The organism is Blautia sp. BIOML-A1, assembly GCF_009883055.1.
Lineage (GTDB): Bacteria > Bacillota > Clostridia > Lachnospirales > Lachnospiraceae > Blautia_A.
Genome location: NZ_WWVR01000023.1, coordinates 1 through 51,869, shown reverse-complemented (window position 1 = coordinate 51,869; position 51,869 = coordinate 1). Strand labels below are relative to the sequence as shown.

48 protein-coding genes, 2 pseudogenes, 1 riboswitch and 1 other annotated feature are annotated in these 51,869 nt (G+C 43.2%); of the genes and pseudogenes, 12 read left to right on the top strand and 38 right to left on the bottom strand.

Translation table 11 applies throughout. The annotated features are described in order from the left end of the window. Window positions 1-133: 133 nt before the first annotated feature. The 9 genes and pseudogenes from GT674_RS11185 to GT674_RS11145 all read right to left on the bottom strand — a co-directional run bounded on the left by GT674_RS11185 (window position 134) and on the right by GT674_RS11145 (window position 7,175). Window positions 134-826, bottom strand: coding sequence for an LrgB family protein (locus GT674_RS11185; protein WP_161285763.1), 693 nt, complete (start codon window positions 824-826; stop codon window positions 134-136). 1 nt (window position 827) lies between these two features. Then, entirely contained in the window at window positions 828-1,184 is a 357-nt protein-coding gene (locus GT674_RS11180; RefSeq protein WP_161285762.1) for a CidA/LrgA family protein, read from the bottom strand. A 149-nt stretch (window positions 1,185-1,333) separates the two neighbouring features. Further along, window positions 1,334-1,627: pseudogene (locus GT674_RS11175) on the bottom strand (polyphosphate kinase 1); the annotation flags it as partial. 26 nt (window positions 1,628-1,653) lie between these two features. After that, window positions 1,654-2,661: an aldo/keto reductase gene (locus tag GT674_RS11170; protein WP_161285760.1), complete on the bottom strand. Its 1,008-nt coding sequence runs from the start codon at window positions 2,659-2,661 to the stop codon at window positions 1,654-1,656. Between the two features lie 100 nt (window positions 2,662-2,761). Beyond that, complete coding sequence (efp, locus tag GT674_RS11165) at window positions 2,762-3,319, bottom strand: elongation factor P (RefSeq protein WP_161285759.1); 558 nt, start codon at window positions 3,317-3,319, stop codon at window positions 2,762-2,764. A 74-nt stretch (window positions 3,320-3,393) separates the two neighbouring features. Beyond that, on the bottom strand, window positions 3,394-3,906 hold the full coding sequence (locus tag GT674_RS11160) for a shikimate kinase (protein ID WP_161285758.1): 513 nt from the start codon (window positions 3,904-3,906) through the stop codon (window positions 3,394-3,396). Further along, entirely contained in the window at window positions 3,903-4,406 is a 504-nt protein-coding gene (locus tag GT674_RS11155) for a YqeG family HAD IIIA-type phosphatase (protein ID WP_161285757.1), read from the bottom strand. The genes GT674_RS11160 and GT674_RS11155 overlap by 4 nt, the downstream gene beginning before the upstream one ends. A 14-nt stretch (window positions 4,407-4,420) precedes the next feature. After that, window positions 4,421-5,782, bottom strand: a complete 1,362-nt coding sequence (locus GT674_RS11150; RefSeq protein WP_161285756.1) for a citrate/2-methylcitrate synthase — start codon at window positions 5,780-5,782, stop codon at window positions 4,421-4,423. 172 nt (window positions 5,783-5,954) lie between these two features. Next, window positions 5,955-7,175, bottom strand: coding sequence for an aminotransferase class I/II-fold pyridoxal phosphate-dependent enzyme (locus tag GT674_RS11145; protein ID WP_161285755.1), 1,221 nt, complete (start codon window positions 7,173-7,175; stop codon window positions 5,955-5,957). 305 nt (window positions 7,176-7,480) lie between these two features. Between GT674_RS11145 and gdhA the strand changes: the two genes are divergently transcribed. Beyond that, a complete protein-coding gene (gene gdhA / locus GT674_RS11140; RefSeq protein WP_161285754.1) occupies window positions 7,481-8,815 on the top strand; it encodes an NADP-specific glutamate dehydrogenase in 1,335 nt (444 codons plus the stop codon). Window positions 8,816-8,903: 88 nt separating this feature from the next. Here gdhA and sigG read toward each other — a convergent pair whose 3' ends face one another. Together sigG and GT674_RS11130 are read right to left on the bottom strand one after the other, a co-directional pair. Then, the gene (gene sigG, locus GT674_RS11135; protein WP_161285753.1) at window positions 8,904-9,683 is read right to left on the bottom strand and encodes an RNA polymerase sporulation sigma factor SigG; all 780 of its coding nucleotides are present in this window, start codon (window positions 9,681-9,683) and stop codon (window positions 8,904-8,906) included. Between the two features lie 103 nt (window positions 9,684-9,786). Further along, entirely contained in the window at window positions 9,787-10,050 is a 264-nt protein-coding gene (locus GT674_RS11130; RefSeq protein ID WP_161285752.1) for a YlmC/YmxH family sporulation protein, read from the bottom strand. Window positions 10,051-10,206: 156 nt separating this feature from the next. Between GT674_RS11130 and nrdR the strand changes: the two genes are divergently transcribed. Further along, entirely contained in the window at window positions 10,207-10,659 is a 453-nt protein-coding gene (gene nrdR, locus GT674_RS11125) for a transcriptional regulator NrdR (RefSeq protein ID WP_161285751.1), read from the top strand. Between the two features lie 10 nt (window positions 10,660-10,669). Here nrdR and pap read toward each other — a convergent pair whose 3' ends face one another. The 9 genes from pap to GT674_RS11080 form a co-directional block, all read right to left on the bottom strand. Next, window positions 10,670-12,142, bottom strand: coding sequence for a polyphosphate:AMP phosphotransferase (pap, locus tag GT674_RS11120; RefSeq protein ID WP_161285750.1), 1,473 nt, complete (start codon window positions 12,140-12,142; stop codon window positions 10,670-10,672). A 70-nt stretch (window positions 12,143-12,212) separates the two neighbouring features. Next, complete coding sequence (locus GT674_RS11115; RefSeq protein WP_161285749.1) at window positions 12,213-13,193, bottom strand: LacI family DNA-binding transcriptional regulator; 981 nt, start codon at window positions 13,191-13,193, stop codon at window positions 12,213-12,215. A 31-nt stretch (window positions 13,194-13,224) separates the two neighbouring features. Continuing rightward, on the bottom strand, window positions 13,225-14,643 hold the full coding sequence (locus tag GT674_RS11110; protein WP_161285748.1) for a PTS transporter subunit EIIC: 1,419 nt from the start codon (window positions 14,641-14,643) through the stop codon (window positions 13,225-13,227). Between the two features lie 189 nt (window positions 14,644-14,832). Then, window positions 14,833-16,713: an ABC transporter ATP-binding protein gene (locus GT674_RS11105; RefSeq protein WP_161285766.1), complete on the bottom strand. Its 1,881-nt coding sequence runs from the start codon at window positions 16,711-16,713 to the stop codon at window positions 14,833-14,835. Window positions 16,714-16,729: 16 nt separating this feature from the next. Then, window positions 16,730-18,463, bottom strand: coding sequence for an ABC transporter ATP-binding protein (locus GT674_RS11100; RefSeq protein WP_161285747.1), 1,734 nt, complete (start codon window positions 18,461-18,463; stop codon window positions 16,730-16,732). After that, entirely contained in the window at window positions 18,456-18,944 is a 489-nt protein-coding gene (locus GT674_RS11095) for a MarR family winged helix-turn-helix transcriptional regulator (RefSeq protein WP_161285746.1), read from the bottom strand. Before GT674_RS11095 ends, GT674_RS11100 begins: the two co-directional genes overlap by 8 nt. Window positions 18,945-19,068: 124 nt before the next feature. Continuing rightward, a complete protein-coding gene (locus GT674_RS11090) occupies window positions 19,069-19,815 on the bottom strand; it encodes an aminotransferase class IV (protein WP_161285745.1) in 747 nt (248 codons plus the stop codon). 23 nt (window positions 19,816-19,838) lie between these two features. Next, window positions 19,839-21,200 (bottom strand): aminodeoxychorismate synthase component I, encoded by a 1,362-nt coding sequence (gene pabB / locus GT674_RS11085; protein ID WP_161285744.1) that lies wholly within the window; start codon window positions 21,198-21,200, stop codon window positions 19,839-19,841. Window positions 21,201-21,231: 31 nt separating this feature from the next. Then, a complete protein-coding gene (locus tag GT674_RS11080) occupies window positions 21,232-21,807 on the bottom strand; it encodes an anthranilate synthase component II (RefSeq protein WP_161285743.1) in 576 nt (191 codons plus the stop codon). A gap of 307 nt (window positions 21,808-22,114) precedes the next feature. Further along, window positions 22,115-22,211, top strand: a riboswitch (THF riboswitch). 223 nt (window positions 22,212-22,434) lie between these two features. Between GT674_RS11080 and folE the strand changes: the two genes are divergently transcribed. Genes folE through folK form a run of 4 tightly spaced genes read left to right on the top strand, consistent with a single transcriptional unit; the run spans window position 22,435 to window position 25,130 of the window. Then, on the top strand, window positions 22,435-22,992 hold the full coding sequence (gene folE, locus GT674_RS11075; RefSeq protein ID WP_161285742.1) for a GTP cyclohydrolase I FolE: 558 nt from the start codon (window positions 22,435-22,437) through the stop codon (window positions 22,990-22,992). Window positions 22,993-23,003: 11 nt separating this feature from the next. After that, on the top strand, window positions 23,004-23,483 hold the full coding sequence (locus GT674_RS11070; protein WP_173901935.1) for an HD domain-containing protein: 480 nt from the start codon (window positions 23,004-23,006) through the stop codon (window positions 23,481-23,483). Between the two features lie 13 nt (window positions 23,484-23,496). Then, the gene (folP, locus tag GT674_RS11065; protein WP_161285740.1) at window positions 23,497-24,312 is read left to right on the top strand and encodes a dihydropteroate synthase; all 816 of its coding nucleotides are present in this window, start codon (window positions 23,497-23,499) and stop codon (window positions 24,310-24,312) included. Next, window positions 24,312-25,130, top strand: coding sequence for a 2-amino-4-hydroxy-6-hydroxymethyldihydropteridine diphosphokinase (gene folK / locus GT674_RS11060; protein WP_161285739.1), 819 nt, complete (start codon window positions 24,312-24,314; stop codon window positions 25,128-25,130). Before folP ends, folK begins: the two co-directional genes overlap by 1 nt. A 30-nt stretch (window positions 25,131-25,160) precedes the next feature. Here the strand turns inward: folK and GT674_RS11055 are convergent, their stop codons facing one another. Further along, the gene (locus GT674_RS11055) at window positions 25,161-25,832 is read right to left on the bottom strand and encodes a YkgJ family cysteine cluster protein (protein WP_161285738.1); all 672 of its coding nucleotides are present in this window, start codon (window positions 25,830-25,832) and stop codon (window positions 25,161-25,163) included. A gap of 154 nt (window positions 25,833-25,986) precedes the next feature. Between GT674_RS11055 and GT674_RS11050 the strand changes: the two genes are divergently transcribed. Continuing rightward, a complete protein-coding gene (locus tag GT674_RS11050) occupies window positions 25,987-27,768 on the top strand; it encodes an ABC transporter ATP-binding protein (protein ID WP_161285737.1) in 1,782 nt (593 codons plus the stop codon). Next, window positions 27,765-29,528 carry an ABC transporter ATP-binding protein gene (locus tag GT674_RS11045; protein ID WP_161285736.1) on the top strand — a complete coding sequence of 588 codons (1,764 nt, stop codon included), beginning with the start codon at window positions 27,765-27,767 and terminating at the stop codon, window positions 29,526-29,528. The genes GT674_RS11050 and GT674_RS11045 overlap by 4 nt, the downstream gene beginning before the upstream one ends. A 131-nt stretch (window positions 29,529-29,659) precedes the next feature. Here the strand turns inward: GT674_RS11045 and GT674_RS11040 are convergent, their stop codons facing one another. The 4 genes from GT674_RS11040 to GT674_RS11025 form a co-directional block, all read right to left on the bottom strand. Further along, complete coding sequence (locus GT674_RS11040; protein WP_161285735.1) at window positions 29,660-30,073, bottom strand: C-GCAxxG-C-C family protein; 414 nt, start codon at window positions 30,071-30,073, stop codon at window positions 29,660-29,662. 21 nt (window positions 30,074-30,094) lie between these two features. Beyond that, window positions 30,095-31,693: an ABC1 kinase family protein gene (locus tag GT674_RS11035; RefSeq protein WP_161285734.1), complete on the bottom strand. Its 1,599-nt coding sequence runs from the start codon at window positions 31,691-31,693 to the stop codon at window positions 30,095-30,097. An 18-nt stretch (window positions 31,694-31,711) separates the two neighbouring features. Beyond that, complete coding sequence (locus GT674_RS11030) at window positions 31,712-32,086, bottom strand: hypothetical protein (protein WP_192926021.1); 375 nt, start codon at window positions 32,084-32,086, stop codon at window positions 31,712-31,714. Window positions 32,087-32,152: 66 nt separating this feature from the next. Further along, the gene (locus tag GT674_RS11025; protein ID WP_161285733.1) at window positions 32,153-32,533 is read right to left on the bottom strand and encodes a diacylglycerol kinase family protein; all 381 of its coding nucleotides are present in this window, start codon (window positions 32,531-32,533) and stop codon (window positions 32,153-32,155) included. A gap of 203 nt (window positions 32,534-32,736) precedes the next feature. Here GT674_RS11025 and GT674_RS11020 point away from each other — a divergent pair, with 203 nt between their 5' ends. Continuing rightward, window positions 32,737-33,609 (top strand): phosphoribosylaminoimidazolesuccinocarboxamide synthase, encoded by an 873-nt coding sequence (locus GT674_RS11020; RefSeq protein WP_161285732.1) that lies wholly within the window; start codon window positions 32,737-32,739, stop codon window positions 33,607-33,609. A 186-nt stretch (window positions 33,610-33,795) separates the two neighbouring features. Then, window positions 33,796-35,091 carry an HlyC/CorC family transporter gene (locus GT674_RS11015; RefSeq protein WP_161285731.1) on the top strand — a complete coding sequence of 432 codons (1,296 nt, stop codon included), beginning with the start codon at window positions 33,796-33,798 and terminating at the stop codon, window positions 35,089-35,091. 102 nt (window positions 35,092-35,193) lie between these two features. Here GT674_RS11015 and GT674_RS11010 read toward each other — a convergent pair whose 3' ends face one another. The 13 genes and pseudogenes from GT674_RS11010 to GT674_RS10950 form a co-directional block, all read right to left on the bottom strand. Beyond that, window positions 35,194-36,183 (bottom strand): guanosine polyphosphate pyrophosphohydrolase, encoded by a 990-nt coding sequence (locus GT674_RS11010; protein ID WP_161285730.1) that lies wholly within the window; start codon window positions 36,181-36,183, stop codon window positions 35,194-35,196. A 161-nt stretch (window positions 36,184-36,344) separates the two neighbouring features. Beyond that, the gene (locus GT674_RS11005) at window positions 36,345-36,893 is read right to left on the bottom strand and encodes a hypothetical protein (protein WP_161285764.1); all 549 of its coding nucleotides are present in this window, start codon (window positions 36,891-36,893) and stop codon (window positions 36,345-36,347) included. A gap of 7 nt (window positions 36,894-36,900) precedes the next feature. Beyond that, complete coding sequence (locus GT674_RS11000) at window positions 36,901-38,028, bottom strand: ATP-binding response regulator (RefSeq protein ID WP_243149107.1); 1,128 nt, start codon at window positions 38,026-38,028, stop codon at window positions 36,901-36,903. An 11-nt stretch (window positions 38,029-38,039) separates the two neighbouring features. Continuing rightward, window positions 38,040-38,564: pseudogene (locus tag GT674_RS10995) on the bottom strand (IS1634 family transposase); the annotation flags it as partial. Window positions 38,565-38,712: 148 nt separating this feature from the next. Next, window positions 38,713-40,161, bottom strand: a complete 1,449-nt coding sequence (locus GT674_RS10990; RefSeq protein ID WP_161170223.1) for an ATP-binding protein — start codon at window positions 40,159-40,161, stop codon at window positions 38,713-38,715. Window positions 40,162-40,172: 11 nt separating this feature from the next. Continuing rightward, window positions 40,173-42,191 (bottom strand): radical SAM protein, encoded by a 2,019-nt coding sequence (locus GT674_RS10985; protein WP_117557942.1) that lies wholly within the window; start codon window positions 42,189-42,191, stop codon window positions 40,173-40,175. Window positions 42,192-42,292: 101 nt separating this feature from the next. Then, window positions 42,293-43,297, bottom strand: a complete 1,005-nt coding sequence (locus GT674_RS10980) for a ParB N-terminal domain-containing protein (protein ID WP_117557944.1) — start codon at window positions 43,295-43,297, stop codon at window positions 42,293-42,295. Between the two features lie 9 nt (window positions 43,298-43,306). Next, complete coding sequence (locus GT674_RS10975; protein WP_161285729.1) at window positions 43,307-44,785, bottom strand: DEAD/DEAH box helicase; 1,479 nt, start codon at window positions 44,783-44,785, stop codon at window positions 43,307-43,309. Window positions 44,786-44,787: 2 nt separating this feature from the next. Then, window positions 44,788-45,207, bottom strand: coding sequence for a hypothetical protein (locus GT674_RS10970; protein ID WP_117598315.1), 420 nt, complete (start codon window positions 45,205-45,207; stop codon window positions 44,788-44,790). Next, window positions 45,188-46,186, bottom strand: coding sequence for a ParB/RepB/Spo0J family partition protein (locus tag GT674_RS10965; RefSeq protein WP_117557950.1), 999 nt, complete (start codon window positions 46,184-46,186; stop codon window positions 45,188-45,190). The genes GT674_RS10970 and GT674_RS10965 overlap by 20 nt, the downstream gene beginning before the upstream one ends. Further along, complete coding sequence (locus GT674_RS10960; protein WP_117557952.1) at window positions 46,183-46,383, bottom strand: helix-turn-helix domain-containing protein; 201 nt, start codon at window positions 46,381-46,383, stop codon at window positions 46,183-46,185. The genes GT674_RS10965 and GT674_RS10960 overlap by 4 nt, the downstream gene beginning before the upstream one ends. A gap of 238 nt (window positions 46,384-46,621) precedes the next feature. Continuing rightward, window positions 46,622-47,962 carry a 23S rRNA (uracil(1939)-C(5))-methyltransferase RlmD gene (rlmD, locus tag GT674_RS10955; RefSeq protein WP_161285728.1) on the bottom strand — a complete coding sequence of 447 codons (1,341 nt, stop codon included), beginning with the start codon at window positions 47,960-47,962 and terminating at the stop codon, window positions 46,622-46,624. Between the two features lies 1 nt (window position 47,963). After that, a complete protein-coding gene (locus GT674_RS10950) occupies window positions 47,964-48,875 on the bottom strand; it encodes a radical SAM protein (protein WP_161285727.1) in 912 nt (303 codons plus the stop codon). Between the two features lie 175 nt (window positions 48,876-49,050). After that, window positions 49,051-49,389, top strand: a binding site (T-box leader). A gap of 138 nt (window positions 49,390-49,527) precedes the next feature. On the opposite strand from GT674_RS10950, the gene ilvB reads away from it, so the two are divergent. After that, complete coding sequence (gene ilvB, locus GT674_RS10945) at window positions 49,528-51,246, top strand: biosynthetic-type acetolactate synthase large subunit (RefSeq protein WP_161285726.1); 1,719 nt, start codon at window positions 49,528-49,530, stop codon at window positions 51,244-51,246. Between the two features lie 12 nt (window positions 51,247-51,258). Further along, entirely contained in the window at window positions 51,259-51,768 is a 510-nt protein-coding gene (gene ilvN, locus GT674_RS10940; RefSeq protein WP_022215574.1) for an acetolactate synthase small subunit, read from the top strand. Window positions 51,769-51,869: the final 101 nt, after the last annotated feature.

Here is a 51,869-nt window from a genome sequence, read left to right as displayed (position 1 = left end):
GTTAGCCATTTTTTTTCTTTTTTCAGATAAATTCAGAGAGGGTATGACTCGTTGTGAGCCATACCCTCTCTGCTTTGGAACTATCTATTTCCCGACAGCCCCTTTTTGTTATTTTGTCATTTTTATATTTTATTTACCAGATGTAGGAAAAGATCGAAGCTCCGATAACTGTACAGAGACCGCACACAACGATTGCCAGACTGCTCATGGCACCTTCCACTTCTCCAAGTTCCATTGCTCTTGCAGTTCCTACAGCATGAGAAGCTGTACCGATTGCAAGTCCTCTCGAAATAGGGCTCTTAATACGAACCAGCTTGCAGATATATTCCGCTGACATATTTCCAAGAACTCCTGTGATGATGATCACTGCCACAGAAATTGTCACATATCCACCAAGTTCCTCCGAAACGCCCATACCGATCGCTGTTGTGATGGACTTCGGCAGCATAGTCACATATTCCGCGTGATCCAGGCCAAAAAGCACGGACATGGCAAGTACGGAACCAAGGCTTGCAAGCACTCCCGAAAAAACTCCTCCCAGGATCGCAAGGATATTTTTTTTCAGCAGATCCAGCTGCAGATACAGCGGGATTGCCAGACATACGGTCGCCGGTGTCAGAAGATAACTTAAATACTTGGCACTCAGATTGTAACTCTCATAGTCTACATGAAAGACCAGCAGAAATGCTATGACTAAAACAATCGAGATCAGGAGCGGATTTAATACTGCCAGCTTCCACTTACGCTGTGCTGCCAGTCCGATCTCATATGCCAGCAGACTGATCACAATTCCTACTGTTGCTGAACTCATAACTAAATTGTCCATCTTACTTTTTCTCCCTTCTTCTGGAAATCAGGAAATCTGTAACCTTTCCTGTAACGATCATAACGATAAACGTAGATAAGATCGTGATCACCAGAAGCGGCGCCAGAAAGGACTGCAGCTGGCTCCAGGAAGTAATAAGTCCTGCACCTGCCGGAATAAACATAAGCGGCATGATCTCAATCAGAAATTCACCGGTTTCTTTCACGTGCTCTACCTTGATCGCTCTTGTAAGCAGAAGCACAAACATCAGAATCAATCCATAAATACTGCCCGGTATCGCAAGCGGGATAAAATACTTCATGATTTCCCCCGCACAGGTCACAGCAAGGATGATTCCAAACTGTCTTAGATATTTCACTTTTTTTCGCCTCCTAAAAACTCAACTGCCGATTATTATATCACATCCTTTTTCGACATAACAAGTCAAAAAAAAGCACAAAAAACTGCCATTATAATGGCAGTTTTTTATGTAACAGTTAAAGAATGTCAATTTTTGGTCACAATCTTTCATTGCAGGGCATTGTTGTACGCAGACTCATAGAAAAATTTCTGAGAATTCAGCGGCGTATCTTCCTGTCTGTATATCAGATGATAATTTCCCTCTTCATCTTCTTCTCTGGCCTTCTGATTGTCACTAAGCATTGTAATAAACATCTCTTCCAGCCGCTGTGCAATCTCCGGGTCATAGATCGGTGTGGCTACTTCGACACGGTGGACAGTATTCCTTGTCATAAAGTCTGCAGATGCAATATAAATCTTCTTTCTTTCCCCGCATCCAAAAATATAGATTCTTGAATATTTATTACTGTAAACGATTACAAATATTTTTATTCTCCCATGTCCCTGGCGCACTTCTTCAGTTTTTCACGAATCGGCAGATGATACGGGCATCTTGGCTCACACTTTCCGCAGCCAATGCAGGCGGAAGCCTTCACCTTGAGCGTACTGTAACGATCCTTCGCCCAGTCAGCCAAATCGTATCTCTGAAGATAACCGGCAAACAGAAATACATTTGGAATATTGATTCCGACAGTACACGGGGCACAGTAGTTACAGCGGCGGCAGAAATCGGTGCCGAGCTGTTCGCGGACTTTATCCATTTCCTTTAATTCTTCCTGCGTAAGCGGCTCTGTATTGGAACATGCAGCCAGGTTCTGCTCCAGTTCGTGTATCTCTGCCATTCCCGGGATCACTACGGTCACATCCGGATTGGAACAGACATAACGAAGAGCCAGGGATGCATCCTCGATCGCGCCCCCCGCCAGCGGTTTCATAACAATAAAACCGATGTTCTTTTCTGCACATTTGTGAATCAGTTCTGCTCCCTGCTGCTCAACGATATTATATGGGAACATGATCGTTTCCACCCAGTCCAGTTCCAGTGCACGCTCAAAAACCTCTGTAGAATGTGCAGTCAGTCCGATGTGTCCGATCTTGTCGGCAGCCCTCGCCTCCATAAGAGCCTCCAGTGCACCGCCTTCTCCCATCACCTGATCGAGCTGCTCCATACTTGGATTGTGTACCTGATAAAGATCAATATAGTCTGTACGGAAGTTTCCAAGACTTGTCTCAATATCTGCTGCCATTGCTTCTTTTGTCCGGGACATGGATTTGGTTGCAAGTACAAATTTGTCACGGATTCCCTCCAGGCCATAGCCGATATACTGTTCACTGACCGTATATCCTCTCGCAGAATCAATATAGTTGACTCCCTTCTCCATCATCTCGTGGAGCAGCTTTCTTGTACCTTCCTCGTCAATCTTCTGGATCGGAATCCCTCCAAATCCCATACGTGAAATCTTTAATCCTGTTTTTCCTAATGTTCTGTATTCCATATTTTCTCCTCTGATATATCTGGACGCATCCTCGCGGAGCGTTTTTCACATGAAAAATACCACCGAATCTCTCCGGTGGTATCCTATCATTTCTTATAAATTATACACGAGACAGATATTCACCTGTTCTTGTATCGATTTTAAGTTTGTCACCCTGGTTTACGAACAGCGGAACCTGAACCTGTGCACCTGTCTCAACAGTTGCCGGTTTGGTAGCACCCTGTGCTGTGTTTCCAGCGAATCCCGGCTCAGTATCAATAACCTCAAGTTCTACGAACAGAGGCGGCTCGATTGCATATACATTGCCGTTCCAGGAACAAATCTTAACTACTTCATTCTCTTTTACGAATTTAAGAGAATCGCCTACCTGATCTTTGGTCAGTGCAACCTGATCATAGGTCTCAACGTTCATGAAGTTGTAAAGATCTCCGTCATTGTACAGGTAGCTCATATCTACACGATCGATACGTGCCTGTGGGAATTTCTCTGTAGGACGGAAAGATCTTTCCAGAACTGCTCCTGTGATGATATTTTTATATTTGGTTCTTACGAATGCAGCGCCCTTTCCAGGTTTTACATGCTGGAACTCAACGATCTGACATACATTTCCTTCAATCTCAAGTGTGATACCGTTTTTGAAATCACCTGCTGAAATCATTTTAATATCCTCCTTCTTATGTTGTCACTGCTAATTATTTTATAATACACATGAAGATTTTTCAACTACTTTTTTTATTGTGCAGCTAATTTCTCTTCGATTTCCTTAATAAGCTCCTCAAACGGCTTTTCTCCGGTAACAACCGTAATGTCTGCAAACTTCTCATAGACCGGATCTCTCTGCTTCAGAAGCTTCTTGATCTTCTCATCACGGTCATCTCCATCCAGCATCGGATCCTTGCTGGAGCCTTCCAGACGCTTCTTAAGAGTTGCCAGTGAACCTTTGAGATAAACGATCGTACCGACTTCTTTCAGATATTTCTCATTCTGCTCCTGCAGCGGAAGCCCTGCTCCCAGAGAAATAACCCTGCGCTCACTGTCCTGGATAAACTGTTTGAGTGCCACTGTCTCCAGTGCACGGTAATACGGTTCACCAAACCGCTGAAATATCTCTCTGGCAGACATATTCATCTTTCTTGTGATAAGTCTCTCCAGATCAACAAATGATAATCCCAGATCCTTGGACAGTTGTTTTCCTACTCTTGTTTTACCTGAACCCATAAACCCGATGATCACCACATGGTTCATGAAATCCCCTCCTCTTTCTTATAAAAGTGTAATACTATTTTTTCCAGATAGCGTTTAAGCACGATCTGGATTTCTTCTTTTGGATTGATCGGCTTTACCAGGATGTTGCGGATCCCTGCTCTTTTGGCACCGTATACATCTGTAAAAAGCTGATCTCCGATAAAAATGGTATTTCCGGTGTCCGTTCCCAGAATCTCCATTGCCTTGTTATAGTTACGCACAGAAGGCTTGTGTGCGTTCTCAATATAATTCACACCAACCGCATCATTAAAGGAAGAAACTCTCTTTCTCTGGTTGTTGGATAAAAGGCAGCAGCCAAATCCCAGCTCCTTAAGATGCTCAAACAACGCGATCGCGCGTGCATCTGCCGGTGCCCCGTGCGGTACAAGTGTATTATCAATGTCAAAGATCAGACCTCTGTATCCTTCCTGATACAGCCTGTCAAAATCGATCACGTATGTAGAATCTACATATTCATCCGGAAAAAAACACCGAAACATTTTTATCTCCTGTCTTATCTTTCTTTGAGCGGCACATACTGTGCCTCAGGAAGCACATTCTTGTATGCAGGACGAATGATCTTGTCTGTATTGATAAGCTCCTCCATACGATGTGCGCTCCAGCCTACGATACGGGCTACTGCAAACATTGGTGTATACAGTTCCAGCGGAAGATCCAGCATACTGTAAACAAAACCACTGTAAAAGTCCACATTGGCACTGACACCCTTGTAGATGCGACGTTCTTCTGCAATGACCTGCGGCGCCATCCATTCCACCATAGAGTACAGTCTGTAATCCTTCATACGTCCCTTTTCTTTGGCAAGACTTTCTACAAAGCTTCGCAGAACTTCCGCTCTCGGGTCGGAAACAGAGTAGATCGCATGTCCCATACCATAGATCAGACCTCTCTTATCAAAGACCTCTTTGTGCAGAAGACGCTTAAGATATTCTCTTACCTCATCCTCATCTTCCCAGTCCTTAACTTCCTTCTTCATGTCCTGGAACATCTGGATTACCTTGATGTTGGCACCACCGTGCTTCGGTCCCTTAAGAGATCCCAGTGCAGCAGCGATCGCCGAATATGTATCCGTTCCTGATGATGATACTACATGTGTGGTAAAAGTAGAGTTATTACCACCGCCGTGCTCCATATGAAGGATAAGCGCAAGATCCAGGATCTTCGCCTCAAGATCTGTGTACTTCTTGTCCGGGCGGAGCATACGAAGAATATTCTCAGCTGTTGAAAGTTCTTTCTTCGGATTATGAATATAAAGACTCTTGCCTCTTACATAATGATTATACGCCTGATAACCATATACTGACAACAGCGGGAAGATACTGATCAGATTCAGGCACTGACGCAGTACATTCGGAAGCGAAATATCATCCGGATTATTATCATAAGAATACAAAGTCAGAACACTTCTTGACAGGGCATTCATAATGTCACGTCCCGGTGCTTTCATAATAACATCTCTGACAAAATTTCGCGGCAGTGACCTCTGATTTGCCAGAAGCTCCTTGAATTCCTCAAGCTGCTTCTCATCCGGCAGTGCGCCAAACAGAAGAAGATAGGTTGTCTCCTCAAATCCAAAACGCTTATCTTTTACAAAACCGGCCGTAAGGTCTTTGATATTGTAGCCTCTGTAATACAGACTTCCTGCACAGGGAACTTCCTTACCATCTACAACCTTAACAGCCTGCACATTAGAAACCTGCGTCAGACCGGCAAGGACACCCTTACCATTGATATCACGCAGGCCGCGCTTTACATCATACTTGCCATACAGAGAAATATCCATGGTAGTATGATCCTTGCACGCCTCTGTGAGCCGTTCGATCTCCGGAGTTACTTTCATATTAAATCCTGACATATATATTCTCCTTTCAAATCCTCTGATTTCTCTCGATCATTCTCCCTCCTAAATGTTGTTACTGCTTTCTTTCCTGCAGTTCAACAAGCGCCAATTGCCGCCATAGTTATATAACGCAGTAGATATAGTATACCATCAAAACGGATTTTGGTCTATCCCAAAAATTCAGAGCTTATTTTCCCTGACGATATGTACTGAGAAACTCCCGAAGTTTCTGTGATGCTGTCTCAAGCTGTCTGATATTCGGCAGATAAACCACGCGGAAATGATCCGGTGCTCCCCAGTTGAAGCCTTTTCCCGGCACAAGAAGCACCTGCTTCTCATGAAGGAAATCCAGTGCAAACTGCTCATCATCTGTAATATTGAATTTCTCAATATCCAGCTTAGGGAAAATATAGAATGCCGCATGCGGCTTCACAACACTGATTCCCGGAATATCCTTCAATGCATTGTAGATACATTCTCTCTGTTCATAAACCCTTCCGCCCGGTTTTATATACTCAGTCACACTCTGGTAACCGCCAAGAGCTGTCTGAACGATTGCCTGCGCCGGTACATTGGAACAGAGACGCATAGATGAAAGCATCTTGATTCCCTCTATATATCCCTTTGCGCGATCCTTCGCACCGCTTAAGATCATCCATCCGATACGGAAGCCTGCAATCATGTGGGATTTGGAAAGGCCGGAAAACGTCACGCAGAATACATCTGGTGCAAGAGATGCGATAGATGTATGCTTATAATCATCCATGACCAGACGGTCATAAATCTCATCCGAAAAGATGATCAGCTCTTTTTCTCGGGCAATCTGTGCAATCTGCTCCAGAACTTCTTTCGGATAGACGGCTCCTGTCGGATTGTTCGGGTTAATGATAACGATTGCCTTAGTCCTGTCTGTGATCTTACTTCTGATATCCTCGATATCCGGATACCAGTCAGACTGTTCATCGCAGATATAATGTACAACCTTTCCTCCTGCCAGAGTTGCCGTTGCAGTCCATAACGGATAATCCGGTGCCGGGATCAGAATCTCATCGCCGTTATCCAGAAGTGCCTGCATGCACAGATTGATCAGCTCACTGACTCCGTTTCCTGTATAAATATCATTCATGGTCACATTCGGAATACCTCGAAGCTGTGCATACTGCATGATCGCCTTACGCGCTGAAAAGATACCCTTGGAATCAGAATATCCCTGTGATGTACGGATATTGCTCAGCATGTCCAGGATTACTTCCTGAGGAGCAGAAAAACCAAAAGGATATGGATTTCCGATATTCAGTTTCAGAATCTCCTTGCCTTCTTCCTCCATCTTCGCCGCCTCGTCCACCACCGGGCCTCTTACATCATACAGTACATTATCGAGTTTGGCTGATTTGTCAAATGTTCTCAATTTTTTCACTCCTCTCTGAGAATTTACATATTTTTTACTATAATCTCATATTCAGGGCATTTTCGCAAGATGTAAAAATTTCGTAACTGTTCAGTACCCTCACAGTTACGAGCCAAAATGCATTCCAAATCACCTTCGGTGATGGCATTTTGCTCTATTATTCATGCAAATTTAGTAAGATTATAAAAAAAATTAATATTTATCTTTTCAACTTTACCACTTTCGTGTATAATAGTGCGTGGGCATTTGTAAGCCTGACAAAGACGTAGTTTAATATACGCAAACAGACGAGGAGGAAAATCAACATGTCTTACACAGAAGAAGTTTATGAAAGAGTCGTTGCACAGAATCCTGGCGAACCGGAGTTTCACCAGGCAGTAAAAGAAGTTCTGGATTCCCTGAAGGTTGTTATTGACCGTAACGAAGAGAAATATCGCAGCCTTTCCATTCTGGAACGTCTGGTAGAGCCAGAGAGAATCATTTCTTTCCGTGTTCCGTGGGTAGATGATAACGGCAAAGTACAGATTAACAAAGGATATCGTGTACAGTTCAACAGTGCGATCGGACCTTACAAGGGCGGTCTTCGTTTCCATCCGACAGTAAACCAGAGCATTCTTAAATTCCTTGGTTTCGAGCAGGTATTCAAGAACTCTCTTACAGGTCTTCCGATCGGTGGTGGTAAAGGTGGTTCCAACTTCGATCCGAAGGGCAAATCTGACAGAGAAGTTATGGCATTCTGCCAGAGCTTTATGACAGAGCTTTCCAAATATATCGGAGCTGACACAGATGTACCGGCCGGTGATATCGGTGTAGGCGGACGTGAGATCGGTTATCTGTTCGGACAGTACAAACGCGTTCGCGACCTCTATGAAGGTGTTCTGACAGGTAAAGGACTTACCTATGGCGGTTCCCTGATCCGTACAGAAGCAACTGGATACGGTGTTGTATACATTCTTAACGAACTGATGCAGTCCCGCAACGATTCTCTTGAGGGCAAAACTGTTGTCGTAACAGGTTCCGGAAACGTTGCAATCTACGCAGTTCAGAAGGCAACTCAGCTTGGTGCAAAGGTTGTTGCAATGTGCGACTCCAACGGATACATCTATGATCCGAACGGAATCCAGCTTGATGTTGTCAAAGACATCAAAGAAGTTAAACGTGGACGTATCAAAGAATATGCTGACCGCGTAGAAGGTGCTGTCTACACAGAGGGTGTTGGAATCTGGAACATCAAATGTGATGTTTATCTTCCATGTGCAACTCAGAACGAACTTGATGTTGACGGCGTAAAAGTACTTGCAGCTAACGGATGCAAGTACATTGTAGAAGGTGCAAACATGCCTACTACAAGAGAAGCTACAGACTATGCTATGGCTAACGGAATCTTCTTCCTTCCTGGCAAAGCAGCCAACGCCGGCGGTGTTGCTACTTCCGCACTGGAAATGAGCCAGAACTCCCAGAGACTTTCCTGGACATCTGAAGAAGTTGATGCAAAACTTCATCAGATCATGAAGGATATCTACGCTAAAATCGACGATGCTGCAAAACGTTATGACCTCAAAGATAACTTTGTTGCCGGCGCTAACATTGCAGGTTTCGAAAAAGTGGTAGATGCAATGATCGCTCAGGGTATTGTCTGATTGATTTCCTCCTCACTTATATACTGAATCACAAAACGCTCCGGTCTTTATGCCGGAGCGTTTTTTTCTGAATGAAGATGCTGTACCGTTACGAACGAAGATAATTTCTCATATTCCGCAGTGCTGTTTTTTCCAGTCGACTGACCTGTGCCTGGGAGATTCCAATCTCCTGTGCTACTTCCATCTGCGTTTTTCCTTCATAGAATCTCATGTCTATAATATGTCTTTCCCTTTCACCAAGCCGGTTCATTGCTTCCTGAAGAGACAGATTTTCCAGCCAGTAATCTTCTTTGTTTTTTTTATCACTGATCTGATCCATCACATACAGGGTGTCTCCTCCTTCCGCATACACCGGTTCAAAAAGACTGACCGGATTCTGGATCGCATCGAGGGCATACACGATCATTTTCTTTTCCACCCCGATCTCTTCTGCAATCTCTGCGATCGTCGGTTCCTTCAGATTCTTTTTTATATAATTTTCTTTTGCATAAATCGCCTTGTACGCAATGTCGCGGAGAGAACGGCTGACACGGATACTGCTGTTATCCCTGAGATAACGTCTGATCTCACCCATGATCATCGGCACTGCATAAGTAGAAAATCTGACCATTAAGGTCGTATCAAAATTATCAATGGCCTTCATAAGTCCGATGCATCCGATCTGAAAAAGATCATCTGCATTTTCGCTGCTGTTTCCAAAGCGCTTGATCACACTTAAAACAAGCCGCAGGTTCCCTTTGATGTAACGCTCCCTGGCTTCCTTGTCTCCTGCTTTTATCTTCTCAAAAAGCTCCTCTTTTTCCTCAGGGGTCAGAACCGGAAGACTGGATGTATTTACTCCACAGATCTCAACTTTATTTAGTGCCATCGAAATATCCTCCTTATTTCATTTGGTACTAAAATGATTCGCAGGGAGGATATGAATTATACTTTTTTGCAGAAAATATAAAAAATATAAGTCCTTGACATTTTTACAAAAGGCGGTCTTTTCGAAATGCTTTTTCTTCTCGTATCTCTACCAGGATAATATCTTCCCCGATCTGACAGACACTATTCCAGGGAATGATATATTCACTGTCTCTTCCCCACAGGCAGCAGAACTTGCCCGGTCCCGGCACGATCAGTGCTGTGATCTTCCCGCTTTTTTCATCGAATTCCAGATCCACCGGACAGCCAAGGCTTTTGCAGGTGCAGGTATTTATGATTTCTTTCTGTTTCAATTCACAAAGACGCATAAATATACCTTTTTCCGTAACTGCTCAGTGCCCTCACAATTACGTTTTTTCCAAAATATATGCAGAAAATATGTGAAATATGTGCCGTCTTTTATTGACATCGACAGAAAAAATACAGTATAATTAGTCCATTAAATGGAAAAGAGGGATACTTACGTGAGATGTCCATTTTGTAATCAGGATAATACCAAGGTCGTTGATTCCCGGCCTGTAGAAGATACGAATGCGATCCGCAGGAGAAGGATGTGTGAATCTTGCGGCAAGAGATTTACCACCTACGAGAAGGTTGAAACCATTCCCTTAAGTGTCATTAAGAAGGATCAGACAAGAGAAGCTTATCACCGCTCCAAGATCCAGGACGGTGTTCTTCGTGCGTGCTATAAACGTCCGATTCCTATTGAAACGATCGAGTCCATGATCGACTCTATTGAGGGTTCTATTTTTGAGAATGCAGATAAAGAAATCTCCAGCACCCGTATCGGTGAGATTGTCATGGAGCATCTCAAAGATCTCGATGCTGTTGCATATGTCCGCTTTGCATCCGTATATCGTGAATTTAAGGATGTAAGCACCTTTATGGATGAACTGAAGAAGTTTATGGAACCATAAAAAAAGGCCCTTATTTCAGGGCCTTTTCTATTTCTTTGATCACGATCTTGAGTGCTTTGATACGTGCATATTTTTTGTCCACTGATTCTAGGATATGCCATGGAGCGTAGGCAGTACTTGTTTTTTTGAGCATTTCATTGACCGCGTCCTCGTACTGATCCCATTTCTCACGGTTTCTCCAGTCCTCGTCTGTGATCTTCCAGCGTTTCTCCGGATTATTCTGACGGTCATTAAATCTCTCAAGCTGTGTATCCTTGTCGATCTGAACCCAGAATTTAATGATCACCGCACCCCAGTCTGACAGTTCTTTCTCAAATTCATTCATTTCATTATAGGCACGTTTCCAGTCATTTTCACTGCAAAAGCCCTCCAGACGTTCCACCATGACACGTCCATACCAGGTACGGTCAAAAATTGCAATATGACCATTCTTCGGAAGTCTCGTCCAGAAGCGCCACAGATAATGACGGGCTTTTTCATGCGGTTCCGGACTGGCGATCGGATGCACCTCGTAACCTCTCGGATCAAGTGCACCTGTGATTCTTTTGATATTTCCACCCTTGCCAGCTGCATCCCAGCCTTCATAAGTAATGATCACCGGGATTCTCGCACGATACAGACGATTATGAAGTTCACTCAGCTTATCCTGAAGCTTCTTAAGTTCTTTCTCATATTCTTCGTCATCGATTGTCTTGCCGGTAAGCTCGATATCTTTTAGCTTCGGCATCTTCACCAGCGGAAAAACATTCTGGAGGATCGGAACCGAATGGCTCTGGTTCTGCAGTGCAACTTCAATACTGCTGACCAGCGTATCCATCACCTGCAGCTCCGCCCATTTCTTGTCCTTCGCATCTATGATATACCATGGAGAAGTTGATGCATTGGTGTCCTTAAGATAACGGTCATAAACCTTTTCACATTTGTGATAATGTTCCTGCTGCCATTTATCAAAATCCGACACTCTCCACCGGGTATCCTTACTTGCGCACAGCCTGTCCATACGCTCTTTCTGTTCCTCTTTATCAATATGCATAAAGAATTTCAGCACCAGATATCCGTTGTCCGTAAGCTGACGTTCAAACCGGCGGATACTTTCGATCCGTTTCTCATAGTCCTCGCCCTCCAGCTTCTTATTCAGAACCTCCTGCGTAGTCTGCTCCATCCAGCCTGCATCCAGAAAAGTAAATTTGCCCTGTTCCGGGATCTGGCACATATAGCGGTACAGAAATGGTCTGCGTAATTCCTCCTCAGATGGCACTGACATTGTTGCCACCTTAAAGAATCTGGGATCAATATTCTTGATGACCTTGCCGATCATACTGCCCTTACCTGCTGCACTCCAACCCTCAAAAAGCACCAGTACCGGTATCTTGTGCTCCTTGATCTTCATCTGGAGATCATACAGCTTCTTTTTTGCCACATCCAGCTGCTGTTTCAGTTCTTCTTTCTCGGGAGTTTCTCCCGGAATCCATGTCTTCAGCAAAAAACGCACCCCATTTCTTTTATTTGTTATAACTGTTCAGTACCCTCACAGTCACCCTTCTAAATAGTTACTATTTGTTATTTATATGTGCAAGAAGATAGCCAAGCTTCACTTCCCTCACTGCGGTTTCACCCTGCCCCATCATTTCTATAAGCATCTCCACTGCCATCTCTCCGCTCTTCTCATAGAAAAAATGAACGGTAGGGATCGGCGGTATCATCACTCTTGTAATTTCAGAATCCCCATGTCCGGCAACCAGAATATCCTCCGGCACTCTCTTTCCATGTTCTTTCAGATAGCGTATCGCTCCTGCTGCCATAGTATCCGTTGCACAGATAACAGCATCCAGATCCGGATATTTCTCCAGCAATTCTCCCGTCTTCTCGTATCCGGAATCAGAAGTAAAGGCAGCAATAACCATCTGCTGTGCACAGTCTGGTATACCGGCTTCACTGACCGCATCCTCATAACCGCGAAAACGCTCCGTACCGACTGCCTTATCCTGTATGATCGCACCGATATATCCTGGATTTCTCCTGCCCATGGCAACCACTGCCCCTGTCAGGTCTCTGGTAGCATGATAATCATCATGATATATGCAACAATGACCGGGATACTGCTGCCCGACCAGGATCACGGGAACCGAGAGCTTCTTAAGAGCACGCTTATGCTCTGCTGTCAGGATTGTCGCCGCAAAGATCACACCATCCACCTGTTTGTCATTAAAAGCAGCCAGATACTCCAGTTCTTTCTTTGGATTATTCTGCGTCACCGCAAGAAGCATCTGATAACCACTTTCATTCAATACAGAAAGTATTCCCTCGACAATTTTTCCTATGCTTGTGGAAGCAACCTTCGGTACGATCACTCCGATCATTTTGGTTTTTTTTGTGCGGAGTGTCTGCGCCTGAACCGACGGCCGGTAACCTGTCTGTTCTACAACCTTGCGAATTGCTTCTTTCTTTTCTTCCGAAATATATCCGTTATTAAAATAACGGGAAACTGCCGCGCTGGATACACCTGCTAACTTTGCTATTTCACTTATATTCATGCTTTTCCCCTTTGCTGTAGTATACCACAATTCATCTGTTGTTACCATTAATTTTCTGTGTTGTTTCCTTGGAATCCTCCGGGGATTCCTTCCAGCAAAGCCAGGTCAGTACAAATGCAACTGCAAAGGAGATTGCCAGCATGAGTGCATACTGTACGGAATAGTCCAGTGTCGTAAGGAATCCGGGGATTCCGGTAACTCCGTAGGAAGTTGCTCCGATATGGAAAATGGTCCCTGTCAAAGCTCCTGCCGCACCGCCGATCATACCGCATACAAACGGTTTCATGAAACGAAGATTCACCCCAAAGATTGCCGGCTCTGTAATTCCAAGTGCTGCCGATAATGCAGAGGGAACCGCAACAGATTTTGTCCTGGCATTTCTTGCTTTAAGACCGACTGCGAGGCAGGCAGCACCCTGTGCAAAGTTTGCTGCGGATGCGATCGGCATCCAGATATTCAGTCCGTCAGAGGCAAGCAGACCTGCTTCTATGACATTGTACATATGATGGATACCGCATACTACTGTGAGCGGATAAATCGCACCCATGATCATAGCCCCGATTCCATGTCCTACGGTGATGATCCAGGATGCAAACGCAAGTACATAAGTTTCTGCCGCAGAAAATACCGGTCCGATCAGTCCGATGGTAAGAAAACCGGTGATCAGTACCGCGCACAGCGGCGTCACAAAAAGGTCGATCATCTCCGGAACATGCCTGTGCAGCCAGTTTTCCAGCTTACACATGATCCAGACTGCAATGATAACAGGAATCACATGTCCCTGATATCCAACCTGCCTGATCGGAAGACCAAGCAGATGCCATACCGGAATATCCGCTGCGTCCATAGAAGCTACAGACCACGCATTGATAAGATTCGGATGAATCATGATCATGCCGATAACTGCACCCAGAAAAATATTTCCGCCAAATACCCTTGCTGCTGACACTGCGATCAGAATCGGAAGGAAAGTAAAGGCTGTGTTTGAAAACAAATCCAGGATCCCATACCAGTCACTTCCCGCAAAAGCAGGCATTGCTCTGCCAAGTGCCTCTACCAGCCCCATCATAAGACCGGAGGCTACAATCGCCGGAAGGATCGGTACAAAGACATCTCCAAGTGCCTTGACCATCCGCTTGAATACCGGCTGCTTCGCTGCCGCTGCTGCCTTCACTTCTTCCCCGGTCGCTGCACTCATCCCGCTGATAGCAATAAACTCATCATATACCTTATTTACCGTTCCGGTTCCGATGATGAGCTGTAGCTGTCCGTTGTTGCTGAAAACACCCTTTACTCCATCAATATTCTCCAGCTTCTTCATATCGATCCTGCTGTTATCTACTGTCACCAGACGAAGTCTTGTTGCACAGTGTGCTGCACTTACAAGATTGGCTCTGCCGCCCACGGTGTCAAGGATTTCTTTCGCACACTTTGCGTAGTCTGCTGCCATAGTCACCCCCTCTTTCCCTCTGTTTTTACATTCCGCCCTGTGCGTATATTGTTTTCATTCATTTTATTATATTTCCCGCAAATGTCAACACAATGGAAAGCAGTTTTTCTCTGAATAGAGTACTATAAAGCAAAAAAAGAAATGGCTTACGCCCTGCTGCCAGAACATCTGCCATTTCTTCGTTTCCTCTTATGAAAGTTCCAGTTTACCTGTGTAAAGCTGATAATAGGTGCCCTTCTGTCTGATCAGATCCTTATGATCACCTCTCTCGATGATCCTGCCGTGATCCAGTACAATGATCGCATCGCTGTTTCGAATCGTAGAGAGTCTGTGTGCGATCACAAATACCGTACGGCCTTTCATCAGGTTATCCATACCCTTCTGGACAATACTCTCCGTACGGGTATCGATACTTGATGTTGCCTCATCCAGGATCAGCACCGGCGGATCGGCAACAGCTGCTCTTGCAATAGAAAGAAGCTGTCTCTGACCCTGTGACAGTTCTTCACCGTCACCACTTAACATCGTATCATATCCCTTTGGAAGCATCTGGATAAACTGATCCGCATGTGCAAGCTTTGCTGCCGCATAAATCTCCTCATCCGTTGCATCAAGCTTTCCATAACGGATGTTATCCCTGATCGTTCCCGTAAACAGATGCGTATCCTGAAGAACGATACCCAGAGAATGTCTTAAATCATCCTTTTTAATCTTTGTGATATTAATTCCATCGTAACGGATCTTACCGTCCTGTATATCGTAGAATCGGTTGATCAGATTGGTGATCGTTGTTTTTCCTGCTCCGGTGGAACCTACAAAAGCAAGCTTCTGGCCCGGCTTTGCATAAAGGCTGATGTCATGAAGAATTGTTTTATCCTCGTTATAACCAAAGGTAACATCTTCGAATCTCACATCACCCTTAAGCTCAGTATAAGATACAGAACCATCTGCCGAATGCGGATGCTTCCATGCCCACATACCGGTTCTTTCTCTGCACTCTGTAATATTTCCATCGCCATCCTTTTTTGCATTGACAAGAGTCACATAGCCCTCATCGTCTTCCGGCTTCTCATCGATCAGATTGAAGATACGCTCTGCACCTGCAAGAGCCATGACGATGGAGTTAAACTGCTGTGCAACCTGCATGAACGGCTGTGTAAAGCTCTTGGTGAACTGCAGATAGGAAGCCATCACTCCAAGTGTGATCCCGCCAACTCCTGTGACAGAAAGGATTCCGCCAAGTACTGCGGTCAGGACGAACTGCAGATTTCCGATGTTTCCGATAACCGGTCCCATCATGTTACCATATTTATTTGCCTGTGCCGCACTTTCAAAAAGAGCTTCGTTCAGTTTGTCAAATTCCTCTTCGGATTTCTTCTCATGATTAAAAACCTTGACAACACGCTGTCCATTCATACGCTCTTCCACAAAGCCTGTCACCTCTGCCAGTGACATCTGCTGACGCACGAAATACTTTCCGCTTCTGGCACCGATTTTTCCTGTCACAAACAGCATCAGAAAAATGATCAGAACCGCCAGAACCGTAAGAAGCGGGCTTAAGATCAGCATGGAGATAAAAGTCACAATGATGGTAAACAGTGACATCAACGCCTGTGGGATCGCCTGACTGATCATCTGTCTTAAGGTATCCGTATCATTTGTATACAGACTCATAACAGAACCATTGGTATTCTGGTCAAAATAGCGAATCGGCAGAGTCTGCATATGCTCAAACATATCATCTCTTACTCTCTTTAACACACCCTGACCGATAAATACCATCATTCGGGTATAAATAAAGGTCGCAATGACACCAGCCAGGAAAATACACCCCAAAACTGCAAGTGCCTGATAAAGTTCGGCAAAATTCGGTTCCTTCTGTCCGATCAGCGGAAGGATAAAGTCATCCAGCAGATATCTCAGAGAGAGGGAAACTGCTGTGGTTGCAATCGCACTTAAAAGAATACAGACAAAAACAATGACAAACTGGAGTTTGTAAGTTTCTGTCACATACTTCAGAAGACGTTTTGCCGTTTTTTTGTTAAATTTCGGCTTGCTTTTCTGATTCATATCCGGTTTTTTCTGCTCACTCATCCTCTTCTCCTCCTTTCACCTGGGATTCATATACTTCTCTGTAAATATCATTGGTCTTAAGCAGTTCTTCTGAGGTTCCCACTCCGGAGATCCTTCCGCCGTCAAGAACAATGATCTGGTCTGCATCTTCAATAGATGAAACTCTCTGTGCAATGATAATCTTTGTGGTATCCGGAATTTCCTCCCGGAAAGCCTTACGGATCAGAGCATCTGTCCTGGTATCCACTGCACTGGTGGAGTCATCCAGAATCAGGATCTTCGGTTTCTTCAGAAGAGCACGTGCAATACACAGACGCTGCTTCTGACCACCGGAGACATTGTTTCCGCCCTGAACGATCATGGTATTGTATCCGGATGGAAATTCACTGATAAAGCCATCTGCCTGTGCGAGCCTGCAGACTCTTCTCACCTCTTCGTCCGAAGCGTGTTCATCACCCCAGCGAATATTTTCATAAATAGATCCGGAAAACAGGACATTTTTCTGAAGCACCATGGAAACCTGGTCACGAAGCACTTCAAGATTATAGTTTCTTACATCAATGCCGCCGACTTTGACAGAACCACCTGTCACATCATAGAGTCGCGGGATCATCTGCACCAGAGTAGATTTGGCACTTCCGGTTCCTCCGATGATTCCTACCGTCTGTCCTGCCTTGATATGAAGACTGATATCCTTCAGAGAAAGATTTCCATCCTTTCCGGCATAGCTGAAGTTCACATGGTCAAAAACAATATCTCCACTTGGGACTTCTTTTACGGCATCAGCTTTGTCCTGCATTTCAGGTACTTCGTTCAGAACCTCTGTAATACGGTCTGTGGAGGCCTCCGCGATCATAATCATGACGAATACAAAGGTTACCATGGACAGAGACATCAGAATCTGCAGTGCGTAAACGATAACACTTGTCAGTTCTCCGGTTTCCATGGTTCCAAATACAATACTGCGTCCACCGATTGCTGCGATCAGAAGAACCACTGTATACATCATAAACTGCATAACCGGAGAGTTCCATGCGACGATTTTTTCAGCCTTTGTAAACAGTGCATACACATATTCCGAAACTCCATGAAATTTTTTGATCTCATAGTCTTCCCTTACAAATGCCTTGACTACACGGGCTGCATTAACGTTTTCCTGGACAGAATTGTTCAGCTCATCATACTCATCAAATACCTTGATAAAATGAGGATGTGCTTTTTTTGCAATATAGATCAGCGTTCCTCCGAGAACCGGAATTACAACCAGGAACAGCAGAGCGATCTTTACATTGATAAGAAGTGTCATGACCCAGGACAGAAGCACCATGATCGGGGCTCTTGCCAGAAGGCGGATACTCATCATGTATGCCATCTGTACGTTTGTGATGTCGGTTGTCATTCGGGTGACCAGACCGGAGGTTGAAAAATGGTCAATGTTTTTGAAAGAAAAATCCTGCACCTTATAAAAAATATCATGGCGAAGATTCTTCGCATATCCTGCCGCTGCAACTGCCGCCATGTTTCCGGCCTGTACACCAAAAAACAACGCCAGCATCGCCATTGCGACCAGGACAATCCCCCTCTGTACAATGTAGCCCAGATCACCGTTCGCAATACCGATATCGATGATCTTTGCCATCTCCAGAGGGATAAGTACTTCCATCAATACTTCAAGAATAACAAGAATCGGAGCAAGAAGAGACTGCTTCCTGTATTCTCTGATGGATTTAAAAAGTGTCTTATTCATCTTTTTTGTTTTCCTCCTCGTTCATTTCTGAAATATTATGAAACATCTGCCACAAAATCTGCTTGCAGATTGTTACATTCTCCTGTGGGATTCCTTCCAGCAATTTCGCCTCTGTCTTCTGAATCTGCTCCAGAATCTTCGGCCGTATCTCTTCTGCCTTCGCAGTCGGGACAATTCGTTTCAGTCTGGCATCCCTCTTTACGCTTTCTCTCCTGATATAGCCATGACTCTCCATGAGCTTCAGGATACCTGTCACCGTAGATTTCCTGATCTGAAACTCTTCTTCTATGTCCTTCTGGTAAAGATCTCTGTGAAGAGATTCCAGAAGAACAAACTTCAGCACATGCTTCTGCATGACCGTCAGATCATCATTGGTGATTGCAGAATCCACATTGTTGCAGTTCCGCTTCATCTGATGCGACAACATATGGATGATTCTGCCCATGTGCATCTCTTTTAATTTTTCATCCGCTTCCTTCATTGAACCCTCCCTCCCTTCTGCGATATATTGTAAATTAGTTCGTTTCCTAACTTTCGCCATTATACAAATATACTTTTTTAATGTCAAGTTATTTTCCGGCATCTCACAAAAAAATGTCCCCGATCTACAGGGACATTTTCTGATTTTCATATAAACTTCGTACCTCGTCCGCCATGGTTCTGCGTGGAAAACAGATACTTCCAATCTGGCGTACCGGCATAATCCCCATAAGGGAATTTGTCACAAAACATTCATCATAATATATCAGTTCCTCCGGATAGATCACGGTTTCTTCTACATCAGAGATTTCAAGGACATACTCCCTTAAAATCCCCGGAAGAAGTCCGCAGAGAAGCTGTGGGGTGTAGATTTTATTCTTGCGGACAAAAAAGATATTGCTGACCGTACCCTCACAGAGCTGTCCTTTGGTGTTCATAAAAATACGTTCCTGAATACCGGCCGCTGTGGCTGCTCTCTTTTCCAGAATACAGTCTCCATAGTTCAATGTCTTATGATATACCATCGGCGAAGTTTCATTTCGTCTTACTTTACTGATATCTGCAACAAATCCCCGCAGATAAGCTTCTTCCGTATAGGGATTTCCCCGCATCTGAAAAATAAGATTCTCTTTGGAGAGAATGATCTTGATTGCTCCATGGCGGATATCTTCTGTTTTTTGTTCTGCAAGAAATTCATTTATCCTCTTTTTGGTGACTCCTCTCTCCAAAAGAGTACCAAGATCAAAGAACTGAGCCGCCTTCTCCATTCTCTGTAAATGCCGGTCCAGCAGGAGCAGTCTTCCATCCTCCGCTGCGATTGTCTCAAATACTCCCAGCCCAAACTGAAAGCCCTCATCCAATTTGATATCCATACGCCATACGCCTTCCTCCTATTTTATTTCAATGCTTCGAGAATCGCCTTCGCTTTCTGAAGTGTCTCTTCATACTCAAACTCCAGATCGGATTCTGCCGTAATACCGCCCCCGGCACCTAAGAAATATTTTCCGTCTTTATGAAGTGCTGTACGGATCACAATGTTAAAGTCGCAGTCACCGTCCAGAGTAAGATATCCGATAGATCCAGTATACAGGTTTCTTTTCCCATGTTCAAGCTCATCTATAATTTCCATCGCACGATATTTCGGTGCACCGGTGATCGAACCTCCCGGAAATGCTGCTTCCATAAGATCCACAAAGTTTTTGTCCTCTTCCAAAGTACCTTCTATATCTGAAACCAGATGAAATACTGTTGCATATTCTTCTACGGTAAACAGCTCGGTCACCTTTACGCTGCCTGGTTTGCATACACGGTTCAGATCATTCCTCTCCAGATCCACAATCATGAGAAGTTCGCTCTTGTCTTTTTCAGAATTCTCCAGTTCTGTCCGCATCAGAAGATCTTCTTCTGAAGTTGCTCCTCTTTTCCGTGTTCCTTTAATCGGTCTCGTATTGACATGACCCTTTTTCATCTTGAGGAAACGTTCCGGGGAGGCGCTGACAATCTGAAAATCACCATAATCCATGTATCCGCCGAAAGGAGACGGATTGTTCTTTCGAAGATCATAAAAAACATCCAGAGGCGGCTTCTCACTCTCTATCGTAAGCTGCTGTGTCATATTTGTGATATAGATATCTCCTTCTATAATATAGTGGATCATGTCATCTACCGCTTTTTTGTATTCTTCTTTTTCGAAATTCGGAGTGACAAGGATATCATAAGGAAGCTTCTGTTCTGCCTTCTTCTCTGGCTTCTGCCAAAGCTTCTGTTCTATTTTCCGGATTTTTGCAGAAGCATCCTCTGTGATTCCGTTTGCAGCCAGATAAGTTTCTTTTTTATGACAGTCTTCAATAATATAAACATCATAAAAAGTCAGTACCGCATCCGGAATTTTGACGAGATCCTTTTCACCGGATGGAACTCCCTGTAATTTACGCCCATAATCATAAGAAAAATATCCCACTGCCCCGGAAACCAGTGGAAGTTCACTTTCATTCCGATCCACATGGTCTCTCAGGTATTCTCTCAGATAATCTTCAAAGCTGATCTGCGTTTCTTCTTGTCCGTTGATCAGAAAGCTGTCTCCATCCCTGACCAGCTTCAGATATGGTTCTGCACCGATAATCGAATATCTTCCCAGATCATTGACCAGTGAAGAATCCAGGAACACACAGTCTTTCTCACCGGAGAATACACGAAATGCCTCCGCCGCCGGTATGTATGAATTTAATTTTTTAATCTGTCGTTGTTTATGATACATAATTTTTCCTTTCTGCATTTTTTTGTCTTACTTACATACTCTCTGCGATCCGGCAGAAATTTTCCAGTATTTCATGTCCATACTCTGTAAGCACTGCTTCCGGATGGAACTGTACGCCGTACAATGGCATTTCTTTGTGTGAAATCCCCATCACAGCACCGTCTTCCGCCACGGCATCTATCCTCCAGTCTGCCGGAACACTTTCCCGATCCACGATCAGGGAATGATACCGCGTCACCAGAAACCGCTCCGGAAGTCCACAGAAAACTCCGGTTCCATCATTGCGGATCGGTGTAACCTTTCCATGCATCGGACGCTCTCCCTTATGCACTGACGCACCGCTGCAGAATCCCAGCACCTGATGTCCAAGGCAGACTCCAAGGATTGGAATCCTTCCCTGAAATCTCCGGACGGTCTCAACACAGACTTCTGCATCCCACGGCCGTTTCGGTCCCGGCGAAAGAATGATTCCCTCCGGATTCATCTTTTCAATATCTTCCATCGTGATCCGGTCACTTCTCTTTACCTCGATCTCCCGGCCAAGTTCCTCAAAATAAGCTTTAAGATTATATACAAACGAATCATAATTATCAATCATCAAATACATATCTATTTCCTCCTGTATTCCCGAGAACAGACCGCTGTAATCTTCTATTACAATAAAAAAAGAGATAACAGCTGTGCACACGAAATGCACACAGTCGTTATCCCTGACGGTCCGTAATCTGTGAGTTATAAAGTAGCTTTATGCTACCACAGAGGGAGTTCTCCGTCAAGATTTATCTCAGCAAAAAAGTCTTACTCTTTCATTGTCATTTTTTTATCAATTTGCTGCAAAATGATACCTTTTTTCGATAAATTTTATCTTTTATATCACGTATATATATGCTATACTAGGTTCGAAATGAATGCTATGCAAAATAGGACTTTATGCGTCAAGTGTTCGGCGAATGGGGAGTTGTCGCTGAAACGAAAAGTACGTCTTACGGTATAGAGTCCGCACCCGTTGCAACAATAAGAAGATATATGACAATTCAGCAGGCAGTATTCTGTGAAATACTGAACAGCTAAGAAGATATCTCATATTGTGTAGGGATACGTTTTTCGACATACGTTCTATCACAATTGGAGATATCTTTTTGCTTTCATAAATCACAGTATTACCTCGACAAAAAAAAGACAATCTCCATGGTATCGTAAATTTTTATTTATATTTAAGGAGGTTGTTTTTTTAATGGTAGACAAAGCAAAAGTAAAAGAAGCCATCCGTCTTCTTCTCGAGGGAATCGGGGAGGATCCTGAACGCGAGGGACTTAAAGATACACCGGACCGCATCGCACGTATGTGTACAGAAATCTATGGCGGCCTCGACGAAGAAGCTGATCAGCATCTGCTGAAACAGTTTCAGGTAGAAAACAATGAAATGGTTCTCGAAAAAGACATCACTTTCTATTCCATGTGTGAGCACCATTTAATGCCATTTTACGGTAAGGCACATGTGGCCTATATTCCTGATGGCAAGGTAACCGGACTCAGCAAGCTTGCACGTACAGTAGATGTCTATGCAAGAAGACCTCAGATCCAGGAGCGACTGACCGTGCAGATCGCAGATGCTCTGGAACGTGTTCTTCAGCCAAAAGGTGTCATGGTCATGCTTGAGGCAGAGCATACCTGCATGACTATGCGTGGAATCAAAAAACCTGGCAGCAAGACCATGACTGTCATTACCAGAGGCGAATTCAAAAATAACATAGAGCTTCAGAAACAGTTTCTTGCCATGGTAAAGGACTGATGGATTCGCAGATGAAGAGAGTCCAGGCTGTCTGGGAACATCCTCTCTATCAGCAGAATCTGAAAGATCTGACCCGGCTGGAGGCAGACCGTGTTTTTTGCCGGCATACACCGGAGCATTTCCTGGATGTAGCACGTCTTGCCTACATCTTTGCACTGGAACGCAAATTAAACTGTTCCCGCGAACTGATCTACTGCACTGCCCTTCTCCATGACATCGGACGTGCAGAACAATATACCACCGGAACTCCCCATGACGAAGCTGGTGCCCGCATTGCAGAAACGATTCTTTCTGACCTTGACTTTTCTTCCGAAGAAAAAGAATCCATTCTCTCTGCGATCGAGGAGCATCGTTCTTCCGGTAAGGAGACTTCCATACTGAGTCAGCTCATCTATGAGGCCGACAAAAAATCCAGAAATTGTTTTCTCTGCGAGGCAGAGCCACAATGCTACTGGTCTCCACAGAAAAAAAATATGACGATTCAATATTAAAGGAGAATCTTTCATGAAAATAGGAAATCGTGAATTTGATGTAAAAAACAGAACATATATTATGGGAATTCTTAATGTAACTCCGGATTCCTTCTCCGACGGCGGCAAATGGAACTCCATGGATCATGCACTGAAACATGCAGAAGCCATGATTGCTGACGGTGCAGACATCCTTGATGTCGGCGGCGAATCTACCCGTCCTGGTCATACTCCGGTCAGTGCAGAAGAGGAAACCGCCCGCGTTGTTCCGATCATTGAGGCACTTCACAGCCATTTTGATGTACCGATTTCCGTCGATACTTATAAAGGAAGTGTCGCCGATGCTGCCATTTTGGCAGGTGCTGATCTTGTCAATGATGTCTGGGGACTCAAATACGACCCGGAAATGGCAGGGGTCATCGCTAAACATGATGTTGCCTGCTGCCTGATGCACAACAAGGAAACTTCACAATACAATAACTTCCTGATCGATATGCTTACAGAAACACAGGAATGTGTAAATATCGCAAAAAGAGCCGGCATTAAAGATGAGCGCATCATCCTGGATCCGGGCGTAGGCTTCGGCAAAACCTACGAGATGAACCTTGAAACCATGAATCATCTGGAACTTTTCCAGCACCTCGGTTTCCCGGTGCTTCTTGGAACCTCCCGTAAATCCATGATTGGCCTCACCCTTGATCTTCCGGTCGATCAGCGCGTGGAAGGTACTGTGGCAACTTCTGTCATGGGTGTCATGAAGGGATGTGCCTTTGTACGTGTACATGATATCAAAGAAAACAGACGTGCCGTACTGATGACGGAAGCAATTCTTGGAAGGAATATAAAATAATGGATAAGATTGAGATCAGAAATCTTGAGATTTTTGCAAACCACGGAGTATTTCCGGAAGAAAATGTACTCGGACAGAAGTTTGTTGTATCTGCCACTCTTTATACAGATACCCGCAAAGCCGGTCTGAGTGACGAACTGACTGCATCTATTCACTACGGGGAAGTCAGCCATATGATCACAAAATTCGCCAAAGAGCATACCTACAAGCTTCTGGAGGCTCTCGCCGAAAACCTCTGTCAGATGCTGCTCCATGAACTTCCTCTGCTTAAAAAGATCACTCTGCGCGTAGAAAAGCCATGGGCTCCTGTAGGACTTCCACTGGATACGGTCGCTGTCGAGATCACCAGAAGCTGGCACACCGCTTACATTGCTTTTGGCTCCAATCTGGGTGACAAAAAGAAATTTCTGGATAACGGGATCCAGGGACTTAGAGATACCGCTGACTGTGAAGTAGAAGCCGTATCCGAGTATCTGGTCACAGAACCCTACGGCGGCGTAGAACAGGACGAGTTTCTCAATGGTGTCTTAAGACTCCGCACTCTTCTGACTCCTGAAGAACTGCTTGACAGACTTCATGAACTGGAAGCAGAAGCCAACCGTGAACGTCTGATCCACTGGGGACCGCGTACCCTCGATCTTGATATTCTGTTTTATGACAATGAGATCATCGATACTCCAGATCTGCATGTTCCACACATTGATATGCAGAATCGAGATTTTGTTCTCAAGCCAATGGATGAGATTGCTCCATATTACCGCCATCCGGTACTGAACAAGACGATCCATCAGCTTCTCGATGAACTTTCTGCCAGATAAAACCTGACTTCAGACCTTCTGAACCCGGAGTTATACTCCAAGGCTCAGAAGGTTTTTTGCTTCTTCCAGCCGTTCATAAAACTGCACATAAAAATCCTGCGCTTCTTCATACGGTTTCGTATAAAAACGGCTGATCACATACATATTCAGGTTTTTGATCAGTTCCGTATCCTCTGTCTGATAAAATACCTCCTGCACATCCAGAAGAAACTGATGCCAGTCCCAGACAAACTTCTCATACTGCTTCAGATCCGGTGTATCGATCCATTTCTTTACCTTGATCTTGGAACGGTTTTTCTTTGCACATTCATGGATCTGAATAATATATTTAAAATTCTCCTCCGTATAATATCTTCCCAGTGGAAACAGCCGACAAAAACCGGGACGGATCGCATGTACAGAACATCTGCCTTCCTCGTTCAGAAACACACATCTCTCTTCTCTTCCCTGCATCCTCAGATGCGGAAGAATGTTTCCGTCTGAGACGCCAAGCTCCAGAACCGTACCAATCAGATCTGCCGGATTCCTGCCAAGTCCCCTTGCCAGACGACAGACATCGTAAGGATCCAGGATCACAGAATCTCCCATTCCTTTGCAACAGTCACAGCACCCTTTACAGTCCTGGCAGTCTGCCTTTACCATATCATTCGCATCATATAATCTTCCGTCAGAAATCTCTTCCAGAGTTACCTCACGCCGCATATTCTTACCTCATTTCTCTCTAAAATTGTTGCTGTCACTCCGTTCACAGCAACTTGGTCGTTACCTGAAATTCTTTTTCATTATCATTGCAAGCCTTATGATACAGGACTATAATAGGGATTGTCAATCATTAAGAAAACGGAGGAAACTTAAAATGCGATCTCTCGCAATCTATCTGAAAAATTACAGAAAAGAAAGCATTCTTGCACCTTTCTTCAAATTTCTGGAAGTTGTGTTTGACCTGCTTGTTCCTGTAGTTATTGCCCAGATCATTGATGTGGGTATCACGGGAAACAACCGTCCTTACATCATTCAGCGATTTTTTATCCTAGTCCTGATGGCGGCTGCCGGTCTGACCGTCAGCATCACAGCCCAGTACTTTGCAGCAAAAGCCAGTGTTGGCTTTGCAACGGAACTCAGGCAGGCCGTCTATGATCATGTACAGAAGCTTTCCTATACAGAGCTTGACACTCTTGGAACAGATACTCTGATCACCCGCCTGACTGATGATATCAATCAGGTACAGAACGGTGTAAATATGGGACTTCGTCTTCTGCTCAGAAGTCCGTTTATCGTACTCGGCTCCATGGTCATGGCATTCACTATCAATACACGATGTGCCCTGGTCTTCGCCGTTGCGATCCCATTTTTGTTCCTGGTCGTTTTTGTGATCATGTATCTCAGCATCCCTCTTTTTCGTAAAGTACAGAGTCGTCTGGATATCGTCACACGACTGACCAGAGAGAATCTTACCGGTGTGCGTGTCATCCGTGCTTTCTGTCGTGAAAAGGAATCTGTACAGGAATTTGACCAGAGCAACGAACAGCTCACCCGGTTAAATGAATTTGTCGGAAAGCTTTCCGCACTTCTCAACCCAGTGACCTATGTTCTGATCAATATCGCAACTGTCATCCTGATCAGCCGTGCAGGACTCCAGGTAAATATTGGAAACATGCAGCAGGGTGAGGTCGTAGCACTTTATAACTACATGGCTCAAATGATCGTGGAACTCATCAAACTGGCTTCTCTGATCATCACCCTCAATAAATCCGCAGCCTGTGCTGGCCGTGTGGCGGATATCCTCAAAGTCAAAACCTCTATGAGCTATCCAAAGACCTCCGCTGCGCCGTCTTCTGATGCAACTGCACTTGCATTTGAGAATGTTACATTTGCCTACGCTGGTGCCAGTGCACCAAGCCTCAGCAATATCAGCTTTTCTGTCCAAAAGGGGCAGACCGTTGGTATTATCGGCGGTACCGGAAGCGGTAAGTCTACTCTTGTCAATCTGATCGCACGTTTTTATGATGCCTCACAGGGTACTGTCCGTATAGATGGACAGGATATCCGCAGCTACAGTCAGCAGACGCTGCGGCAGAAAATCGGTGTCGTGCCACAGCGTGCAGCACTTTTTAAAGGAACGATCCGCGAAAACATGAAATGGGGCCGTGATGATGCCACAGATGCAGAAATCTGGGATGCACTCACAACTGCCCAGGCACGTGAGATTGTCGAGGGGAAAGACGGACAGCTTGATTTCAGACTGGAACAGAACGGCCGCAATCTTTCCGGCGGTCAGAAGCAGCGTCTTACCATTGCACGCGCCGTTGTCAAAAAACCTGAATTTCTGATCCTGGATGACAGTGCCAGTGCACTCGACTTTGCCACAGATGCAGCTCTTCGCAGATCTCTGCATCAGCTGAGCGGAAATGTTACCACCTTTCTGGTATCCCAGCGTGCTGCCAGTATCCGCCAGGCAGATCTCATTCTTGTCCTGAACGATGGCGAGCTGGCCGGAAAAGGTGTACACGAAAATCTGATCCGCTCCTGCGAGATTTACCGTGAAATCTACTTCTCACAATTCCCTGAAGAACGGGCACTCTATGATTCTTCAAAAACTGCCGTTTCCGGCAATGCTGCGGAGGTAACATTAGCATGAGTACAAACAACAAAAAAACATCAACTGCAGGAAGTGCCGAAACTCTCTTTAAAGTTCTGCACTTTATCGGCCGCTACCGTCTGCTTTTGATCTCAAGCATCATCCTGGCTTCTGTTTCCGTGGTCCTTCAATTGTATGTCCCGGTACTGTTCGGCGATGCAATCGACCAGATCATCGCAGAACATACGGTAAACTTCGAGATGATGTGGTATTATCTTTCCAGAATTCTTGTGATGGTCATCGTGTCCAGTCTTGCTGTGTGGGTCATGAATATCATCAACAACCGTATGACATTTCGCACAGTACAGGATATCCGTTCCAGAGCGATCCGCCATATCCAGGTACTTCCCCTCTCCTATCTGGATGGACACAGTACCGGTGATATCATCAGCCGCGTCATTGCAGATACCGACATTCTCTCAGACGGTCTCCTGCTCGGATTTACACAGCTCTTTTCCGGTATTGTAACAATCATCGGCACTCTGATCTTCATGTTTTCCAAAAACTTCTGGATCACACTGCTGGTCATTGTCCTGACCCCGCTGAGCTTCTTTGTAGCCAGATTTATTTCTTCCCGCTCTTTCCATATGTTCCGGAAACAGAGCGATGCGCGCGGTCGTCAGACAGCTCTTATCGAAGAAATGATCGGAAATCAGAAGATCGTTCAGGCATTCGGTTACGAGGATAAATCCTCTGCACGTTTTGCCGAAATCAATCAGGAGTTAAAAGAATGCAGTCAGAAGGCTATTTTTTACAGCAGCCTTACCAACCCGTCCACCCGCTTTGTCAACAATGTGATCTATGCCGGTGTAGCTCTGGCTGGTGCTTTTATGATCCCGGGCGGTACTCTGACGGTCGGCGGTCTTTCTGTACTTCTCTCCTATGCGAACCAGTACATGAAGCCATTCAATGACATCAGTTCTGTCATCACGGAACTTCAGAATGCCCTTGCCTGCGCAGCCAGGATCTTTGCACTTCTGGAAGAAACTCCGGAAAGTCCGGATCCAGAGGAAACTATTTCCAACGTCCAGGGCGAAGTCAATATCGACAATGTCAGCTTCCGCTATGTTCCTGACAAAAAGCTGATCGAGAACTTTCATCTGCATGCAGAACCCGGAAAGCGTATCGCAATCGTTGGCCCTACAGGCTGCGGCAAGACTACCTTTATCAATCTGCTGATGAGATTTTATGATGTGACCAAAGGAAGTATCTCCATTGACGGACACCCGATCGACCAAATCTCAAGGCATTCTCTGAGAAGTAGCTTTGGTATGGTCCTTCAGGAAACCTGGATCAAAAACGGCACTGTCCGTGACAACATCAACATCGGAAGACCCGATGCATCCGACGAGGAAATCATTGAGGCAGCAAAACGCTCTCACAGCTGGGAATTCATCCGGCGTCTTCCGGACAAGCTGGATACCATTCTCAAGGAAGACAGTTTAAGCCAGGGTGAAAAACAGCTTCTCTGCATCACCCGTGTCATGCTCTGTCTGCCGCCTATGCTGATTCTGGATGAAGCAACCTCAAGCATTGATACTCGAACTGAGCTGATGGTACAGGAAGCTTTTGAACACCTGATGAAAGGACGTACCAGCTTCATCGTTGCTCACCGTCTGTCTACCATCCGAAATGCAGATGAAATCCTTGTCATGAAAGATGGTGCCATCATCGAACAGGGTTCTCATGAAGAACTGATGGCAAAAGGCGGATTCTACCAGAATCTCTATAACAGTCAGTTTGTCAGAGTTTCTGAATAAAGCAAAAAAGAAGTCCTGCCTGAGGCAGAAGAAGATTTTGAGCTCTTCCTCTGCTTCGGCAGGACTTTTATGATCTGGAGTGCAGTTTGCCTTATATATGTCGGCATACTTCTGAATAGTTATATTCTTTCTTATTTCTGTGCAGCCAGATATTCCTCTGTCAGTGCAACTGCATCACGGATACAGTCCGGGCAGGCACGAAGCACTTTGCCGGTTTCTACCCCTTTAAGTTCTTTACAGAGATAAGAACCATTCTGCTCTGCAAATTTATTGATATATGCTTTGACTTTCTTATAGGTATCTCCCTTGGTCAGCTTTCCTTTCTCCGGATCACCGACACTGTTTTCAAGACCTATCACCATCATCATTCCGGACAGTGCACCGCACATATCCATGATTCCCATTCCAAATCCGAAACCTTCCGCAATCCTGAACATTTCCTCCTGGTCGATACCGAATTCCTCACAGAATGAACATGCAACTGCCTGTGCACAGTTGTATCCTTTGTCATGAAATGCGATTGCCTTTTCTGCCTTTGTACTCATTTTAAAGTTCCTCCTTTAGTATCATTTATTTGAAAAAAAATGTTTGATAAACACATACATCACAATAATAAATGCACTGACATATCCCAGTGCTCCCAAAGCCGGGATTCCACATAATTTCGGCTTCATATCTGTCGTACAGATGATACTGGAACTGATCAGAAGCGCCATCACCCAAAGTCCCATTACAATATTTCGCACAAGTCTTCGCAGCAGCCTTGAAAGATCATTTGCCACATGAAGATCCAGATTGATCTTGGTCTGTCCCTTCATACAGCCCTGAAGGAAGTCCGCCGTAAGAGACGGAACCTCTATGGACTTCTTAAAAGCACGGTAAAGATTCCTGCTGTTTGCCTTGATTTCTTTTTTCCAGCTTCCCTCACTTAGGAATTCTTCTTTGATGCGTGCCGCTGCTATCTGAACCATGTTGATCTCCGGACTGATATCCGCCAGAACGCCTTCTACATGTGTCAGTCCTCTTGCCAGCATCGTCAGTCCATGCGGCATCATGATCTTATTTTCTTTCATGACTTCCATGAGGTCCACCATAACCTCTGCCAGATCAATATTTCCGATATCCGCTGTCCCATATTTCTCCATAAGTTCCTGAATATCCTGATAAAGTCTGCTGTGATCCGGTTTTCCCTTAAATTCTCCCAGTGCCAGCACTGCATCCTGGATTTTGCCGATATCCTTAAACGCTACGCCTTCCACGGCCTGACTGATCAGCTGCCGGTCTCTCTCCGTGAGCCTGCCCATCATTCCCATATCGATCCAGACAATCCTGCCGCCCTGGATCCGTACATTGCCGGGATGAGGATCCGCATGAAAAAAGCCATCCTCGATCACCTGCCTGATAAAATTATCTACGAACTTACTTCCGATCTCGTTCAGATCATATCCATTCTGAAGAAGCTTCTCTTTGTCATTGATCGCAATGCCGTCAATATACTCCATGACCAGTACATGTGTTGTCGTATATTCCCTGTACAGGATCGGTACTTTTACAAAAGCGACGCCCTTGTTCTTTTTGGCAAATTCTGAAATATTGGCAGCTTCTGTAAGAAAATTCATCTCCTCCTGCGTCACTGTCCACAGTTCGCTCAAAACCATGTTCAGATCCACAGCACCCTTGATACTTACCGGCGGCATCAGCCGCACTGCTTTGTGCATCAGACCAATATCCCTGGCCATCGTCTCATAAATACCCTTGCGCTGTACCTTGATGACAACTTCCTCGCCTGTTTTCAGCGTTGCACGATGGACCTGTGCAATAGAAGCAGAGCCCAGCGGTTTCTCCTGAATCTGCTGAAATTCAGCCTGCCACGGACATCCCATGGATTCCTCCAGTACCTCGATCACTTCCGAAAAAGGCATCGGCGGTACTTCAGAACACAGTTTCATCAGTTCGTCACAGTATCTCTTTGGCAGGATATCTGATCTGAGAGACATAAGCTGGCCCAACTTGATATAAGTTGGGCCCAGATCTTCCAGTATAAGACGAAGTTTCTCCGGAGAGATTCCCCGTGTGATAGAATGTTTCTTCAGAACAGCTGTGATTTCCTTCAGACGGTCTCCGTATCCGTTTTTTTGTTCTGTTTCTCTGTCTGATCTGCTCATTTGCTGCTCCGTTTCTCTTTATTCTTCCGGTGCTTTCTCTGTTTCTTCTGCCGGTTCTTTATCCTCTGAGATTTCTTCTTTCTTTTCCTCTCCTGCCTTCGGTGCTTCCATCTTGAGAATCTGTTCTTTCAGCTCTGCAAGCTGCTCCGGTGAAAGTTTCGAAAGAGTATCCCGGATATCTTCCTTTGGAGCTTCCGCTGAAGAAGAAGTCTTGGTCTTGATCGTTTCTTTGATGTTGTGCTTCAGTTCCTGATTCAGAACCTTGCCCTGCTCTACAGTGAGTTCACCCTTCTTAACCAGTTCATCCAGAATTTCTCTTGATTTCTCTGCTGTCACTGCAACTGTTCCTACTCCTGCAAGTAAAAGTTTCTTAAGTCCGTCTCCTAATTCCATAATGTGTCGCTCCTTTCGTTGGATCTGTCATTCATTATGAACGACTCCCTGCAAAACAAATCTGCCTTATAGTTGTCTCAGAAACATAAGTCCCTTCGGTACAAATATCAGAAGCCCGATGACCGCAGCCATGATCGCAGCGATCAGAACCGCTCCGGCAGCTGTGTCCTTGGCAATCTTCGCAAGCGGATGGCGTTTCGCAGTCACAAGATCTACCACCGCCTCCACCGCTGTATTGACCAGTTCCAGTGCCATCACAAGTCCGAATAGTCCCAGACAGATGCACCATTCTGTAACCGAAAGTCCCAGAATAAATCCTGCAATAATAACAAGAAGCGTAACTGCGACATGTATCTTCATATTCCGTTCGTTTCTGATACAGGTAAAAATCCCCTCAAATGCATAGCCAAAGCTTCTGTACAGAGGCTCCTTCTTTCTGCCTGCCATTTCGCTCACCTGCCTTCTGATTTTCTCCCTCTGGTGGTTAAAGATATTATACCAGAATTATCTTAAAACAACCAGTCCTCTGTATATTTTTTTGTATTTATTCACATGCCCGTCAAAATCACTCTTGACATCCCCATACAAAAGATGATACCTTACTACATGTAAAATTTCCAATCAAAAACCAAATGACGAGGTATGAGAAGATGCAGGAATTAAAACCAATTAAAGAAGGTAAAGTACGTGAGATTTATGACAACGGCGACAGCCTGATCATGGTTGCTACTGACCGTATCAGCTGCTTTGATGTCATTCTCAACAACGAAGTCACCAAAAAAGGTACCGTACTGACACAGATGTCCAAATTCTGGTTCGATATGACAGAGGATATTCTGCCCAACCATATGATTTCTGTCGATGTAAAGGATATGCCGGAATTTTTCCAGCAGGAGAAATACGACGGTAAATCCATGATGTGCCGTAAGCTCAATATGCTTCCGATCGAATGTATCGTTCGTGGATATATCACAGGAAGCGGCTGGGAAAGCTACAAAGAAAACGGCACTGTCTGCGGCATCAAGCTTCCAGAAGGTTTAAAAGAATCTGATAAACTGCCGGAGCCGATCTACACACCATCTACCAAAGCAGAGATTGGCGATCATGACGAAAATATTTCTTTCGAGCAGAGTATCGATCACCTGGAGAAATATTTCCCTGGAAAAGGACGTGAACTCGCAGAAAAACTTCGTGACAATACTATCGCATTATATAAGAAATGTGCAGAATACGCACTGAGCAAGGGAATCATCATTGCAGACACCAAGTTTGAATTCGGTCTTGACGAAGATGGAAACATGGTGATCGGTGATGAGATGCTCACTCCTGACAGCTCCCGTTTCTGGCCTCTGGAAGGCTATGAACCAGGACATGGACAGCCATCTTTTGACAAACAGTTCGCCCGCGACTGGCTCAAGGCTAATCCGGGAAATGACTGGACACTTCCTCAGGAGATCGTTGACAAGACAATCGCCAAATATCTTCAGGCATACAAGATGCTCACAGGCACAGAACTTGCATAATATATGTTTTTATAACTGCCCGATATCCCGTCGGGCAGTTTTTATATTATAAGTAATCCAGTATATCCTTTCAGGTTCTTTTTTAAGAACTTGCCAAAGCCATAAAAACAGTATATAATGAAAACTGCATATTTTTACCATTAAGGTATGTATTTTATCAAAACACCAAAGGAGTGAACATTTAAAGTGGACATACGTGACACTTACCAATTTATCATACTTGCTGTTCTGCTGGCACTTTCTGCATTCTTTTCCTCAACAGAGACTGCACTGATGTCTGTAAACAGAATCCGCCTTCGTGCCCTGTCAGATGACGACAACAAGCGTGCCGCCCTGGCTCTGGATATTCTGGAGAACCATACACCCAAGATGCTCAGTGCTATTCTGATCGGCAATAATATCGTAAACGTATATGCATCATCTCTTGCAACTACACTCGCATATCATCTGGGCGGTTATATGGTCAGCATTGCAACACTGGCACTGACTGTTGCGATTCTGGTATTTGGAGAGATCACCCCTAAGAACTATGCTACGATCAATTCCGAGAAGATTACTCTTCGCTACATTACAGTAATTCATTTTCTGATGACTGTCATGACGCCGGTAATCTTTGTGATCAACCTGATCTCGAGATTTTTCCTGTATATTCTTCGTGTAAATCCGGACGATGTCAACAATGTCATGACGGAGGAAGAATTGCGTACCATCGTTGATGTAAGCCATGAGGATGGTGTCATCGAATCCGACGAGAAGAAAATGATCTACAATGTTTTCGATCTCGGTGATGCAGATGCCAAGGATATTATGGTTCCCCGTGTAAATGTAACGTTTGCCAATGTAAATAACACCTATGAGGAACTGATCGATATTTTCCGCACTGACAGATTTACCCGTCTTCCTGTCTATGAAGACACACAGGACAATATCGTCGGAATCGTCAATATGAAGGATCTTCTTCTTTACAATCAGGATGATCCCTTTGATATCCGCAACTTTCTTCGCAAGCCTCATTTCACCTATGAATACAAGGATATCTCCGATCTTCTGGTAGAAATGAGAGAATCCACCTTCAATATCGCCATTGTTCTCGACGAGTACGGTGAGATGACCGGTCTTATCACTCTGGAAGACATTCTTGAGGAAATTGTCGGTGAGATCCACGATGAGTACGACGAAAACGAAAACGAACTTATCAAGAAAATTTCTGACCGCGAATATATTGTTGAGGGATCCATGAGCCTGGATGACGTCAATGATCATCTGCATACAGACTTCACCTCTGAGGACTATGATTCCCTCGGTGGTCTGATCATCGAACACCTGGATCGCATCCCGGAAGATGGTGATGAGGTCATCACCGAAAATCATACCCGGCTCGTCGTTGACAAGCTGGACAAAAACCGTATTGAACGGGTACATGTCTACCTTCCTGAAGCTGTGGCTGATGAATCAGATGCAGACGAAGATAAAGAAGCCTAATTACAAAGTATATAAAGTAAAAAAGCCTGCCGCAGCGATCATACAGATCCACCGCGGTGGGCTTTCTTTTTATCATTACAATCTGCCTTTATTCCTATTTTGTTAATCTATCAGATCATTCTGAAATCTGGATAAATGCTCATACGGAAGAATCAGTCTTCCCCGAAACAATCCGCATCCATCATTGATCAGACTGTTATTTACCGCTGCGAACATATTGACGTCCACTTTCGAAAGTTCCAGATTCTGAAGACGCATTCCTCTCTCGTATGCCTCATCAAAATACACACTCTCTCCCTCCGGGATCGCATCTCTCCGGGATCTTGCTTTATCCTGTCCCTTTTCGTAGCCCAGATGATTTGCCGGACCAATTTCTGCCACGTCATCCATAGATTTTGTACGAAGCTGAACCTCCACAAAACATCTGGAACTGTTATCATAAAATGTGATATGCAAAGACCGGTAATCCTGCGGACTTTTTCCCATAATATAGTCACGGTAATACGGACGAACCTCATCCTTCATAAACTCCGACGAACTTTCCATAACCCCTCTCGCCGGTTCCACTGTAAAGCCTCTCTCCTCCAGAAATTCCGGAAGCGCATTCGCAATCTCATAAAGATATTTTTCTTCTTCTTTTTCTCTGTCCTGTCCACTCTTCAGATGGCATTTTGGCATAGCGATCACAATCCTGTACGCGATCAGGTCACGGAAACAGCTCAGACGGTTTCTGATTTCAGAGACAGACGGATAGGTTCCATGCACCATATGATAATCATAAATATATTCTACAATATATCCGTTAAATTTCTCCTCTGCGCGGATCAGTGATTTAATCCTTCCTTTAAATGTAAAAGCCAGAAATGGATACTCTCTGGCCATATATTTATAAAATTCACGAATTTTCTGCGACTGTGCCGTAAGGAAATCATTATGCTCCAGAAGTTCTGTGATCTGCAGCAGGAAATTACAGTGTGCCAGATCAATTTCATTCTTGTTTTTTCTTGCATCTTTTCTGAGATCTTCTGAGTAATTATGCAAAATTCTCAAAAGTGTATCTCCCGAATACAGATAATCATTCAGTGTGATCATATAAACCGTCATCTCCCCTGTTCTTTTATCAGACAGCATTTTCCTGAAACACTGCCTGTCGGATAAAATATGTTCCTCTCATTATAATATAGTTTTCCTTCTCGAACAAGGTTTTTCCCTGCATAAATATCCAGTTTAATATTTATACTTGCTTCTTATATTTATACCCTCTTATAGATGATCGGATCATCATACCCAAAGGTTCTCTTTCCGTTTACCTCCATGCTCTCGGATACTTCCAGACATTCCCCGGAAAAACGTTCCCACAGTTTAAATTTCATGACCGGAGTAAACTGACTTGTGCTGCCGCCCTCCCAGGCGCCATCCTTTTCATGATAAAGTGCCGGTGTAAATTTCGCCGACTTTTTGAGTTCACTGTATTCCACCGGCTGCATCGAAGCATATGTGAAGGTATTCTTGGCATTTCCCTCCGGTATCTCATAAGATGAAAGCAGAATCCCCTCCTCTTCTTCTGTGAATAAGAAAAGATGTGCAGACGCATGCTTCTTCCCATCTGTCTCGTAATAACTCTCTTCTACAAGAAATTTTCCCTGAAAATCTGCGGGGAGATTCTTGATCTTGTCATTGCAGACTGTGTTGACATGTTCCGCATAAGGATATAATTTTCCTGCTTTCTGCATCCTGGCATACTGTTCCTTATTATCAAAATGTCCTGTCAGAACCTTCATAAAGCTTTCAAGCTTTGACATGTTTTCCTTATTGTTCGACATAATTTTTCCTCCATTTCACGAGTCTGATCCATTTTAAAATCGTTTTTATAACTTCATCAATCACAATCGGCTTTGACAAATGTGCGTTCATTCCTGCATCCAGTGATGCCTGAACATCTTCTGCAAATGAATTAGCTGTCATTGCTATAATAGGAATATTTTTTCCATCCGGTCTGTCACTCATTGCCCTGATTGCTTTTGCTGCTTCATAACCATTCATTTCAGGCATCATGATATCCATCAAGATTACATCAAATGTGCCTTCCGGATGATTTCTGAAAATCTCAACAGCATTCTTTCCATCCACAGCTCTTTCTACATTCATCCCGAACTCTTCCAACTGCACGGCAGCAATCTCTGCATTCAGTTCATTATCCTCTGCAAGAAGGACATTCACACCTGTAAGATTTACCTTTTCAGAAAAACCTGTGTCTGACTTATTACATTCCTTATCTGTAATTTCCAAAGGAATATCCACAGTAAATGTGGTTCCCTCATGCTTTTTACTCTGCACGGAAATGGTTCCACCCATCATATCTACATACTTCTTTACGATAGCCATCCCCAGTCCAACTCCATGGTACTGCGTTCTCACATTGGAATCTTCCTGTGCAAATTCCTCAAAAACTTCTTTTGTAAATTCCTCACTCATGCCAATACCAGTATCCGAAATGCGGTAACGCATATTTATATATCCATCCCCGCCCTTTTCCTGACACCGGGCTTCAAAGGTAATCGTCCCTCCATCCGGAGTGAATTTCACGGCATTGCTCAGAATATTGACCAGCACATCACGCAGGCGTGCAGGATCCGCAAGTACATTTGGAATCTTTGCTTCTTCACGCTGAATCTTAAAGTTGATATCCCTGTTCGTAAGAAAGCCTTTTGTAATATCCAATGCAGAATCTGTAATGTTTTTCACATCCGCCGGTACCGGATTGTATTTCACTTTTCCATTTTCGATGCGGGTCAGATCTAATATATCATTGATCAGCGACAGTAAATGCTCTGAGCTTTCGTCAATCTTTTCCAGACAATTTTTCACTTCGTCTGACGGATTGTTTTTCATTGCAATACCGGTAAATCCTATGATTGCATTCATCGGTGTCCTCATATCATGGGACATCCTGTACTTTGATCATCTGTTACTGAATTCAGGAAATCTGATACGGTTGAATCGCTGTATTGTTTCATCTTTTCCGTAAAAAGTGGATGGTTGTATGTATAATCCGGATAGTACTGCGCTGCATTGTTTTCTGCTATGATCGAATAAACAGCCAGATCTAAAAACAACCCCATGTCACGTGATCCAAAATACTTTCCAAGGATATCGTTCAAGCTGCATTCTTCTATGATCTTACGCAGTACAAAATATGTTCCTACCCTGAGACAGCTGCTTCTGGAAGTTCTGTTTTTGCTTTCCGGAAGCTCTGCATCGGGAAAATATTTCAGGAAATTTTGATTCGGTTTCATGAGTTCCGGATCCGTATCTGACAATTTTCCGATCGTTACTCTTTTGGGAAAAGTATACTTCCGGGATGGATCATAAACCCGGTCATACTCATACTCTATATATACAACATTTGACTTTTTTCTCCGTGTGATCTTGCCTTTTACGGTTGGTACTTTCACTAAAAAATCCAGATACATAGCGCCCTCCTTTTAGGCGGTTATCCGCCTAAAATAATTGTACTATATTTCCCGGCTATCTGAAATGGAAAGCCGCAGAAAACCGGGATTTTTTATGATTTTATTTCGTTCTTTTTTCTTTAGGTGGAAAAATTACTGGAAGTTCACATTAAAACGAATCGATTATTGTCTGGATAATATCATTAGCTTTGGCATTAGTATATTTTGCATACAATGCATCAAAAACATGCTCTAGCGTCTGCTTCTGGTCGACTGTAAACTTACTATTAAGATTCAAAACATTATATTTTGTTTTCTTTTTTCCCATATCCATAAGCAGTGATAACTTACTGAGCAGATCTGTATTGGCAACCGAATCAGAATCATCCATATCATAACTATCTAATTCTGTCCCAAGAGAAATGTCCACTCCATCTACATCCGTAACACTTTCATCAGCCAAAAATTTCTTATCGCTCTGAGTTAAACTTCTTTCGTAAGATCGGTGACGTATCTGCCTTGACATTTCATTAGCCCATTCCGTGAACTGACTAAGCAGTTCTTTATAGGCACTATTTTTTTCATAGTCATCTCGTCTTGTATTCGGAATGATATCTTCATTAAAGACAAGCAACTCTCCAACCATCCAGCTATTAAATCGTTCCTCTTTATAACATTTCCTTAATGTATTCTCGTCACCAATAAGAATATTTCCTTGCCTGATCCTAATTCCCTTTATATCTTTATCCAAAACGGTTCCTAAAAAGTTTGTCTCCGCATACCAAAGCATAGCCGTAACTTTTTCGCCAGAATAAAAGGGCACGAAGTTAATATCTGATATAGAATCATTTATTTTTCTTATCCTATCAGCAAGTATTTTATTCTTGTACGGTTTGCAAATATCTATTACCGTACGGTCTGTTCTCAGCTCCACATTATATTCCGCAAGTTCAACCTCCATCTGGACCAACTTTTGTTTTATCATTGAGCCCCATACAAAGTCTCTAGAAAACGGAACCGGAAGATTCTGTTGTAAATACGGGACCACCTCGGAATCATTCAGCAAATCACTTTCTGGGACTACTCCGTAAAGCTCAACTGAAAAGTAATGCTTATTAATACGCTCGGGTATTTCTTCAATTGTGAGAACACTTGATAAAACTTGATCAATCGAATCACGACTGTCCACTTGTGGAGAGAGTAAGTACTTTAATTTTTCAGCATCATATATAATACAGGATGCCTTTTCTTCTCCATGGATAGATGTCAAAAATTTCAACTTCTGACAATATCCTAATCCTGATAATCTTCCAATTCCCCTAAAGCCTCGACTATTAGAATGTCTTTTCTTGGAATTTCCTATATCTATAAGATTTGAGTAAATATCATTTGCTCCAACGCCAGTTCCATTATCTGAAATCTTTATTATCCTTTCAGATTCTGAAACCGTAATTGAGATCTTTTCTTCTCCTTTCTTTAGAATCCCCTGCTCAAGAGCCTCGTCAATTGAATCGGCTGCGTTTTGTACATACTCCCTATATAAGTCCAACGGAGATACATACAATCCGCTTGTAAGGGACTCTAGTGTGAACTTTCCAATTAATAACTGATGCTCCACTATTCTGTCTCCTATAATTCAAATATACTTATCTGATGATACAGTTCTTTAATCTGTTCTTCTATTACAGAAATTATTTGTGTATCACCAGGCTGAGCGCCATTTGTCTTTATTAATACATCTTTCAATTCATCCAAATGTAATAATAGAATTTTTCTTATTGGCGCCTCTTTTAATTCGTATGCGCTGTTCATAATAATCTGCTCCTCTTGTTTTGAAAGCAAATTACTCACGTGAAAATATGGAATGAACTGTAATAATGAGAAATCAAAATCAACTAAGCGTTTGGATTTGTTTGCCTTTATTAGCATCGTTAATTTATCATTATCATGCCCGCTGAATAGATCGATTTTTTTCAACAAATCTGTACATACTTTTTCCCCAAAATTTTCAAGTATACCGGCGATTACTTTGTATCCCGGTTTCGAACTCAGTATCGTTTCAACGATACGAGAATACATAAACGGGAGTTCTTCTAAAATAAATGTGCTAATTATTCTTTTTGTATCCTCCGTGCAATCCGAGAATACTCGAATTGTTGCACTTGGCGTAAGATAAAGAAAATACAATTTTTTCAGTTCTTCATTTTCAATTTTGTCTAACGTTTCCACGCTAAATCTATTACACCCAATATATTCCAGAACTGTATCCTTCTCGAACATCGAATAATACTTCATCCAGGTGTCGATAAGATGTCTATTTTCAGACCACTGTGTATACCGAATCTCTCTTTCAAATTTCGGCTCATCTTTTCTTTCTACAAAATGACCACGTTTATTTAACAATCTTTCAGGCATTGCAAGATACATCACGAAGTCTTCGGCTGTCTTACCAAAATCTGCCTCAAAGAAGGATCTTCCCTGGATACCTTTTCCCTGTGTTGGTATCAACATGCACTGTAGAGCTCGAAGATATTTTGCATTCCAATTAGCACCAATAAATCCTCTTTGATCATTATCTAGCGGAATATATCTCATAGGGAACGAAAAAATAGCAATTTTTCTTCCCAGCTCCTCGGTTAAATTTTCGCCAAGCTCCATAGTCAGGTGCATGCGATAGAATAAGTCCTCTGGTGTATCCGCATGATAAGAGTGCCCTTTACCAGTGAAATCCTCTCCATTGTATAAAAGGTAATTGGACATATGATCAATCCCTGCCCTTGCACACAATGTAATCGCGCGCACATATACATCTTCATCTTCAATATGATCAAAGGCGATACGTGCTGGTTTTATTGCTAATTCTCCTAACCTTTGTGCTTTATGCTCATTAAGTAAAAATGCATCTAACCCCTGGTTGAAATCAACATGTCTTACAACAGTTTTTCCTGTTTTCGGATTTACAAATGTTGCACCTTTTTCAAATCCTAATGCTTTTATCTCATCAATTATTTGATCAAATTTGGGAGATCTCAAAACATTATTATCCATCAACAAAAGGTCTCGTTTTGGTCCAAACTCTTTATCAATTCTCTTAATACTATCTGAAATAGATACATATGGCTCATATGTAGGTTCCAATGTTTTAACCGCACAAAAAGTACAGTTCATACCACAGCCCCTAGTCATATATGTAAAGTATGCATCCTCCGCAGGATATTTATACTCATCCTTTATATCGTCCAATATCCCGTAATCCAAAGGAAGTGTGTCGATACACTCCTCCCCTTTTAATCCAAGGGTACCTTCGTGATTAAGAAGTCCGGTATTATTTATTACAGTAGGAAATTCCTTTGCAATCCACTCCGGCCGCAGTGTTGCCAGGATACCTCCCGTAAAAACCTTTCCGCCTGGTTTTACTACAGACAGCGCATATTGTAATGCTTTTTTTGTATTTTCCCACTCGAAGGTAAAAAGAGTAGTTACATATACTCTATCCCATTTTTTATTTTCTAGTCCCTCCGGTAATCTTCCCTTTGCGAATCTTACATAATCGTGCATGATATAACGATGAAAATACGCAATTTTCATTAGCCCGATTGGTGGGTATTTATTTTTGTATGCCGGTTCAATTAACAATATATCTTCCACGATTAAACTCCTACGCATAGTGAAACCGTCCTGGAGCGCTATCACCAGAACGGTTTCATTATAACCATTTTCTTTTGATTTGTCGATCCCTGACTTCTCTACTATTTTTTCTTATCAATTTCTTTCATTAACTGAGTTACTGCTGTATTAATTTTTCTCAATGAAAATAATATGTCTTTACTATTGCCAACAGCCTCTTTTTTTAACTCATCGCAAAAATCTTTTTCTGAAATTAATCTCTGAAATTTTTTTACTTTTTCATAGTTGTCACCGCTTCTTCCGGTGGCCTCAAAACGTGCATGGGCCTCTTCTAAGTCGATATCACCTTTAATATAATCCTGCATTATATGCGTTGAACTTTTACCCTCATCAGAAGCAATTTTTCCCAGTATATCTCTTACGTCCTGAGCTCTGACAATTTCCCCTGTCTTTACCTGCTTTGCGAAAAACGAATCCATCTCTGGATAAGTGTTTCGATATTGTTTAATGCCTTTGTTCTGTACATACTGCTCATACATATTCCAATGAGATTGATGAGTATCATTATGCTCTACCATCAAGCCATATATCTCACAATATTTTTTTACAGTTATCGCTGAAATACCCACTTGTTTTCCCAAGGCGGAATCCGAACATCCCAATTCCTTCTTTTGTCTATAAATATAGGCGGCTTGTTCAAATTTACTCCAATCCTTTTTAGGATTTAAATGGAATGTACCGAGAAGTGTAAATATATCTGAGTCAGAAATATCCTCTGGTAATATCTGCACCAAGACTCTAGACCATTTAAGCGGGTCATTTTTTGCTAAAATTCTGTATGCTGCCAGGCGGCTATTTCCCTCCAACACAACATATCTATCTTTTCGTTTGACCACTATCAGCGGCTCAATAAGGCCACCATTTTGCATGATTTGTGACTTCAAACTCTTAACATGGTCCAGTGAACACATTATCTCTTCAATTTCTGTCTGAGTCGGATTATCGTGTCCATTTTCATGCAATACCGAATATACTCTAGGATTATCAAGGTAAAACAATAAATCTTGTTGTAATAATTCTGTTTCGGTAACTTCAAACTTTTTCTGTCCAATAACTCTTATTCCCATACTGCCACCTTATTCATCTACTTCTTCAAATCCCAAAATGCTTTTTACAATATCTCCAAAACTATAATCAGCCACGCCTTGATAATCTCCTAAGCTGATATCTCCCTGTGATAATGCCGCTGCATTTTGCTTAGCTTTCAATAATAAGTCAACCCATTCATCTATACTGTCCTTAATAATAATATTATGAACATAGCATGTTTTTTTCTGTGAAATGCGGTGTATTCTATCCTGTGCCTGCAAATAATCATCTAGGCTGAAACCTCTATCATAGAAAATAACATGATTAGCCATTGTTAGTGTCAGACCTTCTTTTGCAGATGCTGGAGTTGCAAAGAGAATACGAATATCATCATCATGAAATTTTTGGACAGAACGATTTCTAGCATACATATTCATTTTCCCATGTATTTTTACAGCACCTAAATCCTGATACTTTTTAGTGAAGTAATCTATATTCTCAATAAAATTACTCCATACAATACATTTTTCACCATTTGCCAATATTTTTTGAATAAGTTCATCCAACAAAGGCTCCTTTGCAGATGCTTCGCATTCCTCGTCTACCAATTTGGGATTTGATGTAACCTGTATTAAGCGAAGTAGACGCTTGACAATTGCAGAGGAATCATCAATATATCTTTCACCATCTCTTACCACTTCAGCATATAATTCAGTTCTTATCCGCTCGTACAACTCCTCTTGCATACGATTGAATTCTGTAACTTCCTGTATATATACTTTATCCGGCAGTGTAATGATTCCACTATTTTTTGTTTCGCGAACTGTAAAAGAACTTATCCTATTAAAAATCTGGGAAATATTATCTTCAAACTCTTCCTGTAAATCAGTATTTCTACTAAGTTTATTGCTAAGGTCTGTTTCCTTTTTAAACTCGTTAAAATCAGCCCCCAGACTTTCTCCAAAGTCCAAAAAATATATCTGTGCCCAGATATCATATGGTCTATTGGCTACAGGTGTACCTGTCATTATAATTCTTCGCTGAAACAACGGAGCCAACTCAAAATAGGTCTTTGTTAATTTTGAATTAGGATTCTTCAATTTTGCAGACTCATCAATAATTATCCCGACATTTCTAACTTTCAAATACAATTCGAATTGTTGTTTTTCTGTTTCTAGAGTCTCAAAATTTGTCAACACCACTCTGTATGGTCCACAAAAAATTCGGTAGTTATTATTTTTATCTGTATTTAACACTGCAGGTTTTATCGAAGTATGGTCTTTAAACTCGTTAACCCAGTTTGCAACCAGCTGTTTTTTGGTAACAATTAAAGCAGTATCCATCGAACACTCTGACAGCCAATATAAAAGCACATCAATGGCAATTTTAGTTTTACCCAATCCCTGCTCATGAAAAATCGCAGCATATTCTAAATCTTTCACCGCATCTACAGCTTCTTGCTGATACGGAAAAGCCTTAAATTTGGCTATATATTTAGGCTCTCGTTTTAACTTGTTACTTTTCATAACTATACAATCATTCCAATCGCTTTTACTTCATAATCCCCAGGTATTTCTTTCTTGATTTTTCCAAGAATATTATTTGCCCTGGCCCGGTCTTCAAGAGGAACTGCCAAAACAAATGTTGCATGTCCCTGGTTTAATGAACATTTTTTCAAGTATGAGTAATATTGATTTATACTATGTTCTCTCAAAATGTCATCACTTGTTTTTGCCTCTCCTATAAACATAACACCGTTGTATTCAAAAAATACGTCTGGTCTGTATCCTTCCATTGTCAATTGAGGAAGCGGTCGTCCATCATTAATATCGGTTTCGATAAAATAACTCAACTCCTCCCCAACGCTATCTTTAATAAATCTTAAGGCGTATTCAACTAAAACCTTATGCTTATTTGATTCTCCCATATCAGTTACCATCAATTTCATCTAAGACTATGCTCTGCACTGTCTCAACTACTTTTCGTAGTGCGTTTAATTTTTCCTCATACTCAGCATCTGTTTTTAGCTTAAGGACCTCCACATGTGTAATGTCAAACATTCTCTTTGAAAGTTCATTGGCCAACATCTCGTAGGTAACATTTTTCAGAGAATCCGGTGTGATATCCTCAGCTTCTAAAATTTTCTTAGCCGCAGCCGTGTCATGCTTTAAAAAAGCCTGCCTTGCTCTTTTACTATTCAGAATCTGTGGTAATCGTCTCACGTCTTCTAATCGAGAGAATTTTTCATCTACCATCCATTGTGCAAAATCAGTTTTGTCATATCCATGTAGCTGAAGACTTTCCACAACATTCTTTTTTTGTAATTCAACAAAGCCGGAAAATTTCTTTTGATCGAACTGTGTGTCATCCTCACATAGTGGAGCATATATATCTCTCATATCTTTATATGCTTGAATCATGTAGCGAATTTCTGATGCTTTTGAGGATCCACCACAATACGCCAAAAGTTCTTTCATAGGCATTTTCTCTTCGTCCGAAAGAAAGGTTAAATATTTCGCCTTGGCATAAGCATCCCAATCTCTTGGTCCAACCAAATGTGCCTGTAACCGAATTGAGTGCATTTCATTATTTTCGAGATTCTCATAGATGATAGCCCTGATTTTATTCCAATTTCCTGGCACATTGTCCCTAATAAAATCTCTATATATTTGCAGACGAGTGTTACCCTCGATAACTACGTATCTGCCATCCGGAAAGTGATTTACAATAATTGGATTAATGATTCCACCATGCTCCTTGATAGACTCCTTTAAACTTGCACAACTGTCAGTTCCAGTTCCTAGCAGCATAGCAAGTAATTCTCCTGATCTGCTTTCTTCCGGATAGTTTTGTAAATAATTTTGTATACGCGGATTTGTAAAATCCAAATCTAATAAAGCTGTATCAATCTCAGTATATGAACTCATTTAGCGCCCTCCTCTATCTCATCACTATTTTTTCTTGTACGCCTGGGATCTTCAGGCTTTATCGCATTATCAGGTATTAGCCATGTATTTCCCTTCATAATCGCTCCTTCGATCCGCCCATTTGTACAGTATGTTGTTACTCTTCGTCTGGAGAGCCCCCACTTTTTTGCCATTTCGGTTGTTGTTAAAAGTTCCATATACTTCCTCCATATTACAATGACAACATATTTATTATAATCCTTTAGAGGAACACTTTCAATGGAATATCTTGTACAAATGGTAAAATCCGCGGACACGCTTTATGCCGATAAAGTTTCGGCGCACAAGCAGTTGTCCGCGGATTTTACTTACACCCCTTGTGGAGAAATTCTATATTCTCATAATTTTTCGCTAAAAACACAGGTTCATATCCTGCGATAATCGCCGGAAACCCGCTTAAACTGAGGCTTTTCGCGAGAGTAAACAAACGGTCTCCACATGCTCTGTCGCCGGAAACATATCAAACGGCACTGCACGTACCGCTTTGTATCCGTGCTTTGTGAGATATTTCAGATCCCGTGCCAGTGTTGTCGGTTCGCAGGAGACATACACAATCTTCTCCGGCTTTAAGGTAAGCACAGATGAAAGGAATTTCTCATCGCTTCCGCTTCGAGGCGGATCCATAAACACAACATCGGCATGTTCTCCCGCTTCTGCCATCTGACGCATGAATATGCCTGCATCATTGTGATAAAAACGGACATTTTTGATCCCATTTCGTTTTGCATTTACGATTGCATCCCGCACAGCATCCGGATTCAGTTCCACGCTGATGACTTCCTTTGCCTTGTCGCTGGCGATCAGTCCAATCGTTCCGATGCCGCAATATGCATCGATCACACGCTCTTTGCCAGTAAGTCCTGCCAGTTCGATTGCCTTCCCATACAGTTTCTCTGTCTGGACCGGATTCACCTGATAGAAGGATTTGGAAGAAATACGGAAGGTTTTTCCGCAAAGCTCGTCCTCGATATAGCCCTTACCATAAAGAACTGTCTCCTTCTCTCCCAGGATCATGCTTGTTTTCTGTCCGTTTACATTCAACACGATCGTTGTGATTTCCGGATGAAGCTTACGCAGTGCTTTGACAAAATTGTTCTTGGACGGCAGGATCGGTGAACCAAGGACAAGTACTACCATGATCTGCCCACTGTGGTATCCGGTACGGATCAGCACATGACGGAACAGACCATATCCTGTATCTTCATTATAGGTCTTGATCTTGAAGGATTTCAGAAGCCCGCGGATATCCCTGATGATCGCATCTGCTCTCTGATCCTCGATCAGACATTCATCCACCGGAACAATGAAATGTGTTCCCTCCTGATAAATGCCGGAGATTACCGTACCATCTTTTTTGTGTCCAAAAACCGCATGTACTTTGTTTCTGTAATGAAACGGATCTTCCATCCCGACAATCTTCTCTACAGGACAGTATGGCTTCAGAAGCTTTGTCACCTGTGTCTGTTTCTGTTTTAACTGATCCTTATATGGAATATCCAGAAGCTGACAACCTCCACATCTGCCATGTACCGGACAAAGTGATTTTCTCTTCCGTTCCTCTTTCTTTCCCTCGTTTTTCTTGCCCTCAGGCTTTTTCTGATCTGTCTTTTTTGTTACATTTTTCTTAAACTCCGGTTTCTTTTTGTCCGCATACTTCTTTGTTTCTGACTTACCTGTCCACGGTTTTCCTGTAGATTTTTCCTTAAAAGTTCTCTTATTGTTTTTTTCTATTCTCATTTTATTCTATCCCCTCTCCATCAAATTCTGGTATAAAACTCTCCTTCGCTGTCTCGCCTTCCTGGATAAAACAATTTGTTACTCCAAGAGAGATGGCATGATCGAGCAGACGATCGTATTCTCTGGCCGTAACTTTCCTTGATAACTGTGGATCCTCCAGCACTGCCGGCATCGGTGTATACTGATTCATCAGACTGATATATATCTGATCTTTGTATGTTTCATACAGGTATTCCAGCACTTTTCTGGAATTTCTCACATGTCCCGGCAGCAGCAAATGCCGCACGATCACACCCTTTTTCATCATTCCACGATCATCAAATTCCGGCGTTCCTGCCTGCCGGACCATTTCTGCCAGTGCTTCTCTGGCAATTTCCGGATAATCCTTTGCATGCGAATATTTACCGGCAAGATCCGACTCCATGTATTTAAAATCCGGAAGATAAATATCCACAAGTCCGTCAAGAAGCTGAAGCATTTCTGCTTTCTCATATCCGCTGCTGTTATATACTACAGGAATCGTAAGTCCCTGCTTCTTTGCCAGGATCAGTGCCTCTCTCACCTGCACAAGGAAATGTCCTGCCGTCACAAGATTAATATTATTCGCCTTCTGCCTCTGCAGATCCAGAAAAATTTCCGCCAGACGTTCCACTGTGATCATTTTGCCGCTCTGTCCTCTTGAGATTGCCCTGTTCTGACAGAATACACATCCCAGTGAACAGCCTGAGAAAAACACCGCACCGGAACCTTCCTTTCCTGAAATACACGGTTCTTCCCACATATGAAGGGCAGCACGCGCCACCATGATCTCTGCTGTTACTCCACAGAACCCCTTCTGTCCGGCCAGCCGGTCTATACCGCAGTTTCTCGGACACAGACAGCAGTTTTTCTGTAGTTCCTTTATCTCACTCATAAATTATCTTCTTTCTTACTTTTAGATCATCTGTGAACAGTACTACTATTCTACCAAAAAAGGGCACAAAATCCAAGCTATTCCGTTGACAAACACAGAGAATTCCCGTATAATTATTACAAATTTCGTAGCTGTTCGATAATTTCTCAGAATAGTTACCAGTTTCCAAATAATTTTAAATGCAGTGACGGGAAATAGTACATAATTTTCGGATGCACAGAGAGAAGGTGGCCGGTGCGAACCTTCATGACGAACTTATGGAAGTAGTCCCTGAGCAGTGAACCGAACCATGATCTTGTGCTGGTCAGAGAACCTCCAAGCCGGATCATACAGTAGGCTTCAACGTAGTTTCCACGTTACAGGAAAGCAGTATAGAATTTATGGTAACTGTTCATTGGAATGCATTTCGACCAAGCTACTGTGAATGAAGTGAACAGTAACAATTTATGTACTGACAGAGTGCAGAGTACAGTCTCTGAAGTCAGGTGGTACCACGGAATCATCCGTCCTGAGCATATTTATATGCTTGGGACTTTTTTTACTTTACGAAAAATTACTCCGTAATGTTCCAGTAAAGTAAAAGGTGCTCCGCGAGAATGCAGCCAGATGCAATATGGTACCAAAATTTATTTATCAGAAGGAGGACTTATATTTGCGACAGATTTCAGGAAACAAGCTTTTGGTAAAAGCTTTAAAAGAAGAAGATGTTGATACTTTATTTGGATATCCCGGTGCATGCACCATTGATATCAGTGACGAATTATACAGACAGAGTGGGATTGACATCATCCTTCCCCGTCATGAGCAGGCCCTTGTCCATGAGGCAGATGCCTATGCAAGAACCACAGGCAAGGTCGGTGTATGTCTTGTAACAAGCGGCCCTGGTGCTACCAACCTTGTCACCGGACTTGCTACTGCCAACTATGACAGTGTTCCTCTTGTATGTTTCACAGGTCAGGTTGCCAGACACCTGATCGGAAACGATGCATTCCAGGAGGTTGACATCGTTGGAATTACCCGCAGTATCACAAAATACGGTGTCACTGTCCGCAACCGTGAAGATCTCGGCCGTATTATCAAGGAAGCTTTTTATATTGCAAGAACCGGCCGTCCGGGACCTGTTCTCATCGACCTTCCAAAGGATGTTATGGCAGAGCTTGGAAGTGCCGAATATCCTAAGAGCGTAAATATCCGCGGTTATAAACCAAATACCAGTGTTCACATGGGACAGCTCAAAAAGGCTCTCAAAATGCTCCAGAAGGCCAAGAAGCCACTGTTTCTGGCAGGCGGCGGTGTCAATATCGCCCATGCAAACGAAATTTTCACCTCCGTAGTCGAGAAGACGCAGGTTCCGGTTGTTACAACTGTCATGGGACGCGGAGCCATTTCCACAAAACATCCTCTGTTCATCGGAAATCTTGGAATGCATGGTTCCTATGCAGCGAACATGGCTGTCAGCAACTGCGATCTCCTGTTTTCTATCGGAACCCGTTTTAACGACCGTATCACAGGCAAGCTTCATGAATTTGCGCCAAATGCACAGATCATCCATATTGACATTGATACTGCTTCTATTTCCAGAAATATCCATGTGGACGTTCCGATCGTTGCTGACGCCAAAGAAGCCATCACCAAAATGGCCGAGTACGTTACCGACTGCGGAACCCATAAATGGCTCACCGAAATCGAAGCATGGAAGAATGAGCATCCACTTACCATGAGAAATCGTCCTCTCATGGGACCTCTTGATATTTTTAACGCGATCAACAAACAGTTCGACAAAGCGATCATCGTCACAGACGTCGGACAGCATCAGATGCTGACCTCCCAGTTTGTTGACATCACCGAGAACCGCCAGCTTATCATGTCCGGTGGACTTGGAACTATGGGATATGGTCTTCCGGGTGCGATCGGTGCACAGATTGGAAATCCTGATACTCCTGTCATCTCTATCTCCGGTGACGGCGGAGTCCAGATGAATATCCAGGAGCTTGCAACTGCTGTTCTGGAAGAACTGCCGGTCATCTGCTGCATCTTCAACAACACTTACCTCGGCATGGTTCGTCAGTGGCAGAAATTATTCTACGGAAAACGTTACTCCATGACCAACTTAAGAGCCGGTGCTCTCTCCCGCCGCACAGACGGTGAGGAATATCCGGAATACACACCAGACTTCGTTAAACTTGCAGAAAGCTACGGAGCCAAGGGCATCCGGGTTACTAATCGCGAAGAGATCGCTGCAGCCTTTGAGGAGGCAAAGAAAAACACCAAAAGACCTACGATCATTGAGTTTATTATTGATCCGGAAGAAATGGTCTATCCTATGATCAAACCAGGCGGAACACTCGCAGATATGATCATGGATTGTTAGGAGGAAACAAGAATGGATAAAGGAATGAAAACAAGATGGATTTCTCTCTATGTAGAGAACCAGGTAGGTGTACTCTCCAAAATCTCCGGTCTCTTTTCCGGAAAATCCTATAACCTGGACAGTCTCACTGTTGGAACTACAGAGGATCCTACAATCTCCCGCATGACGATAGCAACTGTCAGTGATGACGAAACCTTTGAACAGATCAAAAAGCAGTTAAACCGCATGGTCGAAGTGATCAAGGTCATTGACTTCACAGATATCTTTGTCCGTATGAAGGAAATTCTTTATATCAAAGTCAAGAAATGCTCTGCTGCAGATAAGGTAGAACTGTTTCAGATCGCCGAAACCTTCAAGGCCAGAGTCATTGATTATGGCAAAGACAGCCTGCTTCTTGAGTTTGTCCAGACTGCAACCAAGAATGATGCCGTTGTCAAACTGATCAAGGAAGAATTCAAATACATCGAAGTCGTTCGCGGCGGAAGCGTCGGAATTGAATCCATCAGTATGATGGAACGATAAGTATACGCAAACTTTAACAGGCGGGGGAGTATCCCAAAGTTTGTGTAAACCTTCAAACTGATGTAAGATAGAATTACTCAGTTTGGAGGTTTATTTTATGG

Coding starts and splice junctions, on each gene's coding strand:
- GT674_RS11185 (WP_161285763.1), bottom strand. CDS start 826: ATGGACAATTTAGTTATGAGTTCAGCAACAGTAGGAATTGTGATCAGT.
- GT674_RS11170 (WP_161285760.1), bottom strand. CDS start 2,661: ATGGAATACAGAACATTAGGAAAAACAGGATTAAAGATTTCACGTATG.
- efp (WP_161285759.1), bottom strand. CDS start 3,319: ATGATTTCAGCAGGTGATTTCAAAAACGGTATCACACTTGAGATTGAA.
- GT674_RS11160 (WP_161285758.1), bottom strand. CDS start 3,906: ATGAACCATGTGGTGATCATCGGGTTTATGGGTTCAGGTAAAACAAGA.
- GT674_RS11155 (WP_161285757.1), bottom strand. CDS start 4,406: ATGTTTCGGTGTTTTTTTCCGGATGAATATGTAGATTCTACATACGTG.
- GT674_RS11150 (WP_161285756.1), bottom strand. CDS start 5,782: ATGTCAGGATTTAATATGAAAGTAACTCCGGAGATCGAACGGCTCACA.
- gdhA (WP_161285754.1), top strand. CDS start 7,481: ATGTCTTACACAGAAGAAGTTTATGAAAGAGTCGTTGCACAGAATCCT.
- sigG (WP_161285753.1), bottom strand. CDS start 9,683: ATGGCACTAAATAAAGTTGAGATCTGTGGAGTAAATACATCCAGTCTT.
- GT674_RS11130 (WP_161285752.1), bottom strand. CDS start 10,050: ATGCGTCTTTGTGAATTGAAACAGAAAGAAATCATAAATACCTGCACC.
- GT674_RS11115 (WP_161285749.1), bottom strand. CDS start 13,193: ATGAATATAAGTGAAATAGCAAAGTTAGCAGGTGTATCCAGCGCGGCA.
- GT674_RS11110 (WP_161285748.1), bottom strand. CDS start 14,643: ATGGCAGCAGACTACGCAAAGTGTGCGAAAGAAATCCTTGACACCGTG.
- GT674_RS11105 (WP_161285766.1), bottom strand. CDS start 16,713: ATGAATCAGAAAAGCAAGCCGAAATTTAACAAAAAAACGGCAAAACGT.
- GT674_RS11100 (WP_161285747.1), bottom strand. CDS start 18,463: ATGAATAAGACACTTTTTAAATCCATCAGAGAATACAGGAAGCAGTCT.
- GT674_RS11095 (WP_161285746.1), bottom strand. CDS start 18,944: ATGAAGGAAGCGGATGAAAAATTAAAAGAGATGCACATGGGCAGAATC.
- GT674_RS11090 (WP_161285745.1), bottom strand. CDS start 19,815: ATGGATATCAAATTGGATGAGGGCTTTCAGTTTGGGCTGGGAGTATTT.
- pabB (WP_161285744.1), bottom strand. CDS start 21,200: ATGTATCATAAACAACGACAGATTAAAAAATTAAATTCATACATACCG.
- GT674_RS11080 (WP_161285743.1), bottom strand. CDS start 21,807: ATGTATTTGATGATTGATAATTATGATTCGTTTGTATATAATCTTAAA.
- folE (WP_161285742.1), top strand. CDS start 22,435: ATGGTAGACAAAGCAAAAGTAAAAGAAGCCATCCGTCTTCTTCTCGAG.
- GT674_RS11070 (WP_173901935.1), top strand. CDS start 23,004: ATGAAGAGAGTCCAGGCTGTCTGGGAACATCCTCTCTATCAGCAGAAT.
- folP (WP_161285740.1), top strand. CDS start 23,497: ATGAAAATAGGAAATCGTGAATTTGATGTAAAAAACAGAACATATATT.
- folK (WP_161285739.1), top strand. CDS start 24,312: ATGGATAAGATTGAGATCAGAAATCTTGAGATTTTTGCAAACCACGGA.
- GT674_RS11055 (WP_161285738.1), bottom strand. CDS start 25,832: ATGCGGCGTGAGGTAACTCTGGAAGAGATTTCTGACGGAAGATTATAT.
- GT674_RS11050 (WP_161285737.1), top strand. CDS start 25,987: ATGCGATCTCTCGCAATCTATCTGAAAAATTACAGAAAAGAAAGCATT.
- GT674_RS11045 (WP_161285736.1), top strand. CDS start 27,765: ATGAGTACAAACAACAAAAAAACATCAACTGCAGGAAGTGCCGAAACT.
- GT674_RS11040 (WP_161285735.1), bottom strand. CDS start 30,073: ATGAGTACAAAGGCAGAAAAGGCAATCGCATTTCATGACAAAGGATAC.
- GT674_RS11035 (WP_161285734.1), bottom strand. CDS start 31,693: ATGAGCAGATCAGACAGAGAAACAGAACAAAAAAACGGATACGGAGAC.
- GT674_RS11030 (WP_192926021.1), bottom strand. CDS start 32,086: ATGGAATTAGGAGACGGACTTAAGAAACTTTTACTTGCAGGAGTAGGA.
- GT674_RS11025 (WP_161285733.1), bottom strand. CDS start 32,533: ATGGCAGGCAGAAAGAAGGAGCCTCTGTACAGAAGCTTTGGCTATGCA.
- GT674_RS11020 (WP_161285732.1), top strand. CDS start 32,737: ATGCAGGAATTAAAACCAATTAAAGAAGGTAAAGTACGTGAGATTTAT.
- GT674_RS11010 (WP_161285730.1), bottom strand. CDS start 36,183: ATGATCACACTGAATGATTATCTGTATTCGGGAGATACACTTTTGAGA.
- GT674_RS11005 (WP_161285764.1), bottom strand. CDS start 36,893: ATGTCAAAGCTTGAAAGCTTTATGAAGGTTCTGACAGGACATTTTGAT.
- GT674_RS11000 (WP_243149107.1), bottom strand. CDS start 38,028: ATGAGGACACCGATGAATGCAATCATAGGATTTACCGGTATTGCAATG.
- GT674_RS10980 (WP_117557944.1), bottom strand. CDS start 43,297: ATGGGAATAAGAGTTATTGGACAGAAAAAGTTTGAAGTTACCGAAACA.
- GT674_RS10975 (WP_161285729.1), bottom strand. CDS start 44,785: ATGAAAAGTAACAAGTTAAAACGAGAGCCTAAATATATAGCCAAATTT.
- GT674_RS10970 (WP_117598315.1), bottom strand. CDS start 45,207: ATGAAATTGATGGTAACTGATATGGGAGAATCAAATAAGCATAAGGTT.
- GT674_RS10965 (WP_117557950.1), bottom strand. CDS start 46,186: ATGAGTTCATATACTGAGATTGATACAGCTTTATTAGATTTGGATTTT.
- GT674_RS10960 (WP_117557952.1), bottom strand. CDS start 46,383: ATGGAACTTTTAACAACAACCGAAATGGCAAAAAAGTGGGGGCTCTCC.
- rlmD (WP_161285728.1), bottom strand. CDS start 47,962: ATGAGAATAGAAAAAAACAATAAGAGAACTTTTAAGGAAAAATCTACA.
- GT674_RS10950 (WP_161285727.1), bottom strand. CDS start 48,875: ATGAGTGAGATAAAGGAACTACAGAAAAACTGCTGTCTGTGTCCGAGA.
- ilvN (WP_022215574.1), top strand. CDS start 51,259: ATGGATAAAGGAATGAAAACAAGATGGATTTCTCTCTATGTAGAGAAC.